Annotated in this window: 51 protein-coding genes (2 of these 51 running past the window's edge); 34 read left to right on the forward strand and 17 right to left on the reverse strand. The window is 60.8% G+C overall.

The features are described from left to right. Positions 1–532 carry the start of a CaiB/BaiF CoA-transferase family protein gene (locus K0H48_RS11330; protein WP_219267532.1) on the reverse strand. 644 nt of this gene lie to the left of the window's left edge, so only the first 532 of its 1,176 coding nucleotides appear in the window; it begins with the start codon at positions 530–532; its stop codon lies beyond the left edge, outside the window. 159 nt (positions 533–691) lie between these two features. Between K0H48_RS11330 and tusD the strand changes: the two genes are divergently transcribed. From tusD to K0H48_RS11360, 6 genes are all read left to right on the forward strand, one after another. Continuing rightward, a complete protein-coding gene (tusD, locus tag K0H48_RS11335) occupies positions 692–1,084 on the forward strand; it encodes a sulfurtransferase complex subunit TusD (protein WP_219267533.1) in 393 nt (130 codons plus the stop codon). A 1-nt stretch (position 1,085) separates the two neighbouring features. Beyond that, positions 1,086–1,436, forward strand: coding sequence for a sulfurtransferase complex subunit TusC (tusC, locus tag K0H48_RS11340; protein ID WP_219267534.1), 351 nt, complete (start codon positions 1,086–1,088; stop codon positions 1,434–1,436). Next, entirely contained in the window at positions 1,436–1,714 is a 279-nt protein-coding gene (gene tusB / locus K0H48_RS11345; RefSeq protein WP_065931003.1) for a sulfurtransferase complex subunit TusB, read from the forward strand. Before tusC ends, tusB begins: the two co-directional genes overlap by 1 nt. Beyond that, entirely contained in the window at positions 1,711–2,046 is a 336-nt protein-coding gene (locus K0H48_RS11350; RefSeq protein WP_219267535.1) for a TusE/DsrC/DsvC family sulfur relay protein, read from the forward strand. The genes tusB and K0H48_RS11350 overlap by 4 nt, the downstream gene beginning before the upstream one ends. Further along, positions 2,043–3,044: a glycosyl transferase family protein gene (locus tag K0H48_RS11355; protein WP_219267536.1), complete on the forward strand. Its 1,002-nt coding sequence runs from the start codon at positions 2,043–2,045 to the stop codon at positions 3,042–3,044. The genes K0H48_RS11350 and K0H48_RS11355 overlap by 4 nt, the downstream gene beginning before the upstream one ends. Before the next feature lie 88 nt (positions 3,045–3,132). Continuing rightward, positions 3,133–4,128, forward strand: a complete 996-nt coding sequence (locus K0H48_RS11360; RefSeq protein WP_219267537.1) for a glutathione S-transferase family protein — start codon at positions 3,133–3,135, stop codon at positions 4,126–4,128. 47 nt (positions 4,129–4,175) lie between these two features. Here K0H48_RS11360 and cysG read toward each other — a convergent pair whose 3' ends face one another. Genes cysG through K0H48_RS11390 form a run of 6 tightly spaced genes read right to left on the reverse strand, consistent with a single transcriptional unit; the run spans position 4,176 to position 11,674 of the window. Continuing rightward, entirely contained in the window at positions 4,176–5,570 is a 1,395-nt protein-coding gene (gene cysG / locus K0H48_RS11365; RefSeq protein WP_017137497.1) for a siroheme synthase CysG, read from the reverse strand. Next, a complete protein-coding gene (gene serS, locus K0H48_RS11370; protein ID WP_219267538.1) occupies positions 5,571–6,851 on the reverse strand; it encodes a serine--tRNA ligase in 1,281 nt (426 codons plus the stop codon). 16 nt (positions 6,852–6,867) lie between these two features. After that, on the reverse strand, positions 6,868–7,242 hold the full coding sequence (crcB, locus tag K0H48_RS11375) for a fluoride efflux transporter CrcB (protein ID WP_017137499.1): 375 nt from the start codon (positions 7,240–7,242) through the stop codon (positions 6,868–6,870). Next, positions 7,242–8,564 carry a replication-associated recombination protein A gene (locus tag K0H48_RS11380; protein ID WP_138814955.1) on the reverse strand — a complete coding sequence of 441 codons (1,323 nt, stop codon included), beginning with the start codon at positions 8,562–8,564 and terminating at the stop codon, positions 7,242–7,244. The genes crcB and K0H48_RS11380 overlap by 1 nt, the downstream gene beginning before the upstream one ends. Before the next feature lie 23 nt (positions 8,565–8,587). Continuing rightward, positions 8,588–9,211 (reverse strand): outer membrane lipoprotein chaperone LolA, encoded by a 624-nt coding sequence (gene lolA, locus K0H48_RS11385; protein WP_138814954.1) that lies wholly within the window; start codon positions 9,209–9,211, stop codon positions 8,588–8,590. A 54-nt stretch (positions 9,212–9,265) separates the two neighbouring features. Next, entirely contained in the window at positions 9,266–11,674 is a 2,409-nt protein-coding gene (locus K0H48_RS11390; protein WP_219267539.1) for a DNA translocase FtsK, read from the reverse strand. 494 nt (positions 11,675–12,168) lie between these two features. On the opposite strand from K0H48_RS11390, the gene aat reads away from it, so the two are divergent. The 3 genes from aat (at position 12,169) to infA (ending at position 13,931) form a co-directional block, all read left to right on the forward strand. After that, positions 12,169–12,849: a leucyl/phenylalanyl-tRNA--protein transferase gene (aat, locus tag K0H48_RS11395; protein ID WP_138814952.1), complete on the forward strand. Its 681-nt coding sequence runs from the start codon at positions 12,169–12,171 to the stop codon at positions 12,847–12,849. A gap of 55 nt (positions 12,850–12,904) precedes the next feature. Beyond that, positions 12,905–13,612 (forward strand): arginyltransferase, encoded by a 708-nt coding sequence (locus K0H48_RS11400; protein WP_017137504.1) that lies wholly within the window; start codon positions 12,905–12,907, stop codon positions 13,610–13,612. Positions 13,613–13,712: 100 nt separating this feature from the next. After that, the gene (gene infA / locus K0H48_RS11405; RefSeq protein WP_002553999.1) at positions 13,713–13,931 is read left to right on the forward strand and encodes a translation initiation factor IF-1; all 219 of its coding nucleotides are present in this window, start codon (positions 13,713–13,715) and stop codon (positions 13,929–13,931) included. A 235-nt stretch (positions 13,932–14,166) separates the two neighbouring features. On the opposite strand, the gene clpA is transcribed toward infA, so the two are convergent. Further along, entirely contained in the window at positions 14,167–16,437 is a 2,271-nt protein-coding gene (gene clpA, locus K0H48_RS11410) for an ATP-dependent Clp protease ATP-binding subunit ClpA (protein ID WP_056861703.1), read from the reverse strand. A 29-nt stretch (positions 16,438–16,466) separates the two neighbouring features. Beyond that, positions 16,467–16,835, reverse strand: a complete 369-nt coding sequence (clpS, locus tag K0H48_RS11415; protein ID WP_005789091.1) for an ATP-dependent Clp protease adapter ClpS — start codon at positions 16,833–16,835, stop codon at positions 16,467–16,469. A gap of 225 nt (positions 16,836–17,060) precedes the next feature. Between clpS and K0H48_RS11420 the strand changes: the two genes are divergently transcribed. Further along, a complete protein-coding gene (locus K0H48_RS11420; RefSeq protein ID WP_219267540.1) occupies positions 17,061–17,372 on the forward strand; it encodes a cold shock domain-containing protein in 312 nt (103 codons plus the stop codon). Between the two features lie 78 nt (positions 17,373–17,450). Here K0H48_RS11420 and icd read toward each other — a convergent pair whose 3' ends face one another. Then, complete coding sequence (icd, locus tag K0H48_RS11425) at positions 17,451–18,707, reverse strand: NADP-dependent isocitrate dehydrogenase (RefSeq protein ID WP_065931181.1); 1,257 nt, start codon at positions 18,705–18,707, stop codon at positions 17,451–17,453. 493 nt (positions 18,708–19,200) lie between these two features. Here icd and K0H48_RS11430 point away from each other — a divergent pair, with 493 nt between their 5' ends. The 24 genes from K0H48_RS11430 (at position 19,201) to K0H48_RS11545 (ending at position 46,306) form a co-directional block, all read left to right on the forward strand. Next, a complete protein-coding gene (locus tag K0H48_RS11430; RefSeq protein WP_219267541.1) occupies positions 19,201–21,426 on the forward strand; it encodes an NADP-dependent isocitrate dehydrogenase in 2,226 nt (741 codons plus the stop codon). A gap of 211 nt (positions 21,427–21,637) precedes the next feature. Next, entirely contained in the window at positions 21,638–22,084 is a 447-nt protein-coding gene (locus K0H48_RS11435; RefSeq protein WP_219267542.1) for an NUDIX hydrolase, read from the forward strand. A 59-nt stretch (positions 22,085–22,143) separates the two neighbouring features. Then, positions 22,144–23,268, forward strand: a complete 1,125-nt coding sequence (mnmA, locus tag K0H48_RS11440; RefSeq protein ID WP_056861699.1) for a tRNA 2-thiouridine(34) synthase MnmA — start codon at positions 22,144–22,146, stop codon at positions 23,266–23,268. Next, positions 23,265–23,888 (forward strand): high frequency lysogenization protein HflD, encoded by a 624-nt coding sequence (gene hflD / locus K0H48_RS11445; protein ID WP_133100237.1) that lies wholly within the window; start codon positions 23,265–23,267, stop codon positions 23,886–23,888. Before mnmA ends, hflD begins: the two co-directional genes overlap by 4 nt. A 125-nt stretch (positions 23,889–24,013) precedes the next feature. Further along, positions 24,014–25,384: an adenylosuccinate lyase gene (gene purB, locus K0H48_RS11450; RefSeq protein WP_017737156.1), complete on the forward strand. Its 1,371-nt coding sequence runs from the start codon at positions 24,014–24,016 to the stop codon at positions 25,382–25,384. A gap of 84 nt (positions 25,385–25,468) precedes the next feature. Continuing rightward, positions 25,469–26,635 (forward strand): cupin domain-containing protein, encoded by a 1,167-nt coding sequence (locus K0H48_RS11455; RefSeq protein ID WP_219267543.1) that lies wholly within the window; start codon positions 25,469–25,471, stop codon positions 26,633–26,635. Then, complete coding sequence (locus tag K0H48_RS11460) at positions 26,628–27,050, forward strand: GNAT family N-acetyltransferase (RefSeq protein ID WP_110624452.1); 423 nt, start codon at positions 26,628–26,630, stop codon at positions 27,048–27,050. Before K0H48_RS11455 ends, K0H48_RS11460 begins: the two co-directional genes overlap by 8 nt. Positions 27,051–27,263: 213 nt before the next feature. Beyond that, positions 27,264–28,001: a secretin N-terminal domain-containing protein gene (locus K0H48_RS11465; protein WP_219267544.1), complete on the forward strand. Its 738-nt coding sequence runs from the start codon at positions 27,264–27,266 to the stop codon at positions 27,999–28,001. 495 nt (positions 28,002–28,496) lie between these two features. Continuing rightward, a complete protein-coding gene (gene aceA, locus K0H48_RS11470; protein WP_003219577.1) occupies positions 28,497–29,822 on the forward strand; it encodes an isocitrate lyase in 1,326 nt (441 codons plus the stop codon). Positions 29,823–30,464: 642 nt separating this feature from the next. After that, positions 30,465–30,878: an NADH-quinone oxidoreductase subunit A gene (locus K0H48_RS11475; protein ID WP_003219575.1), complete on the forward strand. Its 414-nt coding sequence runs from the start codon at positions 30,465–30,467 to the stop codon at positions 30,876–30,878. A gap of 10 nt (positions 30,879–30,888) precedes the next feature. After that, entirely contained in the window at positions 30,889–31,563 is a 675-nt protein-coding gene (locus tag K0H48_RS11480; protein WP_012724951.1) for an NADH-quinone oxidoreductase subunit B family protein, read from the forward strand. 72 nt (positions 31,564–31,635) lie between these two features. Beyond that, on the forward strand, positions 31,636–33,420 hold the full coding sequence (nuoC, locus tag K0H48_RS11485) for an NADH-quinone oxidoreductase subunit C/D (protein WP_110624449.1): 1,785 nt from the start codon (positions 31,636–31,638) through the stop codon (positions 33,418–33,420). 2 nt (positions 33,421–33,422) lie between these two features. Then, positions 33,423–33,920 (forward strand): NADH-quinone oxidoreductase subunit NuoE, encoded by a 498-nt coding sequence (gene nuoE / locus K0H48_RS11490; protein WP_138814944.1) that lies wholly within the window; start codon positions 33,423–33,425, stop codon positions 33,918–33,920. Then, positions 33,917–35,272, forward strand: coding sequence for an NADH-quinone oxidoreductase subunit NuoF (gene nuoF / locus K0H48_RS11495; RefSeq protein WP_219267545.1), 1,356 nt, complete (start codon positions 33,917–33,919; stop codon positions 35,270–35,272). Before nuoE ends, nuoF begins: the two co-directional genes overlap by 4 nt. Positions 35,273–35,407: 135 nt before the next feature. Continuing rightward, complete coding sequence (nuoG, locus tag K0H48_RS11500; protein WP_219267546.1) at positions 35,408–38,122, forward strand: NADH-quinone oxidoreductase subunit NuoG; 2,715 nt, start codon at positions 35,408–35,410, stop codon at positions 38,120–38,122. Then, the gene (nuoH, locus tag K0H48_RS11505) at positions 38,119–39,126 is read left to right on the forward strand and encodes an NADH-quinone oxidoreductase subunit NuoH (RefSeq protein WP_057721782.1); all 1,008 of its coding nucleotides are present in this window, start codon (positions 38,119–38,121) and stop codon (positions 39,124–39,126) included. The genes nuoG and nuoH overlap by 4 nt, the downstream gene beginning before the upstream one ends. An 11-nt stretch (positions 39,127–39,137) precedes the next feature. Then, complete coding sequence (gene nuoI, locus K0H48_RS11510; RefSeq protein WP_003174725.1) at positions 39,138–39,686, forward strand: NADH-quinone oxidoreductase subunit NuoI; 549 nt, start codon at positions 39,138–39,140, stop codon at positions 39,684–39,686. A 9-nt stretch (positions 39,687–39,695) separates the two neighbouring features. After that, positions 39,696–40,199, forward strand: a complete 504-nt coding sequence (gene nuoJ / locus K0H48_RS11515) for an NADH-quinone oxidoreductase subunit J (protein ID WP_003219561.1) — start codon at positions 39,696–39,698, stop codon at positions 40,197–40,199. Between the two features lie 2 nt (positions 40,200–40,201). Next, entirely contained in the window at positions 40,202–40,510 is a 309-nt protein-coding gene (nuoK, locus tag K0H48_RS11520) for an NADH-quinone oxidoreductase subunit NuoK (protein WP_017137520.1), read from the forward strand. After that, on the forward strand, positions 40,507–42,360 hold the full coding sequence (gene nuoL / locus K0H48_RS11525) for an NADH-quinone oxidoreductase subunit L (protein ID WP_219267547.1): 1,854 nt from the start codon (positions 40,507–40,509) through the stop codon (positions 42,358–42,360). The genes nuoK and nuoL overlap by 4 nt, the downstream gene beginning before the upstream one ends. Positions 42,361–42,409: 49 nt before the next feature. Then, positions 42,410–43,942 carry an NADH-quinone oxidoreductase subunit M gene (nuoM, locus tag K0H48_RS11530; protein WP_138814940.1) on the forward strand — a complete coding sequence of 511 codons (1,533 nt, stop codon included), beginning with the start codon at positions 42,410–42,412 and terminating at the stop codon, positions 43,940–43,942. Positions 43,943–43,949: 7 nt separating this feature from the next. Beyond that, positions 43,950–45,413, forward strand: coding sequence for an NADH-quinone oxidoreductase subunit NuoN (gene nuoN / locus K0H48_RS11535; RefSeq protein ID WP_017137523.1), 1,464 nt, complete (start codon positions 43,950–43,952; stop codon positions 45,411–45,413). A gap of 238 nt (positions 45,414–45,651) precedes the next feature. Next, positions 45,652–46,002 (forward strand): toxin, encoded by a 351-nt coding sequence (locus K0H48_RS11540; RefSeq protein WP_026013737.1) that lies wholly within the window; start codon positions 45,652–45,654, stop codon positions 46,000–46,002. After that, the gene (locus K0H48_RS11545) at positions 45,992–46,306 is read left to right on the forward strand and encodes a DNA-binding transcriptional regulator (RefSeq protein ID WP_219267548.1); all 315 of its coding nucleotides are present in this window, start codon (positions 45,992–45,994) and stop codon (positions 46,304–46,306) included. The genes K0H48_RS11540 and K0H48_RS11545 overlap by 11 nt, the downstream gene beginning before the upstream one ends. Positions 46,307–46,379: 73 nt before the next feature. Here K0H48_RS11545 and tagF read toward each other — a convergent pair whose 3' ends face one another. The 7 genes from tagF to tssH all read right to left on the reverse strand — a co-directional run. Beyond that, positions 46,380–47,042 (reverse strand): type VI secretion system-associated protein TagF, encoded by a 663-nt coding sequence (gene tagF, locus K0H48_RS11550; RefSeq protein WP_219267549.1) that lies wholly within the window; start codon positions 47,040–47,042, stop codon positions 46,380–46,382. 9 nt (positions 47,043–47,051) lie between these two features. Continuing rightward, complete coding sequence (tssM, locus tag K0H48_RS11555; protein WP_219267550.1) at positions 47,052–50,615, reverse strand: type VI secretion system membrane subunit TssM; 3,564 nt, start codon at positions 50,613–50,615, stop codon at positions 47,052–47,054. A gap of 2 nt (positions 50,616–50,617) precedes the next feature. Beyond that, complete coding sequence (icmH, locus tag K0H48_RS11560; RefSeq protein ID WP_219267551.1) at positions 50,618–51,904, reverse strand: type IVB secretion system protein IcmH/DotU; 1,287 nt, start codon at positions 51,902–51,904, stop codon at positions 50,618–50,620. Positions 51,905–51,919: 15 nt separating this feature from the next. Continuing rightward, on the reverse strand, positions 51,920–53,251 hold the full coding sequence (tssK, locus tag K0H48_RS11565; protein WP_219267552.1) for a type VI secretion system baseplate subunit TssK: 1,332 nt from the start codon (positions 53,249–53,251) through the stop codon (positions 51,920–51,922). Positions 53,252–53,341: 90 nt separating this feature from the next. After that, on the reverse strand, positions 53,342–54,709 hold the full coding sequence (gene tagH, locus K0H48_RS11570; protein WP_219267553.1) for a type VI secretion system-associated FHA domain protein TagH: 1,368 nt from the start codon (positions 54,707–54,709) through the stop codon (positions 53,342–53,344). Between the two features lie 18 nt (positions 54,710–54,727). After that, on the reverse strand, positions 54,728–56,689 hold the full coding sequence (locus K0H48_RS11575) for a type VI secretion system Vgr family protein (RefSeq protein ID WP_219267554.1): 1,962 nt from the start codon (positions 56,687–56,689) through the stop codon (positions 54,728–54,730). A 6-nt stretch (positions 56,690–56,695) separates the two neighbouring features. Beyond that, positions 56,696–57,671 carry the 3' end of a type VI secretion system ATPase TssH gene (tssH, locus tag K0H48_RS11580; protein WP_219267555.1) on the reverse strand. The gene runs 1,658 nt beyond the window's last position, so 976 of the gene's 2,634 nt are visible here — the last part of the coding sequence; the start codon falls outside the window, past its right edge — the gene reads right to left on this strand; the stop codon is at positions 56,696–56,698.

A 57,671-nucleotide genomic window follows, 5' to 3' on the forward strand; every position in this document is an offset into this window, starting at 1 on the left:
CCACCGCGTGCAACGAACCACCACCGACATCCGCCAATTGCACGCCCAAGGGCAATGGCCCGCTGTCCTGGCGGCCGGTGTAACTGGCCACGCCGGCCAACGCGAGGTAATTGATATCGTGCCCGGCGCGGTCTTTATAAGGCCCGGTCTGGCCGTAGCCGGTGATCGACACATAAATCAGCCTGGGGTTGAGCGCCTTCAGCGCCTCATAACCCAGGCCGAGGCGCTCCATTACGCCGGGCCGGAATTGCTCGAGGACAATGTCGTAGTCCTTGAGCAGCTCACGCACGATCTGCAGCGCCTCGGCCTGCTTGAGGTCCAGTGCCAGGCTGCGCTTGTTGCGATTGAGGTACGCGTGGCTCGCCGAGGTCCCCTGATCATGGGGCGGCAGCACGCGCAACAGGTCCATGCGCGTGGGCGATTCGATACGCAGCACCTCGGCGCCCATGTCCGCCAGCAACAAAGACGCGAACGGGCCAGGCAGCAAGGTGGAAAAATCCAGCACTTTGAGGGACGCCAAGGGACCTGACATGGGGACTCCTTTTTCTTCTTCGAATGGCCACAGCGTAGGCCGGGTCCGGCCCGACCGGCAATCGTCAGAACAATCACCGAGAGTGACCGTTTTGATCACGGCGGGCTTTTTCGCGGCAGCGGCTTTATCATTGGCTCAGGTTTGCTTGCAGAGTGTTCCATGAAGTTTGCGATTGCAGTATTTTCCGCCACCCATGCGCCCTCCTCGCGCCGCGCATTGCTGTTCGCCCAGGCAGCGCTTGCCGGTGGGCATCAGATTGTGCGGCTGTTTTTTTATCAGGATGGCGTGTACAGCGCGTCCAATAACATCGTTGCGCCCCAGGATGAGCAAGACATTGCCCGCCAGTGGCGTGAGTTTGTCAGCCAGCATCAGCTCGACGGCGTGGTGTGCATCGCCGCCGCCTTGCGCCGTGGCGTACTCAATACTGAGGAAGCCACGCGTTATCAACGCAGCGCGGTGAACCTCGACGCACCGTGGGCGTTGTCGGGCCTGGGGCAATTGCATGACGCCATCCAGGCTGCCGACCGCCTGATCTGTTTTGGAGGGCCGTGATATGGCCAAGTCTTTATTGGTGATCAGCCGCCAGGCACCGTGGTCCGGGCCGAGTGCGCGCGAAGCGCTGGATATCGTATTGGCCGGTGGCGCCTTTGACCTGCCGATTGGCCTGCTGTTTATGGACGATGGCGTGTTCCAGTTGGCAACGCATCAGGACGCCAGGGCCGTGCAGCAAAAAGACCTCAGCGCCAACCTGCAGGCGTTGGGCCTGTTCGGCATTGATGAGGTATTTGCATGCAGCCATAGCCTTGCCGAGCGCAGCCTCGCAACACCTGCCAGCGCGCAGGCACTGGACAGCGCCGCGATCGCCCAACTGATTGACCGTTATGACCAGGTGATGACCCTCTGATGTCGACTTTGCACGTGGTATCTCACTCCCCGTTTACCGATAGCCGCCTGGCCAGTTGCCTGCGCGTGTGCGGCGCCGAGGACGCCATCCTGCTGTGTGGCGATGGCGCCTACGGCCTGCACAATGCAGCCCTGCAAACCCGGGGCGTAAAGGTCTTTGTACTGGCCGAGGACATGCAGGCACGCAACCTGCCCCTGCCGGACTGGGCCGACAGCGTCGACTACCCTGGGTTTGTGCAGCTGTCGATCGACTACGACAAGGTCAACACCTGGCTATGAACACCCTGACCGTAGGCGAACGCACGCTTGAGCTGGACAAGGATGGCTACCTCGTCGACCTGAATGACTGGTCCGTCGACGTGGCCAGTGCCCTGGCCGCCGCCGAACCCTTGGCATTGACCGCCGACCATTGGGAAATCCTCGAACTGCTGCGCGGGTTCTACGCAGAATTTCAGCTGTCCCCGGCCACGCGCCCGCTGATCAAGTACACGGCTTTAAAGCTCGGCCCGGACAAGGGCAACAGCCTGCACCTCAACAAACTCTTCAATGGCACCCCCGCCAAACTTGCCGCCAAGCTGGCGGGCCTGCCCAGGCCGACGAATTGCTTATGACCGACTTTGCCCCGCTCACCCTTGAAACCCCCGCCGAGCACCCGTTTGCGCAGTTCGTGCGCATCCTGGGCAGAGGCAAGCGCGGCGCGCGCAACCTCACCCGTGAGGAAGCCCGCGAAGCCATGGGCATGCTGCTCGACGAAAAAGTCGAAGACACCCAGCTCGGCGCCTTCCTGATGCTGTTGCGTCACAAGGAAGAAAGCCCGGAAGAACTCGCCGGTTTCACCGAGGCGGTGCGCGAGCGCTTGAATGCGCCCGCGCTGAATGTGGACATCGACTGGCCGACCTACGCCGGTAAAAAACGCCACCTGCCGTGGTACCTGCTGGCGGCCAAGTGCCTGGCGCAAAACGGTGTGCGCATCCTGATGCACGGCGGTGGTGCCCATACGGCGGGCCGCTTGTACACCGAGCAATTGTTGCAAGGCCTGCAAATCCCGCTGTGTCGCAGCTGGCAACAGGTCGAGACGGCGTTCGAGCACGGCAACCTGGCGTTTATCCCGCTGGGTGACTGGGCGCCACAACTGCAACGCATGATCGACTTGCGCAACACCTTGGGCCTGCGCTCACCGATTCACTCCCTGGCGCGCCTGCTCAACCCGCTGAATGCGCGTTGCGGCCTGCAAAGCATTTTCCACCCCGGCTACCAGGGCGTGCACCGCGATGCCAGCGGCCTGCTGGGCGATAATGTGATTGTGGTGAAGGGTGATGGCGGCGAAGTCGAGATCAACCCCGACACCCTCAGCCATCTGTACGGCACCACCGGCGGCCAGAGCTGGGACGAAGAGTGGCCCGCCCTCTCCGCCCAGCGCCACGTCAAACCGGCCAGCCTGGAACCCGAGCATTTAAAAGCCTTGTGGCGCGGTGATGTCGAGGACAGTTACCCGCAACTCGCGCTGATCGCGACCATGGCCCTGGCCTTGCGCGGCCTCGGCCATGCTCGGGAACACGCATTCGAATTGGCCCAGCAATACTGGGACGCGCGGGATAAATCGATTTAATCGATGATTCCCGCCCGGTCTTTGCGCTTTTAGTTCGAACTCATCCCTTTAGACTGGGCTCTAACGCTTAGTAGCCAAGGAGCCAGTCATGGGTTTGCTGATCGAAGGACACTGGAAAGACCAGTGGTACGAAAGTAGCGCAGACGGCGCATTCCAGCGCGAGCAGGCGCAACGCCGCAACTGGGTGACCGCCGATGGCGAGCCTGGCCCCAGCGGCGATGGCGGTTTCAAGGCCGAAGCCGGTCGTTACCACCTGTATGTGTCCCTGGCTTGTCCGTGGGCCCATCGCACACTGATCCTGCGTAAACTCAAGGGTTTGGAAAGCTTGATCGACGTGTCCGTGGTCAGTTGGCTCATGCTGGAAAACGGCTGGACCTTCGACAAGGCCCACGGCTCGACCGGTGACAAGCTCGACGGTTTCGACTTCATGCACCAGCGCTATACCGCAGACACCGCCGATTACACCGGGCGTGTCACCGTGCCGGTACTGTGGGACAAAAAGCTGCAGCGCATCGTCAGCAATGAATCGGCAGAGATCATCCGAATGTTCAACAGCGCGTTTAACGGGCTGACCGGCAATACCCTGGATTTCTACCCCGAAGCCCTGCGCCCGGCGATCGATACGTTGAACGAGCGCATCTATCCCGCCGTCAACAATGGCGTGTACCGCGCAGGTTTTGCCACCTCGCAGCAGGCGTATGAGAGTGCGTTTGATGATGTGTTTGCCGAACTGGACCACCTGGAACAGCACCTGGCTGAGCAGCGCTACCTGGCCGGTGAATACCTGACCGAAGCCGATGTGCGGCTGTTCACTACGCTGATTCGCTTTGATGCGGTGTATTACAGCCACTTCAAATGCAACCTGCGGCGGATTGCCGACTATCCGAATTTGTCGAACTGGCTAAGGGAGCTGTATCAGTGGCCAGGCGTGGCCGAGACGGTGGATTTTGCGCATATCAAGGGGCATTACTATGCGAGCCATCGGACGATCAACCCGACCGGGATTGTGCCGAAGGGGCCGTTGCAGAAGTTTGATGCCGAGCATGATCGGGCGCGGTTGAGCGGCAAAGGTGTCTGGAACTGAGAACATCTTGTGGCGAGAGAGCAAGCTCCCTCGCCATAAGAACAGTGTTAAACCTGGGATTGCGCGCCTTCAAACCATTTGAGTTTCTCGCGCAACACCACCACTTCCCCGACGATCACCAGTGTCGGCGCATGCACTTCATGCTCCGCCACCATGCGCGGCAAGTCCGCCAGGGTGCCGGTAAACACGCGCTGGTTGGACGTGGTGCCCTGCTGGATCAACGCCGCCGGTGTATCCGCCGCGCGCCCGTGCTTGATCAATTGCTCACAGATAATCGGCAAGCCGATCAGACCCATGTAGAACACCAACGTTTGCGACGGCCCTACCAGGTCATGCCAAGGCAGGTCCGAAGTCCCGTTCTTTAAATGCCCGGTGATAAAGCGCACCGACTGCGCATAATCACGATGCGTCAGCGGAATCCCCGCATACGCCGCGCAACCGCTGGCCGCAGTGATCCCCGGCACCACCTGGAACGGAATGCCATGGGCCGCCAGTTCCTCGATCTCTTCGCCGCCACGGCCAAAGATGAACGGATCGCCACCCTTAAGTCGCAGCACACGCTTGCCCTGCTTGGCCAGATCCACCAGTTGCTGGTTGATCTGATCCTGCGGCACGGCATGGTCGGCGCGACGTTTGCCGACGTAGATACGCTCGGCATCACGGCGGCACAGTTCAAGAATCGCCGGGGCCACCAGGCGGTCGTACAGCACCACGTCGGCCTGTTGCATAAGGCGCAACGCGCGGAAGGTCAGCAGGTCCGGATCACCCGGGCCTGCACCGACCAGATAGACTTCGCCTGGCGCGTACGGCGGCGCGCCGTTGACCTTCTCGATCAACAGACGCTCGGCTTCATCACCCTGCCCGGCTAATTGACGGTCGGCGATCGGGCCCTGGAACACTTCTTCCCAAAAGGCTCGACGCTGCTGCACATCCGGGTACAAACCTTTGACCTGGGCGCGAAACCGCGCCGCCAAGCCGGCCAGTTGGCCATAGGTCGACGGAATCCAGGTCTCCAGCTTGGCGCGGATCAAACGCGCCAGCACCGGCGCATCGCCGCCGCTGGACACCGCAATCACCAAGGGTGAACGGTCGACGATCGCCGGAAAGATCACGCTGCACAAGGCGGGCGCGTCCACCACGTTGACCGGCACGCACCGGCGCTTGGCATCGCTGGACACTTGCGCGTTCAGCGGTTCGTCGTCCGTGGCCGCGATAATCAGCACGCAACCGTCAAGGTCAGCCTCCTGATAACCGCGCAGAATCAGGTCCCCGCCACTGCCCAGCACCAGCTCTCGCAACTGGTCTTCGATCTGGGGAGCAACCACCCGCAGCAACGCACCGGCGTCGGCCAGCAGCCGGGATTTGCGCAAGGCAATCTCCCCGCCACCGACGACCAACACACGACTGCCGCGCAGGTTATGAAACAGCGGCAGAAATTCCATTTAGCCGATGACCTCAACGCCGCCCATGTACGGCTTGAGCACTTCCGGCACGCGGATAGAACCGTCGGCCTGCTGGTAGTTTTCCAACACGGCCACCAGAGTACGGCCTACGGCCAGGCCCGAACCGTTGAGGGTGTGTACCAGTTCCGGCTTGCCGGTTTCCGGGTTACGGAAACGCGCCTGCATGCGACGGGCCTGGAAATCACCGCAGTTGGAGCACGACGAAATTTCGCGGTACTTGTCCTGGCTTGGCACCCACACTTCGAGGTCGTAGGTCTTCACGGCACTGAACCCCATGTCGCCGGTGCACAGCGCCAGTACGCGGTACGGCAGTTCCAGCAGTTGCAGGACGCGCTCGGCGTTGGCGGTCAGGCCTTCCAGGGCTTCCATGGACGTCGACGGCTCTACAACCTGCACCATCTCCACCTTGTCGAACTGGTGCTGACGGATCATGCCGCGCGTGTCACGCCCCGAGGCACCGGCTTCGCTACGGAAGCACGGGCTGTGGGCCACGAACTTGATCGGCAGCTGCTTGGCATCGAGAATTTCGCCAGCGACGATGTTGGTCAGCGACACTTCGGCAGTCGGGATCAGGTACAGGTCGGCTTCGCCGTCGCGGCTGATCTTGAACAGGTCTTCTTCGAACTTCGGCAGCTGGCTGGTGCCCATCAGCGCCGGCGCCTGCACCAGATACGGCGTGTAGGCTTCTTCGTAGCCGTGTTCAGCGGTGTGCAGGTTGATCATGAACTGCGCCAGGGCACGGTGCATGCGCGCGATCGGGCCGCGCAGCAGAGCAAAGCGTGCGCCGGACATTTTGGCGGCGGTTTCGAAATCCAGGCCGCCGGTCAGTTCGCCCAACGCAACGTGATCCTTGATCTCGAAATCAAAGGCTTTTGGCGTGCCCCAACGGCGCACTTCGACGTTGCCGTCTTCGTCTTCACCCATCGGCACGGATTCGTGCGGAATATTCGGGATGCCCAGCAGGATCGAATCCAGCTCGGTCTGAATGCCTTCCAGCTCGACTTTGCCGTCGGACAGCTCGGTGCCCATGCGCTCGACATCCGCCATCAACGGCGCGATGTCTTCGCCACGCTGCTTGGCCTGACCGATGGATTTGGAACGCGCATTACGCTCAGCCTGCAGTGCTTCGGTGCGGGTCTGGACGGTCTTGCGCTGTTCTTCCAGCGCTTCGATGCGCGCAACATCCAAGGCAAAGCCACGGGATGCCAGGCGGTCCGCTACGTCCTGAAGGTTGCTACGTAACAGTTTGGAATCGAGCATGTCGGTCTCTCGTTTATCAAAGTTTGGTCAAGGACAGGCCAGCCCAGGTGGCGAGCAGCCCGCCGAACACGCTGATGCCCAGGTAACCGAAGGCTACCAAAGCTTGCCCGCTTTCCAGCAGGCGCACCGTATCCAGTGAAAAGGATGAAAAGGTCGTAAGACCGCCTACAAAGCCGACAATCAAGCCGGCGCGAACCTCAATCGGCACTTCGGGGCGCAACAGGAACCAGCCGTACAACAGGCCGATTATCAGGCAACCCACCAGATTGACCGCCAGGGTCGCCGCATAAAAATGCTTCGGCCAGTTAGCGCTGACCCAAGTGCCGGTGGCGAAACGCAATAATGTACCAGCGATGCCCGCGGCGGACACGGCAAGAATGGTCTTGAGCACTACTTTCTCCGCTGTTTTGGGCTGAGGCGGTCGAGTTGGGCCAGATGATTGAGCTTTTCACCGATTTTCAGCTCCAGGCCACGGGGCACTGGCTGATAAAGCGGCAAGGGCTCAAGCTCATCGGGGAAGTAATCTTCGCCGGCCGCGTAGGCGTCCGGCTCATCGTGGGCATAGCGGTATTCGTCGCCATAACCCAACTGTTTCATCAGCTTGGTGGGCGCGTTGCGCAGGTGCATCGGCACTTCGAGGGAGCCGTATTCGGCAGCGGCACGCAGGGCGGATTTGAAGCCCATGTACACCGCGTTGCTTTTTGGCGCGCAGGCCAAGTAAGTGATGGCCTGGGCCACGGCCAACTCGCCTTCCGGGCTGCCGAGGCGCTCCTGCACATCCCAGGCCGCCAGGCACAGGCTCAGGGCGCGCGGGTCGGCGTTGCCGATGTCTTCGCTGGCCATGCGCACCACGCGGCGCGCCAGGTACAGCGGGTCGCAGCCGCCGTCGATCATGCGCGCAAACCAGTACAACGCGCCGTCGGGGTTGGAGCCGCGCACGGATTTGTGCAGTGCCGAGATCTGGTCGTAGAAGGCTTCGCCGCCCTTGTCGAAACGACGGCGCGTGTCGCCGAGCAGGCTTTGCAACAGGTCGACGCCAATCTCGTGGCCGTCTTCGGCCAGGTCCGAGGCGTTCTCCAGCAGGTTCAGAAAGCGCCGGCCATCGCCATCGGCGGCGGCCAGCAGAATCTTGAAACCTTCATCGCTGACACTCAGCTGGCGCTTGCCCAAGCCCTTGTCTTCGCTCAGAGCCCGATGCAGCAGCTTTTGCATCGCCGCTTCGTCCAGGCTCTTGAGCACATAGACACGCGCTCGCGAGAGCAAGGCGTTGTTGAGTTCGAACGAAGGGTTTTCGGTGGTCGCGCCAATGAAAATCAGCGTGCCATCTTCAACGTACGGCAAAAACGCATCCTGCTGCGACTTGTTGAAGCGATGCACTTCGTCGACGAACAGGATGGTGCGCTTGCCGTATTGCCCGGCCTGCTGCTTGGCGACTTCTACCGCCTGGCGAATCTCTTTGACTCCGGCCAGCACCGCCGAGACTGTTTCGAAGTGTGCATCCGAGACTTTCGCCAGCAGCCGCGCCAGGGTGGTTTTACCCACGCCCGGTGGGCCCCAGAAAATCATCGAGTGCAGCGCACCCTGCTCCAGGGCTTCGCGCAGAGGCTTGCCGCGAGCGAGCAGGTGTTCCTGCCCGACGTACTCATCCAGGTTGGTCGAGCGCAAGCGCGCCGCCAGGGGCTGAGCAATCGGGTCACTTCGAAACAAATCCATGGGCAGCGTTTGAAACCTCTAGTTTATTCCTGGATCACGTCGGCACCCTTGGGGATGACGAACTTGAACTTGGATGGGTCCACCGGCTGGTTAGCCTTGACGCCGGAGAACAGGATATCGGTGCGCTGGCCGACGCTGTCGATCAGGCGCATGTTGTTGATCACACCGTTGCCGAACGACAGGTTCAGGCTGTCAAACAGCGTGTCCTTGGATTTGGGCTTGAGGGTGAACTCGATCACGTTGCTGGTTTGCTTGGAGGTGATGTCGAAGCTGTCGTTGATCTTCGAGACATCGCCCGACAGCAGCAGCGCCGGCGTCTGGTTCAAGCGCGGGTCGAGCTTCTTGATGGTCGCCTGTTCCAGGTCCGGGTCCCACAGGGTGACCTTCTGGCCATCAGAAACGATGGTCTGCTCGGCCTTGCCTTCGGTGTGCCAGTAGAACAGCCCAGGGCGCTGCACGGCCATTTCGCCTTCGGTCTGCTGCAACTGGGTGCCGCCGGCATCCAGGGTCAACTGCGAGAAGCGCGCGGTCAGGGTCTTGGATTTGTCCAACAGGTTGGTCAGGCTGGCCACGGAGGCCGGATCAGCGTGGGCCGAAACAGCAGTCAGGGCCAGTGCCGGCAACAACAGCATGCGGATAAAGCGCATGGGAATCCTCATTGAGTAGTCAGGGCGAGCCGCGTGCTGCCACGCGGCACGTGGTCAGTCGCGCATCTGCCCAGGGGCGATGACTTCGCGCGAACCGTTGGTGTTCATTGGGGTGACGACGCCCGCATTTTCCATCGACTCGATCATGCGCGCGGCGCGGTTGTAGCCGATTTTCAGCTTGCGCTGCACCGCAGAAATCGAGGCGCGGCGGCTTTCGAGCACAAAGGCCACGGCTTCGTCATAGAGCGCGTCGGTTTCAGCATCATCGTCGCCACCCCCGCTGCCGCCGTCAAAGCCGCTGCCGGCCTCTTCCACGCCCGCGAGGATGTCGTCGTTGTATTCGGGCGCGCCACGCAGTTTCCAGGCTTCGACCACGCGGTGTACTTCGTCATCGGACACAAACGCACCGTGTACCCGAATCGGCAGGCTGGTGCCGGGCGGCATGTAGAGCATGTCACCGTGGCCCAGCAGTTGCTCGGCGCCACCCTGGTCGATGATGGTGCGCGAGTCGATCTTGCTGGAAACCTGGAACGCCATCCGCGTTGGAATGTTGGCCTTGATCAAGCCGGTGATCACATCCACCGAAGGCCGCTGGGTCGCGAGAATCAAGTGAATACCGGCCGCACGCGCCTTTTGGGCGATACGCGCGATCAGTTCTTCGACCTTCTTGCCGACGATCATCATCATGTCGGCAAACTCGTCGACCACCACCACGATGGTCGGCAGCTTGGTCAGCAGCGGCGCTTCGTCGTGGATGCTTTCGCGCTTGTACAGCGGGTCGGTCAGCGGTGTGCCGGCGTCCTGGGCTTCCTTGACCTTGGCATTGAAGCCCGACAGGTTACGCACGCCCATCTTCGCCATCAGCTTGTAGCGGCGCTCCATCTCGGCGACGCTCCAGCGCAGGGCGTTGGCGGCGTCCTTCATGTCGGTCACCACCGGGCACAGCAGGTGCGGGATGCCTTCGTAGATCGACAATTCGAGCATTTTCGGGTCGATCATGATCAGCTTGGCGTCATCCGGGCCGGACTTGAACAGGATCGACAGGATCATCGCGTTCACGCCCACCGACTTACCGGAACCGGTGGTACCGGCCACCAGCAGGTGTGGCATTTTCGCCAGGTCGGTGATCACCGGCTTACCGCCGATGTCATGGCCGAGGGCCAGGGTGACCGGCGATTTGAAGTTGTCGTATTCCGGGGTCGAGAGTACTTCCGAGAAGCGCACGATCTGGCGGTCTTCGTTGGGAATCTCGATGCCGACGGTGGTCTTGCCGGGGATCACTTCCACCACCCGCACACTGGTCACGGCCAGGGAACGGGCCAAGTCTTTGGCCAGGTTGGAGATTCGGCTGACCTTGACGCCGGCTGCGGGCTGGATTTCGTAACGGGTAATCACCGGGCCTGGGTGAATGGAATCCACCGAGACTTCGACGCCGAATTCCTTGAGCTTGATTTCCAGCAGATGGCCAACCGCCGCCAAGGACTCCGGGGAATAATTGAGTTGTTTCTTTTCGGCCGGGTCGAGAATCGAGATCGGCGGCAGAGTGCCTTCGACAGCACTGTCGACAAACAACGGCGCCTGCTTCTCTTTCTGCACACGATGGCTTGGTTCCGGCGCCTTGGGCGGTGCCGGGGCAATCACCGGCGGCACCTGCTTCTCGCGGTCCGACATGTGCTTGCTCAGGGCCTGCTCGCGCTCGATCAAGCGTTCCTTGACCTTGGCTTGCTCGCGGCGGTCCGGCGTACTCGGGGCCACCACCTCGTTAACGCGGGTGTCCACCTCACGCAGTTGCGCGACCATGCGCTTGCGATCAACCCGGGCCGACCACCAACGGTTGGCGGCACCCTGGAACAATTCGAGCAGGTCAAGGGTGATCTTGCCGGTCACGTCCATCACCTTGAACCACGACAGGTCGGTGAACACGGTGAGGCCGAACAGGAACAGCGCGATAAACATCAAGGTGCTGCCCTGGATATTCAGGGTCCTGCGCGCCAGGTCGCCGAGGCTTTCGCCCAACGCCCCGCCCGCGCCCGCCGGCAGGCCGGTAGGTGCATGAAAATGAATGTGCGCCAGCGCCGCGCCGGACAACACCAGGAACACCAGGCCGATCAGGCGCCAGGAGAACAGCCAGCCGCTCCACTGCCACGGTTCGTGACGCTGGCGGAAGATCTGCCAGGTCTTGATCGCCAGCAACAACGGGAAGATATACGCAAAGTAACCCAGCACCATAAACAGGATATCGGCGCTGTAGGAACCGGCGGGGCCGCCGAAGTTCTGCACGTCTTCGATCTTGCTGTTGTGGCTCCAGCCCGGATCGTCCTTGCCATAGGTGAGCAAGGCCATCATCAGGAACAGGCACAGGGCGCCGATAGCGATCAGCGCGCCTTCCTTGAGTCGGTAATGCAGGTGCTGGCGCCAGGCCGGCACGACTGCTGCTTTAGGTGTTGCGGCGGATTTCTTCAAAACGGGTCTATTCCTGCGCCTTTAGCGCGTCCATCTGTTGAATGACTGCACACTGCTCAATCCGAGCAGCTGAAAAATGAACGAATGTCGCTGAAACTACTTTTAACATTGGGTGATGAACAGGTGAAAGGGCGATAACGCCACAATGCCCGCATTGTACGGGTTTGCGTCGGCGATGCCACGTACTTGCCCTCACCCGCAGGCCTGGACAGTGGATGTGTCACAGCCGGTTCAATTTGAGCATGCATTGTCTTTGCTGACAAAGGCTTATGCGCTGTTTTTATCAAAGTAGACAAGCTTGGCAATTGGCCTGCATCGCCCAGACCCGATTACGACCGCGCCTGCGGGGCAGAGTTGCAGAAACACCCGTTAACGCTATTGCACGCCGATGCCCGATTCGGGCTGGCCCCACAGCGCCTTGTCGACAATAATCACCCCACATGTGGCAGGCGTCATACCTGCCACTCCCCTCCCCTACCGTAAGCCTGGATGCCATGCTGACCTGGTTGCAACGCGATTCCCTGACTTTCCCGCCGCTGGCTAAAGCCATGCGCGAACCCAATGGCCTGCTGGCCGCCGGTGGCGACCTGTCGGCCGAACGACTGATCCAGGCCTACCGCCATGGCTGCTTCCCGTGGTTCTCCGACGGCCAGCCGATCCTCTGGTGGTCGCCAGACCCGCGCACGGTGATATTCCCCGACGAGCTGCACGTGTCACGCAGCCTGGGCAAACTGTTGCGCCAGCAGCGTTATAGCGTGACCTTTGACCAGGACTTCGCCGCCGTCATCCAGGCCTGCGCCGCGCCGCGCGCTTATGCAGACGGCACCTGGATCACCGAAGGTATCCAAAGCGCCTACCTGGAGCTGCACCAGCGCGGCTACGCGCACTCCGTTGAAGTGTGGGATGACGGCAAGTTGGTCGGCGGCCTGTATGGCCTGGCAATGGGCCAGTTGTTTTTTGGCGAATCGATGTTCAGCCGCGCCGACAATGCCTCCAAGTTCGGCTTTGCCACGCTGACCCGCCAGTTGCTGGCCTGGGGTTTTGTCCTGATCGACTGCCAGATGCCCAATGATCACCTGCACAGCCTCGGCGCCCGCGCCATACCACGCAGTGAATTTGCCGGCTTCCTGCGTAACCATTTAGACCAACCCAGCTCTGGCCCGTGGGTTTCCTAGGCGACTTCCTCGTACCTGGCTTACACTTATTTCAAAGCTTATCCGAGGGTTGATCATGACCGAGCTGGCGCGCTTGAAGTTTTATGCCACTCAAGCCCACTCTTGCAGCTATCTGCCCGACGAGCAGGCCACCACACTGTTCCTCGACCCCAGCCAGCCGATGGACGTGCATGTGTATGCCGACCTCTCAGAGATGGGTTTTCGGCGCAGCGGCGATCATCTGTACCGGCCCCATTGCCAGAATTGCAATGCGTGCGTGCCTGCGCGCATCCCGGTTGCGCAGTTTTTGCCGGACCGCAACCAGAAACGCATCCTCAAACGTAACGCCGACCTGACGGTCACGGCCACCAAGCCGCAGTACAGCGAAGAGTATTTCGATCTTTACCAGCGCTATATCGAACAACGCCATGCGGACGGCGATATGTTCCCACCCAGCCGCGATCAGTTTTCGACCTTCCTGGTGCGCGACCTGCCCTTCTCGCGTTTCTATGAGTTCCGCCTGGACGGCCGCCTGCTGGCGGTGGCGGTGACCGACCTGCTGCCCAACGGCCTGTCGGCGGTCTACACCTTCTATGAGCCGGCCGAAGAACGCCGCAGCCTTGGGCGCTTTGCGATTTTGTGGCAAATCGGTGAAGCCGCGCGCCTGGAACTGGAGGCGGTGTACCTCGGATACTGGATCAAGAACTGCAAAAAGATGAACTACAAGACCCAATATCGGCCCATTGAGCTACTGATTAATCAAAGATGGGTAACGCTTAACTAGAACCCCTTGGCTTAAACACCCTTTTTCGGGCACAATGCACGCCGCTTTTGCCTGGCGCAGTTGCACCGGGCCATTCACTGGATACCGAGGGCTTTACTGCATGTCGAAAGAAGACAGCTTCGAAATGGAAGGCACTGTCGTCGACACCCTGCCCAACACCATGTTTCGTGTGGAGTTGGAAAATGGGCACGTCGTAACCGCGCATATCTCCGGCAAGATGCGCAAGAACTACATTCGTATTCTTACCGGTGACAAAGTGCGCGTCGAGCTGACGCCCTATGACTTGAGCAAAGGGCGCATCACTTACCGCGCTCGTTAAGCAAGTCAATACAAAACGCCCGGTTATGCCGGGCGTTTTTGTGTGTGCGAGATTTGTCCAACACCACAAATCCCTGTGGGAGCTGGCTTGCCTGCGATGGCGGTCTATCAGGAAAATATTCTTCAGCTGACCCGCCGCTATCGCAGGCAAGCCAGCTCCCACAGTAGATCTCCAGCATATTCTAGATAGCAAAAAGGCGCCTTTCGGCGCCTTTTTACTGTGTTGCGATCAGCTATCAGGCCATTTCGGCCGTGGTTTCGAACTCGAAGGTCAGCTCGCCATCCTTCAGATCGATATGCACCACGCCACCATGGTCGGAAAGCTCGCCAAACAGGATCTCTTCGGCCAGCGGCCGCTTGATCTTGTCCTGGATCAGACGCGCCATTGGGCGAGCGCCCATTGCCGAGTCGTAGCCGCCTTCGGCCAGCCAGTTGCGCGCCGCGTCCGTCACTTCCAGCTGCACGCGCTTGTCTTCCAACTGCGCCTGAAGCTCGGTAAGGAACTTGTCCACCACGCTTTTGATGACCTCATGGCTGAGGCGACCAAACTGGATAATGGTGTCCAGACGGTTGCGGAACTCCGGCGTGAAGCTCTTCTTGATCACTTCCATCGCATCAGACGAGTGGTCCTGATGGGTAAAGCCGATGGACGCCCGCGCGGCGGTTTCAGCACCGGCGTTGGTGGTCATGATCACGATGACGTTGCGGAAGTCCGCCTTGCGCCCGTTGTTATCGGTCAGGGTGCCGTGGTCCATGACCTGCAGCAGCAGGTTAAAGACTTCCGGGTGGGCCTTTTCGATTTCATCGAGCAGCAACACGCAGTGCGGCTGCTTGGTGATGGCTTCGGTCAACAGGCCGCCCTGGTCGAACCCAACATAGCCCGGAGGCGCGCCGATCAAGCGCGACACGGTGTGGCGCTCCATGTATTCGGACATGTCGAAACGCACCAGCTCAATGCCCATGGCCTTGGCCAACTGCCGCGCCGCTTCGGTCTTGCCGACGCCGGTCGGGCCTGCGAACAGGAACGAGCCGACCGGTTTGTCCGGCGACTTGAGGCCCGCACGCGAGAGTTTGATCGCAGTGGACAGTGCATCGATGGCAGCATCCTGGCCAAACACCGTGAGCTTGAGGTCGCGCTCCAGGTTACGCAGCAGCTCCTTGTCGGAACTATTGACGTGCTTAGGCGGAATACGCGCGATCTTCGCCACGATGTCCTCGACTTGAGGCACGTCGATGCGCTTCACACGCTTCTCGACCGGCTGCAGGCGCTGGTAGGCACCCGCCTCGTCGATCACGTCGATGGCCTTGTCCGGCATATGCCGGTCATTGATGTAGCGCGATGCCAGCTCAGCAGCGGCCCGCAGGGCCTCATCGGTGTACTCGATGCCGTGGTGCGCCTCGAAGCGCCCCTTGAGGCCGCGCAGGATGCCTATGGTGTCTTCAACCGAAGGCTCGGACACGTCGACTTTCTGGAAGCGACGCGCCAGGGCACGGTCTTTTTCGAAGATGCCGCGAAATTCCTGGAACGTAGTCGAACCGATGCAGCGGATATCACCCGACGACAGCAGCGGCTTGAGCAGGTTGGAGGCATCCATTACCCCACCGGACGCCGCACCGGCACCAATGATGGTGTGGATTTCATCGATAAACAGGATCGCCTGCGGGCGTTTTTTCAGCTCGCCGAGCAGCGCCTTGAAGCGCTTCTCGAAATCGCCACGGTACTTGGTCCCGGCGAGCAACGCGCCCAGGTCAAGGGAGTAGACAACACTGTTGGCCAGCAGGTCAGGCACCTGGTTATCAACGATGCGCTTGGCCAGGCCTTCGGCAATCGCGGTTTTACCCACGCCCGCCTCGCCCACCAGCAACGGATTGTTCTTGCGACGACGTGCGAGGATCTGCGCTACACGCTCAACCTCAAGCTCACGCCCCACCAGCGGGTCAATCCGCCCTTGGCGCGCCAGTTCGTTGAGGTTACTGGCATAGGCATCCAGTGGATTGCCCGAAGAAGAAGACTCACCGCCCTCGTCGTCCTGCATATCCTGCTCACCCTCGGAATGATCGCCGTGCCCTGGCACCTTGGAGATACCGTGGGCGATGTAGTTGACGACATCAATACGGGCAACGCTCTGCTGCTTGAGCAGGAACACTGCCTGGCTTTCCTGCTCGCTGAAAATCGCCACAAGCACATTGGCGCCCGTGACCTCACGCTTACCGGAGCTCTGTACGTGGAAGACAGCACGCTGCAATACCCGCTGAAAGCCCAGGGTTGGCTGGGTTTCACGGTCCTCGTCATGCACGGGGATCAATGGCGTGGTGGAGTCGATAAACTCCTGCAGGTCATGCTTGAGTTTGTCGAGGTTGGCGCCGCACGCACGTAGAACGGTGGCGGCAGCTTCGTTATCCAAAAGTGCCAGCAGCAGGTGCTCGACGGTCATGAATTCATGACGCTTCGAACGGGCCTCCTTGAAGGCAAGATTGAGGGTGACTTCGAGCTCGCGGTTTAACATAGCTTCACCTCATACCCAAGTGGTCGGCGTTAACCGTCCTTCTCGATTTCACAGAGTAGCGGATGCTGGCTTTCCCTGGCGTACTGGTTGACCTGCATGGCCTTTGTCTCGGCGATGTCACGGGTAAACACTCCACATACTGCCCGTCCTTCTGTGTGAACGGCCAGCATTACCTTGGTCGCCAGCTCGCGGTTCAGGTTAAAAAACACCTCGAGCACTTCGACGACGAAATCCATCGGTGTGTAGTCATCATTAAACAAAACCACCTTGTACATCGGCGGCGCCTGTAAAGCAGGCTTCGCCTCCTGGACAGCAATGCCTGCAGAACCGTCGTCATCGTGTTCCTGATCCGGGCGATCCTGATTGAATGTTAGTCGAATCTGGCTGTTTGCATGCATGGAAAGAAAGGTTCGTCAGTGGTTCAAATACAGTGGTGGGGGCGACCTGTCAGATTTTCAACTACTGACCGGCTGGTCGCCTTGACTATCGGCGAAACGGTGTTACAACCAATAGAACCCACAGTGGGTAAAAAAGGTCCGCGCAGTCAACCTTATTTATTCGGGTTAGGACGGATAAACTGGATGATACTCCAGTGATGGAGTCTGGTGCAGAGGGATATGGTTATGTCTGGCGTCAAGATCAGTGGCAAGGTCAAATGGTTTAACAATGCCAAGGGGTACGGGTTCATCAATGCAGATGGACAATCCGGAGAGGATCTGTTTGCACATTATTCAGCGATTACCATGGAAGGGTACAAGACCTTGAAGGCGGGCCAGCCTGTGGAGTTTGAAATCATTCAAGGGCCGAAAGGCCTGCACGCAGTCGGAATTTGTGCAGCCTGCGCAGCTACACCTGGATCAATCCACGACGAAGCGCACGAAACACAACTCAAGGCAGGTCAAGCCCCCCACCCAAAAGACAAACAAACGGCCTGATCACCCCTTAAGCAAACCGCACGAAAAAAGCCGGCCACTCTGAGTCATCAGAATGGCCGGCTTTTTTATAGCGTCACCTTACATATGCGAAATCAGTGCGTCGCCAAACCCTGACGACGACACCAGTTTCGCGCCCTCCATCAAACGTTCAAAGTCATAGGTCACGGTCTTCGCCGAAATCGCACCATTGGTGCCCTTGATGATCAGATCCGCCGCTTCAGTCCAGCCCATGTGCCGCAGCATCATTTCTGCCGACAGGATCAACGAACCCGGGTTGACCTGATCCTTGCCTGCATATTTAGGCGCAGTACCGTGGGTGGCTTCGAACATAGCCACGGTGTCGGAGAGGTTGGCCCCCGGCGCAATACCAATGCCACCTACTTCCGCCGCCAGCGCGTCAGACAGGTAGTCACCGTTAAGGTTGAGCGTGGCAATCACATCATATTCCGCCGGCCGCAATAGAATCTGCTGGAGCATGGCGTCGGCAATCGCGTCCTTGACCACCACATTCTTGCCGGTTTTGGGGTTTTTGAACTGCATCCACGGGCCGCCGTCGAGCAGGGTCGCGCCAAATTCTTTTTCGGCAATACCGTAGGCCCACTCTTTGAAGGCACCCTCGGTGAACTTCATGATGTTGCCTTTGTGCACGATGGTCAGCGAATCACGGTCATTATCCACTACATATTGCAGGGCTTTGCGCGCCAGGCGCTCGGTGCCTTCCTTGGAAACCGGCTTGATGCCAATCCCGCAGTCCTGGTCGAAACGGATCTTGGTAACGCCCATTTCTTCCTTGAGGAACTTGATCACCTTGATCGCTTCCGGCGAACCGGCTTTCCACTCGATCCCGGCGTATATATCTTCGGAGTTTTCACGGAAGATGGTCATGTCCACATCGCCCGGCTTCTTGACCGGGCTGGGCACGCCTTCAAACCAGCGCACCGGGCGCAGGCAAACATATAAATCGAGTTGTTGGCGCAGGGCCACGTTCAGCGAACGGATGCCGCCGCCCACCGGCGTGGTTAGCGGGCCTTTGATGGAAACCACGTAATCCTTGACCGCATCCAGGGTTTCCTGGGGCAGCCAGGTGTCCTGGTCGTAGACTTGAGTCGCCTTTTCGCCGGCATACACCTCCATCCAGGAGATTTTGCGCTTGCCGCCGTAGGCCTTTTCAACAGCCGCGTCGACCACCTTGATCATCACCGGGCTGATGTCGACGCCAATACCGTCGCCTTCTATATAAGGGATGATCGGTTGGTCAGGAACATTGAGAGAATGGTCTGCATTGACGGTGATTTTGTCGCCGACTGCCGGAACCTGAATCTTCTTGTATCCCATGCTGAACTCCATCTATGGATTGAACATCTGGCTGCGTTCGAGCCTACTCCAGATAAATGGCGACTGAAACCTCACGCCATGCTCATCTGCATCGAAAACAGCATAATTTGTCGCCTACAAGCCTGAAAGCAAAGGCAAAATCGCCAATCTTGAGCACATCGTGCGACTTTGGTCGCAGTCTGGGCCCTGCGACCTTTAGACCAATGGACGACACACCTTTTGTATGAAGGCTCGGCGTAAGCATAGCGACCTATGTATAATGCCGCCGCTGACCAAAGAGTCACGACGGTTGACCGCTCTAGACAGTAGCCCTCAGCCAGAAAGCAGGACTATTACCATAGTCCAAACGCTTGACGCTCGACTGATGCAAACCAACATCACCGCGAAGAAACCTCGACATTTCGCTCATGGATGACTTTGAACGAACGCGCTCCACCCGGCGCATCTCGAGTTTCTGCGCACGCTTTCAGCAAAGAAGAGAGTTAATCCGAATATGCCCACCCGCTCGAAGATCATCTACACCTTCACCGACGAAGCCCCAGCCCTCGCCACCTATTCACTGCTGCCTATCGTAGAGGCCTTCACCGCTTCCGCTGATATTGCTGTGGAAACCCGCGACATTTCCCTGGCCGCGCGCATCCTCGCAAGCTTCCCCGAGCAACTGGGCAACAAGGCAATCGCGGACCACCTCGCCGAACTGGGCGACCTGGCCGTTACGCCTGAAGCCAACATCATCAAGCTGCCTAACATCAGCGCCTCGACCCCGCAGCTGCAAGCGGCGATCAAGGAACTGCAGGCCCAGGGCTACGCCCTGCCGGACTACCCGGAAACCGTAACCACCGACGCGGAAAAAGAAACCCGCGCACGTTACGACAAGGTCAAGGGCAGCGCCGTGAACCCGGTACTGCGCGAAGGCAACTCCGACCGCCGCGCACCGCTGTCGGTCAAGAACTACGCGCGCAAGCACCCGCACAAAATGGGCGCCTGGGCTGCTGACTCCAAGTCGCACATCGCACACATGAGCAACGGCGACTTCTACGGCAGCGAAAAAGCCGTGCAGATCGAAGCCGCTGACGCCGTGAAGATCGAACTGATCGCCAAAGACGGTACCGCGACCGTCTTGAAAGAAAAGACCTCGGTACAAGCCGGCGAAATCATCGACACCGCCGTGCTGAGCAAAAAAGCCCTGCGCGCGTTCATTGCCGCTGAAATCGAAGACGCCAAGCAGCAAGGCGTGCTGCTGTCGGTTCACTTGAAAGCCACCATGATGAAGGTCTCCGACCCGATCATGTTCGGCCAGATCGTTGCCGAGTTCTATAAAGACGCCCTGGCCAAGCACGCTACCGTGCTGGAACAGATCGGCTTCAACCTGAACAACGGCATCGGTGACCTGTACGCTCGCATCAAGGCGTTGCCGGCCGAGCAGCAAGCGCAGATCGAAGCTGACATTCAGGCGGTCTACGCCGCTCGCCCATCGCTGGCGATGGTCAACTCCGATAAAGGCATCACCAACCTGCACGTGCCGAGCGACGTGATCGTCGACGCCTCGATGCCGGCCATGATCCGTGACTCCGGCAAAATGTGGGGCACCGACGGCCAGTTGCACGACACCAAGGCGGTGATCCCGGATCGCTGCTACGCCACCATCTACCAAGCCGTCATCGAAGACTGCAAGGCCAATGGCGCTTTCGACCCAACCACTATGGGCAGCGTGCCAAACGTTGGCCTGATGGCCAAAAAAGCCGAAGAGTACGGTTCCCACGACAAGACCTTCCAGATCAAGGCTGACGGCGTAGTCCGCGTCACCGACAGCAAGGGCACCTTGCTGATGGAACAGGCTGTCGAAGCCGGCGACATCTTCCGCATGTGCCAGACCAAAGACGCGCCGATCCAGGACTGGGTCAAGCTCGCCGTCAACCGTGCCCGCGCCAGCAACACCCCGGCCATCTTCTGGCTGGACCCACAGCGTGCGCACGATGGCGTAGTGGTCGAGAAAGTTCAGGCCTACCTGAAAGACCACAACACCGAAGGCCTGGACATTCGCATCATGTCGCCGGTCGACGCGATGAAGTTCACTCTGGAGCGCACCCGCAAGGGCCTGGACACCATCTCAGTGACCGGCAACGTACTGCGCGACTACCTGACCGACCTGTTCCCGATCATGGAACTGGGCACCAGCGCCAAGATGCTGTCGATCGTGCCGCTGATGAACGGTGGCGGCCTGTTCGAAACCGGCGCCGGCGGTTCGGCGCCGAAGCACGTGCAGCAACTGGTTGAAGAGAACTTCCTGCGTTGGGATTCCCTGGGCGAGTTCCTGGCCCTGGCCGCGTCCCTTGAGCATTTGGGTGTCACCTACAACAACCCGAAAGCCCTGGTACTGTCCAAGACCCTGGACCAGGCCACCGGCCAGTTCCTGGACAACAACAAGTCGCCATCGCGCAAAGTCGGCAACATCGACAACCGCGGCAGCCACTTCTACCTGGCGCTGTACTGGGCGCAAGCCCTGGCCGCCCAGACTGAAGATGCTGCACTGCAAGCGCAGTTTGGCGAGCTGGCCAAGACCCTGACCGACAACGAGGCAACCATCGTTGCCGAGTTGAACGCGGTACAGGGCAAGCCAGTGGACATCGGCGGCTACTACGCGCCGAACCCGGAGCTGACCAGCAATGCCATGCGCCCAAGCAACACCCTCAACGCGGCAATTGCCAAGTTGAAGTAAGGTTGTAAGGATGCAAAGAAGCCCCGGCCATGTGCCGGGGTTTCTGTTTGCACCCTGGTTTCACTGAACCCCCTTGATCAAATGTGGGAGCTGGCTTGCCTGCGATAGCAGTCTGTCAGTTCATGCAGATGTAGCTGACCCACCGCTATCGCAGGCAAGCCAGCTCCCACACTGAACAAGTTTCTTCAGTCACTACACATTGAGGCCACTTATGACCTGGCAACCCCACATCACCGTCGCCACTATCGTCGAAGACAACGGCCGCTTCCTGATGGTCGAGGAACTCAAGGGCGGCCGCGCTGTGCTCAACCAGCCAGCCGGCCATCTGGACCCGCATGAAACCCTCACCGATGCTGCCGTGCGCGAAACCCTCGAAGAAACCGGCTGGGACGTCGAAGCCACCGGCATTGTCGGCATCTACCTGTACACCGCGCCCAGCAATGGCGTGACGTACCAACGGGTTTGCTTTACCGCCAAGGCGCTGAAACACCACCCGGACTATCAGCTCGATGAAGGCATCGTCCGCGCCCGCTGGCTGACCCGTGAGGAGCTGATGGCCCTGCGCGACGACTGGCGCAGTGAGCTGATCATCCGCTGTATCGATGATTATCTGGCCGGCCAGCGCCATAGCCTCGAATTGATCCGCCCTTCTCTTTAGCCTTGCGGGCGTGAGCCTGTTAGAATCGCGTCCTTTTTCAAGACACCCGTTGAAACCCTATGCGTGATCCAGCCCCTTCTGACACACAAAAGAAGCGCGTCATCGTCGGCATGTCCGGCGGCGTGGATTCTTCCGTTTCCGCCGTTCTGCTCATGGAGCAGGGTTATGAGGTGGAAGGCCTGTTCATGAAGAACTGGGAAGAAGACGATGGAACGGAATATTGCACCGCCATGGACGACCTGGCCGACGCCCAGGCCGTGTGTGACAAGATCGGCATCAAGCTGCACACCGCCAACTTCGCCGCCGAGTACTGGGACAATGTGTTCGAGCACTTCCTGGCCGAATACAAGGCCGGTCGCACGCCGAACCCGGACATCCTGTGTAACCGCGAAATCAAGTTCAAGGCGTTCCTCGACTACGCCATGATCCTCGGCGCCGACCTGATTGCCACTGGCCACTACGTGCGCCGTCGCGACGTCGACAACCGCACCGAGCTGCTCAAAGGCCTGGACCCGAACAAGGACCAGAGCTACTTCCTGCATGCCGTGGGCGGCGAACAGATCGCCAAGACCCTGTTCCCGGTCGGTGAGCTGGAAAAGCCCGAAGTGCGCAAGATCGCCGAAAAACACGGCCTGGCCACTGCCAAGAAGAAGGACTCCACCGGGATCTGCTTTATCGGCGAGCGCCGCTTCAGCGACTTCCTCAAGCAATACCTCCCGGCACAGCCAGGCGAAATCAAAACCACCGACGGTGAAGTGATCGGCCGCCACCATGGCCTGATGTACCACACCATTGGCCAACGTCAGGGTTTGGGCATCGGCGGCCTTAAAGATGCCGGTGAAGAACCGTGGTACGTGCTGGTCAAGGACCTGGAAAACAACGTGCTGGTCGTCGGCCAGGGCAACGAACACCCACTGCTGTTCTCGGGCGCCTTGCTGGCTTCGGAGATCTATTGGGTCAACCCGATCGACCTGAGCACGCCACGCCGCCTGACCGCCAAAGTGCGCTATCGCCAGAGCGACCAGCCCTGCACCCTGGAAAAAACTGCCAGCGGCTACCGCGCCACCTTCGATGACCCGCAACGCGCGGTCACGCCAGGCCAATCGGTGGTGTTCTATGACGGCGAAATTTGCCTGGGCGGCGGCGTGATTGAAGTCGCCGAAGCCTGGAGCAACCCGGCATGAGCCCGACCCAGGAGCAATTGACGGCACTCGGCGGGGTTTTCCTCGCCGCCGTGCTGGTCGACAAGATCGCCAAGACCGGCCAGGTGACCGAGGCAGGCCTGACCTGCATGCTCGGCAGCCTGCTGATCCGCGATCCCAAGGACACCCTGGAAGTGTATGGCGGCGACGACCTGGCGCTGCGTGAAGGTTACCGCGCGTTGATCGGCGCCCTGGAACGCGACCCCAACACCTTGCAACGTGAGCCGTTGCGCTATGCCCTGTCGATGCTCGGCCTTGAGCGGCAACTGGCCAAGCGCGACGACCTGCTCGAAACCATCGGCAAACGCCTGCCGCAGATTCAGTCCCAGGTGGAACACTTCGGCCCGGCCCACGAAAACGTGATTGCCGCCTGTGGTGCGCTGTACCAGGACACCTTGAGCACCTTGCGCCAGCGCATCCAGGTGCACGGCGACATGCGCAACCTGCAGCAACCGAACAACGCCTCGAAAATCCGCGCCCTGCTGCTGGCCGGTATTCGTTCGGCGCGGTTGTGGCGCCAGTTGGGCGGTCATCGCTGGCAGTTGGTGATCAGCCGACGCAAATTGCTCAAAGAGCTTTACCCGTTGATGCGCAACGAATAAGTCGCAGCAACCCGCTTTTTTTATAGCCTCACGCGTAATACGCCGGTCAGTTGGCGACGGACCGGCGGATTTTTTCATGTATGATACGCGCCCCATTTCGTTGCCCGACTGTCCGAGAACACCCCATGCAGCTCTCTTCGCTCACTGCGGTTTCCCCTGTTGACGGCCGCTACGCCGGCAAAACCCAGGCCCTGCGCCCTATTTTCAGCGAATACGGCCTGATCCGTGCTCGTGTTCTGGTTGAAGTGCGCTGGCTCCAGCGCCTGGCCGCTCACCCTGCCATCAGCGAAGTGCCGGCGTTTTCCGCCGAAGCCAACGCTGTGCTGAACACCCTGGCGGAAAACTTCTCCCTGGAGCACGCCGAGCGTGTGAAAGAGATCGAGCGCACCACCAACCACGACGTCAAAGCCATCGAATACCTGCTCAAAGAGCAAGCGGCCAAGCTGCCGGAACTGGCCCAGGTCAGCGAGTTCATCCACTTTGCCTGCACCAGCGAGGACATCAACAACCTGTCCCACGCCCTGATGCTGCGCGAAGGCCGTGATGACGTGATGCTGCCGCTGATGCGCCAGACCGCCAACGCCATCCGCGAACTGGCGATCCGTTTCGCCGACGTGCCGATGCTGTCGCGCACCCACGGCCAACCGGCCTCGCCGACTACCTTGGGCAAAGAACTGGCCAACGTGGTGTATCGTCTGGAGCGCCAGATCGCTCAAGTCGCGGCCGTGCCGCTGCTGGGCAAAATCAACGGCGCCGTGGGCAACTACAACGCCCACCTGTCGGCCTACCCGGAAATCGACTGGGAAGAAAACGCCCGCGCCTTCATCGAAGACGAGCTGGGCCTGGGCTTCAACCCGTACACCACGCAGATCGAACCGCACGACTACATCGCCGAGCTGTTCGACGCGATTGCGCGCTTCAACACCATCCTGATCGACTTTGATCGCGATATCTGGGGCTACATCTCCCTGGGCTACTTCAAGCAGCGCACGATCGCCGGTGAAATCGGTTCGTCGACCATGCCGCATAAGGTCAACCCGATCGACTTCGAAAACTCCGAAGGCAACCTCGGTATCGCCAACGCCCTGTTCCAGCACCTGGCCAGCAAGTTGCCGATCTCGCGCTGGCAGCGTGACCTGACCGACTCCACCGTACTGCGCAACCTCGGCGTGGGCTTTGCCCACAGCGTGATCGCCTACGAAGCCAGCCTCAAAGGCATCAGCAAGCTTGAGCTCAACGCGCAAAAAATCGCCGCTGACCTGGACGCCTGCTGGGAAGTGCTGGCTGAGCCGATCCAGACCGTGATGCGTCGCTACAACATCGAAAACCCGTACGAGAAGCTGAAAGAGTTGACGCGCGGCAAGGGCATCAGCCCTGAGGCGCTGCAAACTTTCATCGATGGCCTGGACATGCCAGCCGCTGCCAAGGCCGAGCTGAAACTGCTCACCCCGGCCAACTACATCGGCAACGCTGTAGAGCAAGCCAAGCGCATCTGATCAGCGCGCAACCCTTTGAGACGCCCGGCCGCGCCGGGCGTTTTTATTCCTGTCTTAAAAGTGCTTTCTTTCAATAGGTTACACATGAATCCTGATATTCCTCTTCAACTTCTGGGCGGCATCACGGCACGGGAATTCCTGCGCGATTACTGGCAGAAAAAACCGCTGCTGATCCGTCAGGCCATCCCTGATTTCGAAAGCCCGATCGACGCCGACGAACTGGCCGGCCTGGCCCTGGAAGAAGAAGTTGAATCGCGCCTGGTGATCGAGCACGGCGAGCGCCCATGGGAACTGCGCCGCGGCCCGTTCGCCGAAGATGCGTTCAGCACGCTGCCAGAGCGTGAGTGGACCCTGCTGGTGCAGGCTGTCGACCAATTTGTACCCGAAGTCGCCGAATTGCTCGGGCACTTCCGCTTTCTGCCCAGCTGGCGCATCGACGACGTGATGATCAGCTTCGCCGCACCCGGCGGCAGTGTTGGCCCGCATTTCGACAACTACGACGTGTTCCTGCTGCAGGCCCAAGGCAAGCGCAACTGGAAAATCGGCCAGATGTGCAATTCCGAAAGCCCACTGCTGCAACACGCCGACCTGCGCATCCTGGCGGAATTCGAACAGAGCGAAGAATGGGTGCTGGAACCGGGCGACATGCTCTACCTGCCGCCACGCCTGGCGCACTTCGGCATTGCCGAAGACGACTGCATGACCTATTCGGTGGGCTTCCGCGCACCGAGCGCAGCCGAAGTGCTGACCCACTTCACTGACTTCCTCAGCCAGTACCTGACCGATGAAGAGCGCTACACCGACGCCGACGCTCAGCCGGTCAGCGACCCGCACCAGATTCAAGCGGACGCACTCGACCGCCTCAAAGATCTGCTGGCCGAGCACATGAGCGATGAGCGCATGCTGCTGACCTGGTTCGGCCAGTTCATGACCGAGCCGCGCTACCCGGAACTGGTCGCCGGTGAAGAGCTGGGTGAAGAAGACTTTATCAGCAGCCTGGAAAACGGCGCGATTCTGGTCCGCAACCCGAGCGCGCGCATGGCGTGGTCGGAAGTCGACGACGACGTGTTGCTATTCGCCAGCGGCCAGAGCCGTTACCTGCCAGGCAAACTGCGCGAACTGTTGAAACTGGTGTGCTCGGCCGACGCCCTGCACAGCGAAAACCTCGGCACTTGGTTGGCCGACGAAGACGGTCGCGACCTGCTGTGCGAACTGGTCAAGCAAGGAAGCCTGGGATTTGCCGATGAATAAGATTCACGTAAGTGTCGCGGACTGGCAAAAGGATATCGCTGAGATTCGGCGCATTCGTGAGGCGGTGTTTATCGCTGAACAATCGGTTCCACCAGAGCTGGAGTGGGATGCGGATGACGCCGACGCAATGCATTTTCTTGCATTCGAAGGCGATTTTCCGATTGGCACCGCTCGCCTGCTGCCCAGCGGCGAGATTGGTCGCGTGTCGGTACTCAAGGACTGGCGCGGCCTGAAGGTCGGCGACAAGCTGATGGAAGCTGTGATCGGCGAGGCCGAGAAACGTGGCCAGACCAGGCAGTTTCTGAGTGCTCAGGTGTATGCAGCGCCGTTTTATGAGCGGCTGGGTTTCAAGATCGTCAGTGACGAGTTCCTGGAAGTCGGGATTCCGCACGTTGATATGGTGCGCGAGGGTTAATTCGAGACCGAGTCGCCCTTATCGCAGGCAAGCCAGCTCCCACATTTGGAATGCATTCCCCTGTGGGAGCTGGCTTGCCTGCGATAGCGCCATCAGCAACACCCAAAATGCCCTGCCATGCCAGGGCATTTTGCCGTCTACGATTCAACTTGCGACCTGCCAGGCCGACAAACTGGCACTATCACGCCTAATTGACTCGCAGAGATAACGGACATGTCCCTACGCACCCTGCTCACCGCCCTCCTCCTCACCGCCAGCGCCTGCGCCATGGCCGACACTGAAGTCGTCAACCTGAGCAACCGCACCAGCGCCGACCTGCTGCCGGTGGCGCAGAACTTCATTGGCAAGGACGGCACCGTCAGCGCCTACGGCAACCAACTTATCGTGAACGCCGACCCCGGCAAGATCCGGGACCTGCGTGCGTTGCTGTCGCAACTGGACACACCTGCCAAGCGCCTGTTGATCACCGTCGACAGCAACGAAAACAACCAGCAAAACTCCGGCGACAGCCAAACCCGCATCATCAGCTACGGTACCGCCAGCCGCGATGGCGGCATCCAGCAGATCCAGGCCAGTGAAGGCGTGCCCGCGCTGATCCAGGTCGGCCAAAGCGTACCGCTGACCACCACGCAACCTGACGCCTACGGCCGCCCGCAAAACCAGACCCAGTATCGCAACGTCACCCAGGGCTTTTACGTGACTGCCAGCGTCACAGGCGAGACCGTACACCTGGCCATCAGTACCAACCGTGACCGTCTGAGCCAGGAACGTCCCGATGTAGTGAATGTGCAAAGTACCGACACAACCGTCAGCGGCCGACTGGGCGAATGGATCCCACTGGCGGGCATCAATCGCGAAACCCAGGCCGATAAATCCTCTACAACCCGCAGCTACTCTACTCAGGGCCACGACGACCTGACTTTGCGGGTCAAGGTCGACACGCTGAACTAAAGCACCAAAATCTGACTGGCGAGTCGCATTAGACTAAAGATGTAGTGCTTTAAAAAAAGCACTACAAAACATTTGACGAGCCAAAAAAGCCTGTGCATGATGGCCTCGCTCCCGCTAATCAGGGGCCCTGGCAAGGGCCTTCGGATCGCCGCTCTAAGCTACCCACCTGAGCCGATTCGTGTCTGTACCGCCCACAAGGTGTGTTTGACTTTGGTTGCGACTGGAACGAAGTTGTCCCGAGGGACGGAAGCTAACCAGGTAACCCGGCTACACACTGATGGATCGTACCAAGGCCCACGATGCCCGAAGACTGTTCGCAGTTTGCCCCTACCTGCTCAATTCCCCCTCTCGGCAATCGTTCATCCCGTCGCCTTCCCCGCCAAACCAGACTTGACCACCTAAGCTTCTGGTCAGCGAGCAGCCACAACCACGCAGTTAATACGTGGCTGGCAAATGGAATTCTCCACCTAGACCTATGCGACGAGGTTTTTCCCCATGGCACTGACACGCGAACAGCAAATTGCAGCCCTTGAAAAAGACTGGGCTGAAAACCCACGCTGGAAAGGCGTAACCCGCGCTTATTCCGCTGCTGACGTCGTCCGCCTGCGTGGCTCGGTTCAACCTGAGCACACCTTTGCAAAACTCGGCGCCGAGAAGCTGTGGAAGCTGGTCACCCAGGGTGCCAAGCCGTCCTTCCGTCCCGAAAAAGATTTCGTCAACTGCATGGGCGCCCTCACTGGCGGCCAGGCAGTTCAACAGGTAAAAGCCGGTATCCAGGCGATCTACCTGTCCGGCTGGCAAGTGGCTGCGGACAACAACTCTGCAGAATCCATGTACCCCGACCAATCGCTGTACCCGGTGGACTCCGTGCCAACCGTGGTCAAGCGCATCAACAACTCGTTCCGCCGCGCCGACCAGATCCAGTGGAAAGCCGGTAAAGGCCCGGGCGACGAAGGCTACATCGACTACTTCGCGCCAATCGTGGCTGACGCCGAAGCCGGTTTCGGCGGCGTACTCAACGCCTACGAACTGATGAAGAGCATGATCGAGGCAGGCGCTGCCGGCGTGCACTTTGAAGACCAGCTGGCGTCGGTTAAAAAATGCGGCCACATGGGCGGCAAGGTACTGGTTCCGACCCAGGAAGCCGTGCAGAAGCTGACGGCTGCTCGTCTGGCAGCTGACGTTGCCGGCACACCGACCATCATCCTGGCCCGTACCGATGCCAACGCAGCGGACTTGCTGACCTCGGATTGCGACCCGTATGACCAGCCGTTCGTGACTGGCGAACGTACCCAGGAAGGTTTCTATAAAGTGCGTGCCGGTCTCGACCAGGCGATCGCCCGTGGCCTGGCCTACGCGCCGTACGCCGACCTGATCTGGTGCGAAACCGCCAAGCCGGACCTGGACGAAGCGCGTCGCTTCGCCGAAGCGATCAAGAAGGAATACCCGGACCAGCTGCTGTCCTACAACTGCTCGCCTTCTTTCAACTGGAAGAAGAACCTGGACGACGCGACCATCGCCAAGTTCCAGCGCGAACTGTCGGCCATGGGCTACAAGCACCAGTTCATCACCCTGGCCGGCATTCACAACATGTGGCACAGCATGTTCAACCTGGCGCATGACTACGCCCGCAACGACATGACCGCCTACGTGAAGCTGCAGGAGCAAGAGTTCGCTGACGCCGCCAAGGGTTACACCTTCGTGGCGCACCAGCAGGAAGTGGGCACCGGCTACTTCGACGACATGACCACCGTGATCCAGGGCGGCACCTCGTCCGTGACCGCGCTGACCGGTTCGACCGAAGAAGAGCAGTTCCACTAAGTAGCGAGTACACGGCCAGCGCGGCCCCACGGAAGACCTAACCGCACTGCCGCTTGATCTGACGCCCCGACTGGTTCGGGGCGTTTTTTTGCCCGCTTGAAAACACCACACGCCTACTGTGGGAGCTGGCTTGCCTGCGATAGCGGTGGGTCAGTGGCAGATTTTTCAACTGATCCACCGCTATCGCAGGCAAGCCAGCTCCCACCTTAACTGTGTCCAGCCCTAGGGTTTTGCGCAAAACATTGACCCAGAGCGGTATTTGCCTGAATCAAATCAGTTAAAAGATCCCCTCCAGCAACTAGCTGCAATCACGCAAGTAACAACAACTTCCCGCGCCACACGAGAAACATTCGCTTAAACCCCACGCAAACAATATTCATTATCATTTAGCCCATGAAAACTTCTTTACAGCTTAAACAAAACACATTTGATTAAATGCCCGCTAATGCCCGGCCCACAAGGGCTACAGCCCCAAGAAGGTGCACTATGTGCTTATTCCATCGAATAATTTCGCTATAGGAATTTTACTTGCCCGGTGTTTAGCCATAAAATCACCGCGATTGATTGCGCTGCGACATATCGTCACTGCATCGTTACTTTTTCGAGCTCAGAGACCTTTGCTCTCTGTTAAGGATTTCCAGCATGACCGAAGCGACAGGACTCATGGCCCACAACTGGGGCTTTGCCATTTTCCTCCTCGGTGTTGTCGGCCTTTGTGCCTTCATGCTCGGCGTCTCCAGCCTCCTCGGGTCAAAAGCCTGGGGCCGCAGCAAAAATGAACCGTTCGAGTCCGGCATGCTGCCTACAGGTGGCGCCCGCTTGCGGCTCTCAGCCAAATTCTATCTGGTCGCGATGCTGTTCGTGATCTTCGATATCGAAGCCCTCTTTCTCTTTGCCTGGTCTGTGTCCGTCCGCGAAAGCGGCTGGACCGGATTCGTCGAAGCCCTCGTTTTCATAGCAATTCTGTTGGCAGGCCTTGTCTACCTATTCCGAGTGGGCGCCCTTGACTGGGCTCCGGAAGCTCGTCGTAAGCGGCAAGCGAAGCTGAAACAATGAGGCTTTGGCGATGCAATACAATCTCACCAGGATCGACCCGGATGCTCCTAACGATCAGTACCCTATCGGCGAACGGGAAACCGTTTCCGATCCGTTAGAAGATCAAGTCCACAAAAACATCTACATGGGCAAACTCGAAGACGTGCTGAGTGGCGCGGTCAACTGGGGGCGTAAAAACTCCCTGTGGCCGTACAACTTCGGCCTTTCGTGCTGCTACGTGGAAATGACCACCGCCTTCACGGCGCCCCACGACATCGCGCGCTTTGGCGCCGAAGTTATCCGGGCATCACCGCGCCAGGCGGATTTCATGGTTATCGCCGGCACCTGCTTTATCAAGATGGCGCCGATCATTCAGCGTCTCTACGAGCAAATGCTCGAGCCAAAGTGGGTTATCTCCATGGGTTCGTGCGCCAACTCCGGTGGCATGTACGACATCTACTCCGTCGTTCAAGGGGTGGACAAGTTCCTGCCCGTGGACGTCTACGTGCCTGGCTGCCCGCCTCGCCCTGAAGCTTTTCTGCAAGGCTTGATGCTGTTGCAGGAGTCGATCGGCAAGGAGCGTCGCCCGCTTTCCTGGGTTGTCGGTGATCAAGGCGTTTATCGCGCCGAGATGCCGTCACAAAAGGAACAGCGCCGCGAACAGCGTATCGCAGTCACCAACCTGCGCAGCCCCGACGAAGTCTGATCCAGCACCGCTTCTTTTATAGAACGAAAACCTGGCTTCATTCTTTACGTTGACCGAAAGCGATAAAAAACCATGACTACAGGCAGTGCTCTGTACATCCCGCCTTATAAGGCAGACGACCAGGACGTGGTTGTCGAACTCAATAACCGTTTTGGCCCTGACGCCTTCACCGCCCAGGCCACACGCACCGGTATGCCGGTGCTGTGGGTGGCGCGCGCCAAGCTCGTCGAAGTCCTGAGCTTCCTGCGCAACCTGCCCAAGCCGTACGTCATGCTCTATGACCTGCATGGCGTGGACGAGCGTCTGCGCACCAAGCGTCAAGGCTTGCCGAGCGGCGCCGATTTCACCGTGTTCTACCACTTGATGTCGCTGGAACGTAACAGCGACGTGATGATCAAGGTCGCCCTCTCTGAAAGCGACCTGAGCGTCCCGACCGTTACCGGTATCTGGCCGAACGCCAGCTGGTACGAGCGTGAAGTCTGGGACATGTTCGGCATCGACTTCCCGGGCCACCCGCACCTGACGCGCATCATGATGCCGCCGACCTGGGAAGGTCACCCGCTGCGCAAGGACTTCCCGGCGCGCGCCACCGAATTCGACCCGTTTAGCCTCAACCTCGCCAAGCAACAGCTTGAAGAGGAAGCTGCACGCTTCCGTCCGGAAGACTGGGGCATGAAACGCTCCGGCACCAATGAGGACTACATGTTCCTCAACCTGGGCCCGAACCACCCTTCGGCTCACGGTGCCTTTCGGATCATCCTGCAACTGGACGGTGAAGAAATCGTCGACTGCGTGCCGGACATCGGCTACCACCACCGTGGTGCCGAGAAGATGGCTGAGCGTCAGTCGTGGCACAGCTTCATCCCCTACACCGACCGTATCGACTACCTCGGCGGCGTGATGAACAACCTGCCGTACGTGCTCTCGGTCGAGAAGCTGGCCGGTATCAAGGTGCCGGACCGCGTCGACACCATCCGCATCATGATGGCCGAGTTCTTCCGGATCACCAGCCACCTGCTGTTCCTGGGTACTTATATCCAGGACGTTGGCGCCATGACCCCGGTGTTCTTCACCTTCACCGACCGTCAGCGCGCCTACAAGGTCATCGAAGCCATTACTGGTTTCCGTCTGCACCCGGCCTGGTACCGCATCGGCGGCGTGGCGCACGACCTGCCGAACGGCTGGGAGCGCCTGGTCAAGGAATTCATCGACTGGATGCCCAAGCGTCTGGACGAGTACCAGAAGGCTGCGCTGGACAACAGCATCCTCAAGGGTCGTACCATCGGCGTTGCCGCCTACAACACCAAAGAGGCCCTGGAATGGGGCGTCACCGGTGCAGGCCTGCGTTCGACCGGTTGCGATTTTGACCTGCGTAAAGCGCGTCCGTATTCCGGCTACGAGAACTTCGAATTCGAGATTCCGACGGCCGCGAATGGCGATGCCTACGACCGTTGCATCGTGCGCGTCGAAGAAATGCGCCAGAGCCTGAAGATCATCGAGCAGTGCATGCGCAACATGCCGGCCGGCCCGTACAAGGCGGATCACCCGCTGACCACGCCGCCGCCTAAAGAGCGCACGCTGCAGCACATCGAAACCCTGATCACGCACTTCCTGCAAGTTTCGTGGGGCCCGGTAATGCCGGCCAACGAATCCTTCCAGATGATCGAAGCGACCAAGGGTATCAACAGTTATTACCTGACGAGCGATGGCGGCACCATGAGCTACCGCACCCGGATTCGCACCCCAAGCTTCCCGCACTTGCAGCAGATCCCTTCGGTGATCAAAGGCGAGATGGTCGCGGACTTGATTGCGTACCTGGGTAGTATCGATTTCGTTATGGCCGACGTGGACCGCTAAGCATGAACAGCACGCTTATCCAAACAGATCGTTTCACCTTGAGTGAAACCGAGCGCTCGGCCATCGAGCACGAGCTGCATCACTACGAAGACCCGCGCGCGGCGTCGATCGAAGCCTTGAAGATCGTCCAGAAGGAACGTGGCTGGGTGCCGGACGGCGCCCTCTACGCCATCGGCGAACTGCTCGGCATCCCGGCCAGCGACGTTGAAGGGGTGGCGACGTTCTACAGCCAGATCTTCCGTCAGCCGGTCGGCCGCCACATCATTCGCGTGTGCGACAGCATGGTCTGCTACATCGGTGGCCACGAGTCGGTGGTCAGCGAGATCCAGAACAAGCTGGGCATTGGCCTGGGCCAAACCACTGCGGACGGCCGCTTCACGCTGCTGCCGGTGTGCTGCCTGGGCAACTGCGACAAGGCGCCGGCGTTGATGATCGACGACGACACATTCGGTGACGTGCAGCCTGCTGGCGTCACCCAATTGCTCGAGGGCTACCCATGACCCTTACATCTTTCGGCCCGGCCAACCTGATCAAGCGTTCGCCTGAAACCCACCCGCTGACCTGGCGTCTGCGTGACGACGGCGAGGCGGTATGGCTCGACGAATACCAGGCCAAGAACGGTTACGCGGCAGCGCGCAAAGCTTTCGCCGACATGGCCCAGGACGATATCGTCCAGACCGTCAAAGACGCCGGCCTTAAAGGCCGCGGCGGTGCAGGCTTCCCCACTGGTGTTAAGTGGGGCCTGATGCCCAAAGACGAATCCATCAACATCCGTTACCTGCTGTGCAACGCGGACGAGATGGAGCCGAACACCTGGAAAGACCGCATGCTGATGGAGCAACTGCCCCATCTGCTGATCGAAGGCATGCTGATCAGCGCCCGCGCGCTGAAAACCTACCGTGGCTACATCTTCCTGCGTGGCGAATACACCACCGCCGCCAAGCACCTCAACCGTGCCGTGGCAGAAGCCAAGGCTGCAGGCCTGTTGGGCAAGAACATCCTCGGTTCGGGTTTTGACTTCGAACTGTTCGTGCACACCGGCGCCGGGCGTTATATCTGCGGTGAAGAAACCGCACTGATCAACTCCCTCGAAGGCCGCCGCGCCAACCCGCGCTCCAAGCCGCCCTTCCCTGCCGCCGTCGGCGTGTGGGGCAAGCCGACTTGCGTGAACAACGTTGAAACCCTGTGCAACGTGCCGGCGATCATCGCCGACGGCGTTGACTGGTACAAATCGTTGGCCCGCGAAGGCAGCGAAGACATGGGCACCAAGCTCATGGGCTTCTCCGGCAAGGTCAAGAACCCTGGACTGTGGGAGCTGCCGTTCGGCGTCACCGCACGCGAGCTGTTCGAGGACTACGCCGGCGGCATGCGCGACGGCTACACCTTGAAAGCCTGGCAGCCAGGCGGCGCCGGTACTGGCTTCCTGCTCCCTGAGCACCTTGATGCACAAATGTATGCCGGCGGCATCGGCAAGGTCGGCACCCGGATGGGTACGGGCCTGGCGATGGCGGTGGACAACACCGTGAACATGGTCTCGCTGCTGCGCAACATGGAGCAGTTCTTCTCCCGCGAATCCTGCGGTTTCTGCACCCCGTGCCGTGACGGCTTGCCATGGAGCGTGAAGCTCTTGATGGCGATCGAGAAAGGTGAAGGCCAGCCAGGCGACATCGAGACCCTGCTGGGTCTGGTCGGTTTCCTCGGCCCAGGCAAGACCTTCTGTGCTCACGCACCGGGCGCCGTGGAGCCATTGGGCAGCGCAATCAAATACTTCCGCTCGGAGTTCGAAGCCGGCATCGCGCCTGTCAGCGCCGCCGTCCCGCCTCTGGCAAGGCCGATCGTAGTCGGCGCGTAACGCTTTAAAGGGCGAAGGGTCCGTGCCCTTCGCTTTCTCATGGGCTGACGCCGTAAAGGCTGTGTTGATGCCCATGAATAACAAGATTCCATTAGCCACGCCCGCTGACAACGGGCCAACGAAGAACTTTGAACCATGGCCACTATCCACGTAGACGGCAAAGCGCTCGAAGTCGATGGGGCAGACAACCTGTTACAGGCATGTCTCTCATTAGGCCTCGACATCCCGTATTTCTGCTGGCACCCCGCGCTTGGTAGCGTCGGTGCCTGTCGCCAGTGCGCGGTCAAGCAGTACACCGACGAGAACGACACCCGTGGTCGTATCGTCATGTCCTGTATGACCCCAGCCACCGACAACACCTGGATCTCCATCGAAGATGAAGAATCCAAGGCGTTCCGCGCCAGTGTGGTCGAATGGCTGATGACCAACCACCCCCACGACTGCCCGGTCTGTGAGGAAGGCGGTCACTGCCACCTGCAAGACATGACGGTGATGACCGGCCACAACGAGCGCCGTTATCGCTTCACCAAACGCACGCACCAGAACCAGGACCTCGGCCCGTTCATTTCCCACGAAATGAACCGCTGCATCGCCTGCTACCGTTGCGTGCGTTTCTATAAAGACTACGCCGGCGGCACCGACCTGGGCGTCTTCGGCGCCCATGACAACGTGTACTTCGGTCGCGTTGAAGACGGCGTGCTCGAAAGCGAGTTCTCCGGCAACCTCACCGAGGTCTGCCCGACCGGTGTGTTCACCGACAAGACTCACTCCGAGCGCTACAACCGTAAGTGGGACATGCAGTTCTCGCCGAGCATCTGCCATGGCTGCTCCAGCGGTTGCAACATCTCCCCGGGCGAGCGCTACGGCGAACTGCGTCGCATCGAAAACCGCTTCAACGGTTCGGTCAACCAGTACTTCCTGTGCGACCGTGGCCGTTTCGGCTATGGCTACGTCAACCGCGAAGACCGCCCACGCCAGCCGCTGTTGGCCGGTGGCGCCAAGCTGAGCCTGGACGACGCGCTGGATAAAGCCGCCGACCTGCTGCGCGGCCGCAACATCGTCGGTATCGGCTCGCCGCGTGCCAGCCTCGAAAGCAACTACGCGTTGCGCGAACTGGTGGGTGCCGAGCACTTCTACTGCGGTATCGAAGCCGGTGAGTTGGAGCGCATCCGCCTGGTCCTGCAAGTGCTGAACGACAGCCCGCTGCCAGTCCCGAACATGCGCGACATCGAAGACCACGATGCGATCTTCGTCCTCGGCGAAGACCTGACCCAGACCGCCGCGCGTATTGCGCTGTCGTTGCGTCAGTCGGTCAAAGGCAAGGCCGAAGACATGGCCGACGCCATGCGCGTTCAGCCTTGGCTTGACGCCGCGGTAAAAAACATCGGCCAGCACGCGCTGAACCCGCTGTTTATCGCAAGCCTGGCTGAAACCAAGCTCGACGACATCGCCGAAGAATGCGTTCACGCCGCGCCGGATGACCTGGCCCGCATCGGTTTCGCCGTGGCCCACGCCCTCGACGCCAGCGCGCCTGCCGTCGAAGGCCTGGACACTGAAGCCGTCGAACTGGCCCAGCGCATCGCCGATGCCCTGCTCGCAGCCAAGCGCCCATTGATCATTGCCGGCACCTCGTTGGGTTCCAAGGCACTGATTGAGGCTGCTGCGAATATCGCGAAGGCCTTGAAGCTGCGCGACAAGAACGGTTCCATCAGCCTGGTAGTGCCGGAAGCCAACAGCCTCGGCCTGGCCATGCTCGGTGGTGAGTCCCTGGACGCTGCCCTGCAAGCCGTGATCGACGGCAATGCCGACGCCATCGTGGTACTGGAAAACGACCTGTACACCCGCACTGATTCGGCCAAGGTCGATGCCGCGCTGGACGCTGCCAAAGTGCTGATCGTGGCCGACCACCAGAAGACCGCCACCAGCGAGCGTGCCGACCTGGTATTGCCAGCCGCCACCTTCGCCGAAGGCGACGGTACTCTGGTCAGCCAGGAAGGCCGCGCCCAGCGCTTCTTCCAGGTGTTCGATCCGAAGTACATGGACGCCAGCATCCTGGTTCACGAAGGCTGGCGCTGGCTGCATGCCCTGCGCGCCACCTTGCTGAACCAGCCGATCGACTGGACCCAGCTCGACCACGTAACCGCCGCAGCCGCCGCAAGCGCCCCGCAGCTGGCCCGTATCGTCGACGCTGCACCGTCCGCCTCGTTCCGCATCAAGGGCATGAAGCTGGCCCGTGAACCGCTGCGTTACTCGGGCCGTACGGCCATGCGCGCCGACATCAGCGTGCACGAACCGCGTACGCCGCAAGACATCGACACCGCGTTTGCCTTCTCCATGGAAGGTTACTCGGGTTCGGTCGAGCCACGTCAGCAAGTGCCATTTGCCTGGTCGCCGGGCTGGAACTCGCCGCAAGCCTGGAACAAGTTCCAGGACGAAGTCGGTGGCCACATCCGCGCTGGCGACCCAGGCACCCGCCTGATCGAAAGCACCGGTGACGCGCTGAACTGGTTCGCCGCCGTACCGCGTCCGTTCAACCCGGCCCAGGGCACCTGGCGGGTTGTGCCGTTCTTCCACCTGTTCGGCAGCGAAGAGACTTCTTCCAAAGCCGCGCCGGTGCAAAGTCGCATTCCTGAAGCCTACGTGTCCGTGGCCAAGTCCGAAGCCGACCGCCTGGGCGTCAACGACGGTGCCCTGCTCAGCCTGAACGTGGCTGGCCAGACCCTGCGTCTGCCGCTGCGCATCAATGATGAGTTGGGTGCGGGCCTGGTTGCACTGCCTAAAGGCCTTGCCGGTATTCCACCTGCGATCTTTGGCAAAACCGTTGACGGTCTGCAGGAGGCAGCGCAATGACTTGGTTCACGCCGGAAGTAATTGACGTGATCATTTCGGTGGTCAAAGCCATCGTGATCCTGTTGGCCGTGGTCGTTGCGGGCGCCCTGCTCAGCTTCGTCGAACGTCGCCTGCTGGGCTGGTGGCAGGACCGTTACGGTCCGAACCGCGTTGGCCCATTCGGCATGTTCCAGATCGCCGCCGACATGCTGAAAATGTTCTTCAAGGAAGACTGGACCCCGCCGTTTGCCGACAAGGTGATATTCACCCTGGCACCGGTCGTGGCCATGAGCGCCTTGCTGATCGCCTTCGCCGTCATCCCGATCACCCCGACCTGGGGCGTGGCGGACCTGAACATCGGCTTGCTGTTCTTCTTCGCCATGGCCGGTCTGTCGGTCTACGCGGTGCTGTTCGCCGGTTGGTCGAGTAACAACAAGTTCGCCCTGCTGGGCAGCTTGCGGGCTTCGGCCCAGACCGTGTCCTACGAAGTGTTCATGGGCCTGGCGCTGATGGGCATCGTGGTGCAGGTCGGCTCGTTCAACATGCGCGATATCGTTGAGTACCAGGCGCAGAACCTGTGGTTCATCATTCCGCAGTTCTTCGGCTTCTGCACCTTCTTCATTGCTGGCGTCGCCGTGACTCACCGTCACCCGTTCGACCAGCCGGAAGCGGAACAGGAACTGGCCGACGGTTACCACATTGAATACGCCGGCATGAAATGGGGCATGTTCTTCGTTGGTGAGTACATCGGCATCATCTTGATCTCGGCCCTGCTGGTCACGCTGTTCTTCGGCGGCTGGCACGGTCCGTTCGGCATCCTGCCGCAGTTGGCGTTCTTCTGGTTCTTCCTGAAGACCGCGTTCTTCATCATGTTGTTTATCCTGCTGCGCGCTTCCATTCCGCGTCCACGATACGACCAGGTGATGGATTTCAGCTGGCGCTTCTGCCTGCCGCTGACCCTGATCAATTTGCTGGTGACGGCTGCCGTTGTGTTGTTGAACACGCCAGCCGGCGCGGTTCAGTGAGGATTTGACCCATGTTCAAATATATTGGCGACATCGTTAAGGGTACCGGTACCCAGTTGCGAAGCCTGGTGATGGTGTTCGGTCACGGCTTTCGCAAACGCGACACCCTGCAATACCCGGAAGAAGCGGTGTACCTGCCGCCGCGCTATCGCGGCCGTATCGTACTGACCCGCGACCCCGATGGCGAAGAGCGTTGCGTAGCCTGCAACCTGTGCGCCGTGGCGTGCCCGGTGGGTTGCATCTCCCTGCAGAAAGCTGAAACCGAAGACGGTCGCTGGTACCCGGACTTCTTCCGCATCAACTTCTCGCGCTGCATTTTCTGCGGCCTCTGCGAGGAAGCTTGCCCGACCACCGCGATCCAGCTGACACCGGATTTCGAGATGGCCGAGTTCAAACGTCAGGACCTGGTGTACGAGAAAGAAGATCTGCTGATCTCTGGTCCCGGTAAAAACCCTGATTACAACTTCTATCGTGTTGCAGGTATGGCCGTTGCCGGTAAGCCCAAGGGCGCCGCACAAAACGAAGCCGAGCCGATCAACGTGAAGAGCTTGCTGCCTTAAGGAAGAAAGATGGAATTCGCTTTCTATTTCGCGTCCGGTATTGCAGTGGTGTCCACGCTTCGCGTGATCACTAACACCAATCCTGTGCACGCCCTGCTCTACCTGATCATTTCGTTGATCGCCGTGGCCATGACCTTTTTCAGCCTCGGCGCACCGTTCGCCGGTGTGCTGGAAGTGATCGCCTACGCCGGCGCCATCATGGTGCTGTTCGTGTTTGTGGTGATGATGCTCAACCTCGGGCCAGCCTCGGTCGCCCAGGAACGCGTGTGGCTCAAGCCCGGCATCTGGCTCGGCCCGGTGATCCTGGCAGCCCTGCTGCTGGGTGAACTGCTGTATGTGCTGTTCGCTCACCAGAGCGGCCAGGCCATCGGCCACACCACCGTAGACGCGAAAGCCGTGGGCATAAGCCTGTTCGGCCCGTACCTGCTGGTGGTCGAACTGGCTTCGATGTTGCTGCTCGCGGCAGCCATCACCGCCTTCCACTTGGGCCGCAACGAAGCCAAGGAGCAATGACGATGCCTGCTATCCCTTTGGAGCATGGTCTGGCGGTCGCCGGCATCCTGTTCTGCCTTGGCCTGGTCGGCCTGATGGTTCGCCGTAACATTCTGTTCGTGTTGATGAGCCTGGAAATCATGATGAACGCCGCCGCACTGGCGTTCGTGGTTGCAGGTAGCCGATGGGCGCAGCCGGATGGGCAAGTCATGTTCATCCTGGTGATCAGCCTGGCAGCCGCCGAGGCCAGTATTGGCTTGGCGATCCTGCTGCAACTGTATCGTCGCTTCCACACGCTTGATATCGACGCTGCCAGTGAGATGCGCGGATGAACATGATCTTTCTGACTTTCGTATTTCCCCTGATCGGTTTCCTGCTGCTGTCGTTCTCCCGTGGACGCTGGTCGGAAAACCTGTCTGCCCTGATCGGTGTGGGGTCCATTGGCCTGTCGGCCATCGTGGCTGCCTACGTCATCTGGCAATTCAACGTGGCGCCGCCGGAAGGCGGCCACTACACCCTGGTGCTGTGGCAGTGGATGTCGGTGGACGGCTTCAAGCCCAACTTCGCCCTCTACGTCGACGGCCTGTCGATCACCATGCTCGGCGTGGTGGTGGGTGTAGGCTTCCTGATCCACCTGTTCGCGTCCTGGTACATGCGCGGTGAGGCCGGTTACTCGCGCTTCTTCGCCTACACCAACCTGTTTATCGCCAGCATGCTGTTCCTGGTACTCGGCGATAACCTGTTGTTCCTGTACTTCGGCTGGGAAGGCGTGGGCCTGTGCTCATACCTGTTGATCGGTTTCTACTACAGCAACCGCAACAACGGTAACGCTGCACTCAAGGCTTTTATCGTTACTCGGATCGGCGACGTGTTCATGGCCATCGGCCTGTTCATCCTGTTCCAACAGGTGGGCACGCTGAACATCCAGGAACTGCTGGTGCTGGCACCACAGAAATTCCAGGTCGGCGACTTCTGGATCACCCTCGCTACCCTGATGCTGCTGGGCGGCGCCGTGGGTAAATCCGCGCAACTGCCGCTGCAAACCTGGCTGGCGGACGCAATGGCCGGCCCTACGCCGGTGTCGGCACTGATCCACGCCGCAACCATGGTAACTGCGGGTGTCTACCTGATCGCACGTACCCACGGCCTGTTCACCCTGGCACCGGAAATCCTGCATCTTGTAGGGCTGGTCGGTGGCGTGACCCTGGTACTGGCCGGTTTCGCTGCGCTGGTACAAACCGACATCAAGCGTATCCTCGCCTACTCGACCATGAGCCAGATCGGCTACATGTTCCTGGCCCTGGGCGTAGGTGCCTGGGACGGCGCGATCTTCCACCTGATGACCCACGCCTTCTTCAAGGCCCTGCTGTTCCTCGCTTCGGGTGCGGTGATCGTTGCCTGCCACCACGAGCAGAACATCTTCAAGATGGGCGGCCTGTGGAAGAAACTGCCGTTGGCCTACGCCAGCTTCATCGTCGGCGGCGCGGCCTTGTCGGCCCTGCCACTGGTGACCGCAGGTTTCTACTCCAAGGACGAAATCCTCTGGGAAGCCTTTGCCAGCGGTAACCACGGTTTGCTGTACGCAGGCCTGGTCGGTGCGTTCATGACCTCGCTGTACACCTTCCGCCTGATCTTCATCACCTTCCACGGTGAAGCCAAGACCGAAGCGCACGCAGGCCATGGCATCTCCCACTGGTTGCCCCTGTCGGTGCTGATCATCCTGTCGACCTTCATCGGCGCCATGATCACCCCGCCTCTGGCCGGTGTACTGCCGGAAAGCGCTGGCCATGCCGGTGGCGCCGCCAAGCACAGCCTGGAAATCGCCTCGGGCGCCATCGCCATCGCCGGTATCCTGCTGGCCGCGCTGCTGTTCCTGGGCAAGCGTCGCTTCGTCACCGCTGTGGCCAACAGTGGCATTGGCCGCTTCCTCTCGGCCTGGTGGTTCGCTGCATGGGGCTTCGACTGGATCTACGACAAACTGTTCGTCAAGCCTTACCTGGCCATCAGCCACGTACTGCGCAAAGACCCGCTCGACCAGACCATCGGTTTGATCCCGCGCGCCGCCAAGGCCGGTCACACCGCCCTGAGCCGCAGCGAGACCGGTCAACTGCGTTGGTATGCAGCCTCCATGGCCATCGGTGCCGTGCTGGTGATCGGCGCCATCGTTGTGGTAGCGGTCTGACTATGAACCTTTTGAACTTTGCGAACCTGCGAAAGGAAACGAGCCTGTCATGATTCTGCCCTGGCTAATCCTGATCCCCTTTATCGGCGGCCTGCTCTGCTGGATGGGTGAACGCTTCGGCGCCACCCTCCCCCGCTGGATTGCGTTGCTGACCATGTCCCTGGAACTCGCGCTCGGCCTCTGGCTGTGGGCGCACGGTGACTATTCATTCGCTCCGGCACCGGGTGTCGATCCAACCTTCGCGCTTGAATTCAAGCACGTGTGGATCCAGCGCTTCGGCATCAACGTGCACTTGGCCCTCGACGGCCTGTCGCTGTTGATGATTTTGCTGACCGGCTTGCTGGGTATCCTCTCGGTACTCTGCTCCTGGAAAGAAATTCAGCGTCACGTGGGCTTCTTCCACCTGAACCTGATGTGGATCCTGGGCGGCGTTGTCGGCGTGTTTCTGGCGCTGGACCTGTTCATGTTCTTCTTCTTCTGGGAAATGATGCTGGTGCCGATGTACTTCCTCATCGCGCTCTGGGGTCACAGTTCTTCGGACGGCAAGAAAACCCGGATCTACGCGGCGACCAAGTTCTTCATCTTCACCCAGGCTTCCGGCCTGATCATGTTGGTGGCGATCCTGGGTCTGGTACTGGTCAACTTCAACACCACTGGCGTGATTACCTTCAACTACGCCGACCTGTTGAAAACCAAGATGTCGCTGACCACCGAGTACATCCTGATGCTGGGCTTCTTCATCGCCTTCGCGGTGAAGCTGCCGGTGGTGCCGTTCCACTCCTGGCTGCCGGATGCTCACGCCCAGGCGCCGACCGCAGGTTCCGTCGACCTCGCCGGTATCCTGCTCAAGACCGCTGCTTATGGTCTGCTGCGTTTCGCCCTGCCGCTGTTCCCGAATGCCTCGGCCGAGTTCGCGCCGATCGCCATGACCCTGGGTCTGATCGGGATCTTCTACGGTGCATTCCTGGCTTTTGCGCAAACCGACATCAAGCGTCTGATTGCCTTCTCGTCCGTTTCCCACATGGGTTTCGTACTGATCGGCATCTACTCCGGCAGCCAGCTGGCGCTGCAAGGCGCAGTGATCCAGATGTTGGCCCACGGCGTTTCGGCCGCCGCACTGTTTATCCTCAGTGGTCAGCTGTACGAGCGCCTGCACACCCGTGACATGCGTGAAATGGGTGGCGTGTGGTCGCGCATCGCGTACCTGCCGGCCATCAGCCTGTTCTTCGCCGCCGCGTCCCTGGGCTTGCCGGGCACAGGTAACTTCATCGGCGAGTTCCTGATCCTGATGGGGTCGTTCGTACACACACCGTGGATCAGCGCCATTGCTACCTCGGGCCTGGTGTTCGGTTCGGTCTACTCGCTGATCATGATCCACCGCGCCTACTTCGGCCCGGCCAAGTCCGACACCGTCCTGCAAGGGATGGATGCTCGCGAACTGATCATGGTGCTCGGCCTTGCGGTGCTGCTGATCTACATCGGTGTGTACCCGCAACCGTTCCTGGACACTTCTGCCGCGACGATGCATGGCGTGCAGCAGTGGATCGGCACCGCCTTCTCTCAACTCGCTTCGGCCCGGTAAGAGCGCTATGGAATTCACGATCCAACACTTTATCGCGCTTGCGCCGCTGCTGATTACCAGCCTTACCGTTGTGGCGGTGATGCTGGCAATCGCCTGGCGCCGCAATCACTCGCAAACGTTCCTGCTGTCGTGTGCCGGTCTTAACCTGGCCCTGCTGTCGATCATCCCGGCACTCAAGGTCGCGCCATTGGCCGTGACCCCGCTGATGATGGTCGATGACTTCGCGCTGCTGTACATCGCGTTGATCCTCGTTGCCACCCTGGCCTGCGTCACCCTCGCCCACGCTTACCTCGGCGAAGGCGGCACCGGCTACCCTGGCAACAAGGAAGAGCTGTACCTGCTGATTCTGCTGGCTGCGGCCGGTGGCATCGTGCTGGTCAGCGCTCAGCACCTGGCCGGCTTGTTCATCGGCCTGGAACTGCTGTCGATCCCGACCTACGGCCTGGTGGCCTACGCCTTCTTCAACAAGCGCTCGCTGGAAGCCGGCATCAAGTACATGGTGCTGTCGGCGGCCGGTTCCGCGTTCCTGTTGTTCGGTATGGCGCTGCTCTACGCAGAGGCCGGCAACCTGAGCTTCACCGGTATCGGTCACGCGCTGGCGGCCACCAACATGCCTGCGCCGATTGCCCAACTGGGCCTGGCGATGATGCTGATCGGCCTGGCGTTCAAGCTGTCCCTGGTGCCGTTCCACCTGTGGACCCCGGACGTGTACGAAGGCGCCCCGGCGCCGGTGGCCGCGTTTTTGGCCACGGCGTCGAAGGTTGCGGTGTTTGCGGTGATGGTGCGTCTGTTCCAGATCTCGCCTGCGGCCAACACCGGCGTGCTGAGCACCGTGCTGACCGTGATCGCCATTGCGTCGATCCTGTTCGGTAACCTGCTGGCGCTGACCCAGAACAACCTCAAGCGTCTGCTCGGTTACTCCTCCATCGCGCACTTCGGCTACCTGCTGATCGCCCTGGTGGCGAGCAAAGGCCTGGCCGTGGAAGCCATGGGCGTGTACCTGGTTACCTACGTGATCACCAGCCTGGGTGCATTCGGCGTGATCACGCTGATGTCCTCGCCGTTCAAAGGCCGTGACGCCGACGCCCTGTACGAATACCGCGGCCTGTTCTGGCGCCGTCCGTACCTGACCGCCGTGCTCACCGTGATGATGCTGTCCCTGGCTGGTATCCCGCTGACCGCAGGCTTTATCGGCAAGTTCTACATCGTTGCCACCGGTGTTGAAGCCCACGAATGGTGGTTGGTTGCTTCGTTGGTACTGGGCAGCGCCATCGGCGTGTTCTACTACCTGCGCGTGATGGTCACTCTGTACCTGATCGAGCCAAACCTGCGCCGCGTAGACGCCGAGCTGCACTGGGAACAGAAGGCAGGCGGCGTGATGCTGCTGGCCATCGCCCTGCTCGCGTTCTTCCTGGGCGTATACCCACAACCGTTGCTCACCCTGGTGCAGCACGCGGTGCTGGGCGTTTGATCGCTTAGATTAATGCAGTAAACAAAACGGCGCCTTCGGGCGCCGTTTTGCGTTTCTGAGGATCAATTCTTTTGCCTGCTCTTACTGTAGAAATTTCCTTCATCTACTACCTATTCGTCTGGCATCTACTCGCTGAAGTCGGCCTTATGGTGGTTGCGTTTTAGGAAAGTTCCCACAGCCCGGTCACTTGACCCAAGGCGCGTGGGCCACCACACTATACGCAGGCTACGTACAGAACATGGATGCTCTATTTATCGAGTTGCCGGCCTTTGAACGGCATCGCAGGGACTATCTGAGTGACGAGCTATTCCAGGGCTTTCAACAGGAGTTGATGAAGAACCCGCAAGCGGGCGACGTGATCGAGGGAACCGGCGGGTTGCGCAAGGTCCGTTTCGTCGATGAGCGACGCAACAAAGGCAAACGCGGGGGCTTGCGGGTCATTTACTACTGGTGGTCGGGCGGCACGCAATTCTGGTTGTTCACCCTGTACGGCAAACACGAACAGGACGACCTTACCCCCAACCACAAGAAAGCCCTCAAACACATGCTGGACAGGGAAATCAAAGCGAGAACACATCATGAAACGTGAAATCTTTTCCGAACTGGTCGAAGGCTTCGACGCCCTGGCCGAAGAACGCCAAGGCAAAGTCACCCTGCGGACCCACAAGGCCCATCTCAACAACCTGGCCCCTCTGAGCGCCGAAGAAGTGGTCGCCGTGCGCCAACAGCTCAACCTCTCGCGCTCGGTGTTCGCCATGTACCTGCGCACCAACGTACGCACCCTGGAAAACTGGGAACAAGGCCGGGCCAAGCCCAACGCCCAGGCCACCACCTTGATTCGGCTGGTGGCACGTTTTCCGGAAACCGTGGCGCAGCTCGCGGCGCTGGGCTGAGGAATCAGGCTATGGCTTGCGGGCTTGCTGTGGCGAGCGGGCTTGCCACAAAAAAGCGCTAACTTCCACTAACTTACTGCACACCAAATCCACCGAGCATATCGGCAAACGTCTCGCTGTCAGGCAACCCCTCACCCACCCAAAGTGACGGCGCTACGCGTGGCGAGCCCTCGGTCCAGAACAGCGAATGGCGCGCCAGTGGTTCGATCTGGGCACTCAGTTGCGGCATGCCGTCGCCGATACGCTCAGGGTCGGGCAAAGCAAACCATCGCGCCGGCGGCGCCACGCTGTTGGCGTAGCTCGCCGGCGACCAGTCTCCTGGTAGTGGCATCCCCAGCAGCGCCTCGTCGAAAGCCTCCAGGGAAAAGCCTTCACTCAATGCCGATAATGCCAGGCGCTCCACCTGGTCATACCAAAAAGTCTCCCCTTCCAGCCGAGCGAGCAATGGCACATCCTCCCCGGCGCAGGCCAGGGTCAACGGAAAATAACGCCCCACCCGATCCACACTGGGAATCATCACGCCCGACCATCCCTGCTCGCCACAGACGCCCGCCGCCAAGGCAAAGCGCCAGATCGGGCTGCACAGGTAAACCTGGAGCCACTGTGACCCCAGCCGCTCGCGACTGCACTGCAAACCGCCCTGCAGCCATGCATCCCAAGGCTGCAAAAACGTTGGGGGCAAGCGGCGACTGACAAAGTCCCCATGGCTTGCGACCTTGCCGAAAAATCCATGCATGGCTGATCCTTAAAAGCTCGAAGGGCAATGGAACTGCTCGGCGCCATCACGGCGAAACGGGTTGATCACACTGCTGGCTCGCAACAGGTACGTCACCCGGTGGCCTTCCAAATTGAATGTCAGTTGCAGTTGTTCGCCCTGGGCGCTGACCGCGGCCTTGTCCATCATCCGCAACCAACCCCAAGGGCCATCGCTGCGCAACGGGCTGACCAATGCCGGCGTGGCGTCCAGGCGTACCAGGCCGCCGGACTTGCCGCTCGGCAGCGACAGGCTGGTGAAGTCCGCCACGCTGCCCGCGTCGTACACCACCGGCTGGCCATCGATATCCAGTGTGACCTTGGTCAACGCCGGGTCGGCCCCCAGGGTTTTCAGGTCAAAACGCATTGATGGCTGACGCGCACCGGCGACGAAAAACATATCCCGCAGCCTGGCGCCGCGTTGGAACTGGTTGAGCACATCCTGGGAGATATTCAGCGCGGTCACCCCACTGGAGCGCCAGCGCCATTGGCTGCCGCTCATGTCGACATAGGCGGCGAGGTTCTTGCTGAAAAAATCGTCCATCAAGCCGCCAGGCCCGAAGAACTTGCCGAAGTCATCGGCGGTGGCATCGCGCCCGGAACTGCGCACCAACGGATAGCGCCCGTCGATGGCCGCCCGGCAGAAGGGTGCGCCGCTGGCTTCCCACAGCGCATTCAAGCGCGCCTTTTCATTGCCCAAGGTCAGCGCGGAGCCAGCGGATTCCACATCGCGCAATACGCCCGCCAAAGGCGCAGGTTGGGTATCGCCGGAACGTTTCAAACGCCCCAGGACCTCATTGGAGGGGGCCGGCGCGGCGCTGCGACGGGCCGCATCAGCACTGTCGAAAAACTGCCCGGCGTCCTTCAGCGCAACCAATACGTCGTCCAGCGGTTGCGGCCCAGTGCCGCTGCCGACCAAACGGTGCAGCGCGGCAAAATGCAGGTCCACCGGGTTGGCCGAAGCATCCGCCACTGGCGTCGGGTTATCGGCACCCAGCGCAGCTTGCAGCTTCTGGGTGGCCGCAGCGATCTTGTCGCGCACACGTTGATCGGTGTCTTTGCTGGCCGCCGTGGTCAGGGCGCCTTCCAGGGTGGTTTCCTTGGCCACTGCTTGCAGCAACGCCCGTAGCGGCGAATCAGTGGCGGCCAAGGCGTTGGTTACCAAGGACGCCTGGCCCAGGCTGGTGAGCGGCGTCACATGCACATCCGCCAAAAAGGTGTCCCATTGACGGATGGAGTCAGCGTAATACAACTCCAGCACCGCCGCCTGCATGGCCGGGTTGCCGCCGGCACTCGGCGCCGACTCCTGACGGTCGAGCACCCAACTGTCCTTGGCCATGTCGGTCACGGCTTGCGGGGTCAAGTCGGTCAACTGACGGTAACCGACGATGCGATACACGCCACTGACGCCACGGGACAACGGCTCGCCACTGGCGCGGGTAAACAGTGACGACACGTCCCGCCCCACCGCGCTGTTGACGCTCAACTCCGGCAAGCGCTGCTGCTCTACCAGGCGCTTGACCCGATTGTAGATGCGCTGGGACGCCGGCATACCGGCCAGCGCCAGGCGTACCTTGGCGATCAATGCGCTGTCCAGTTGCACCGGTTGCGCTTCATCGTCGGCTTCCAGCAAGGCTGCCACGTGATCGGACAATTGTTGCAACTGCGCCGGGGTGGCCTGGGGCAACTCGCGGCGCCAGTCAACATCGACCCAGGCCTGCACCGAGGCGGCATCAAAGAACTGCCGCTCGCCCAACATCAGATAGGCACGCAGGGTTTCATACAGAAATTCCTGGTTGCTCGCATCGCCACGGCGCAGTGCGTTTTCCATATTGGCGACGATGTGCGGCAGCAGTGTGCTGCGCAGCAGGCGCCGATACAGCGTCACCGCACCCGCGCCGAGCTTGTTGCCCTGATACAGGCCCATTCTGCTGAGCAGCGGCACGCTGTTGTCGCCATCGCTGTAACCACTGGGCAAGGCACGCGCGGCGTTAAGCAGCGGCAACGTCACCAGCACATCGCCTTCAGCTGGCAACGCCTGAGCCAACTGCGCGACATCAGTAGCGGCGCCCGACGCATCGGCGATCAGCTGCAGGTTGCGGTTGTAGCTGATGGTCATCGCCGCGAGCAACAGCACAAACACCGCCGCCGCCGTGATCCGCCCGGCGCGGCCAAGCAAGCGCCGGCGCCGCTCTTCCTGATGATTGACCCCGGCCAGCCCGGCCTCTTTGAAAATCACCTCGCGCAGCAACCGCGTGATGAAGTAACTGCGTCCGCTGGCCACATTGGGCGCGAGCACTTTGCGGCCCAACCCGAACGACGCCGCCAGCGAGGTCAGCACCCGATCAATCGGGCTGCCTTCCTGGGTGCCGCTGGTGAAATACACGCCACGCAACAACGCCGGTTCCTGATAACGATTGGCTTCGAACACCGTATTGAGAAAGCGCGTGAGGCCATCGCCGAGGCTGGCGAACTGCTGCGGGAAGCTGTAGAGCAAAGCGCGGCGCGACAGATCGCGCTCCTGCTGCAAACGCTCGAGCACGCGGCGTTGCAACTGGCGCTCAAGGGCATCGAACTCGCCCGGGAAAGACGCCAGCCCCATGTCAGCCTGCGGCGGTTGTGGCAACGGGAACGTCACACCCCAGACCTGCGCGCGTTCATCGCGGCCAAAGGTCTCGAAAAACTCCGAGAACCCGGCGAGCAAGTCGCACTTGGTGATGATCACATACACCGGAAAGCGCAGGCCCAGGCGCTCGTACAGTTCGTTGATGCGTGCGCGAATCGCCACCGCCTGGGCCTGGCGTTGGGCCTCGCTCTGTTGCAGCAGGTCGCTGACGCTCAAGGCCACGATCACGCCGTTGACCGGGCGCTGACGGCGGTACTTTTTGAGCAAATCAAGAAACCCGCCCCAGGCCGCTTTATCGACTTCGGTGTAGCTGTCCTGGGTGGTGTAACGCCCTGCGGTGTCGAGCAGCACGGCTTCATCGGTAAACCACCAGTCACAGTGCCGCGTGCCGCCCACGCCGCCGATAGCACCGGAACCCATGGCTTCGCGCAGCGGAAACTGCAGCCCGGAATGGGTCAGCGCTGTGGTCTTGCCGCTGCCCGGAGCGCCCACAAACATGTACCACGGCAGTTGATACAGGTACTGCCCGCTCATCTTCCAGCCAGGGTTGGCCTTGCGCAGCACCGCCATGGCCGAGCGCATGCGTTCGCCCAACTCAGCCACTTCGGCCTGGCTTTCACGCACACCCGGCGCCACCACCGGCGCCTCGGCCACACCCGCCATCAAGCCACGGTTGGCACGCCAGGCGCGCCACAAGCGCCAGGCAAAGTAGCCGGCCCATACCAGCACAAACACTGCGATCAAGCCCCAACGACGGGCCTCCGGCGCCAGCGGCTCGCTGCCGTTAAACGCCAGCAGCGGGCCTTCGTACCACACCAGCAGCGACAGTAATGCCACGCCGATCAACGCCAGCAACCACGGCTTGAGCAGCCACAGGACAAAGCGCTCCACCGGGGACCATAACAACGAAAAAAACGAAGAGAAGTTCATGGCTATTGCGCCTGGGAAGGAATCAGCACGGTGATATCGACGCGGCGGTTACGCGCGCGATCAGCCGCCGAATCGTTGGGAACCAGCGGCTCGGTCTCGCCACGGCCTTCGCTGCGATAACGCTCGGCCGGCCCGGCACGCTGGGCGAGCAAGCGCGCCACGGTCTTGGCCCGCGCCTGGGACAAGTCAAAGTTGGAGCCCAGCCTTGAGGTCGCCGAGGGCCGCACGTTGTCGGTATGCCCGACCACCACCACATCCCCCGGCACCGTCGCCAGGGCATCGCCGATACGCGCTAGCAAGCCGTCGAAGTTGCTCGACACCTCGGCGCTGCCGGAGGCAAATACGCCGTCGCCACGCAGGGTGATCACTGAGCGGTCGGCGCTGTCCTTGACCGCCACCAGCCCTTGAGCCACTTCCGGCGCCAGGAACCCGGCCAGGCGCACCGGCGCCGCAGTGGCAGGCACCGCCACCTTGAGCGGCGAAGCCACGCGAATCGAACCCAACTGGGAAAATACCGGGTCGGAGGCACGGTTGAGCAGCCAGCTGTAGGTCAGTTGCACGCTCAGCAACACCACCGCCGCCACCGAAGCCATGACCCACAACGGCACCCGCCGCAGCATCGATGCCTGCGCAGTCTCAGCACCGCGCCAGCGCGGTGACAGTTCCTGTTCCTGATTGCCGCGCTGCTGGTTGATCAACTGCAAAAGCCGCTCACGCAGCAACCCTAGCTGATCCAGGCCGCGATCCAGCACGCGATAACGGCCTTCCAGCCCCAGGGCCATGCACAGGTACATCAACTCCAGCACATCGATATGGGTGCGCAGATCCTGGCTCAAGCGCTGCAGGATCATGAAGAACTTTTCGCCGCCCCAGGCTTCGTTATGGAAGGTCACCAACAGGCTGCGGCTGCCCCACACGCCAGCCCCCCATGGGGTGCTGGCGATGGTTTCGTCGACCAGCGTACACAGTGCATAACGCGCTGCGGCGACGGTTTCTACATCCACCTGGCTGGCCCGCGCCTGAGCCTCGAAGGCTTGCACCGCCTGGATCAAACGCTGGCGCAGGCTCTCCAGGTCGGGCACGCTCGTGAGGGTGCGCAATGGCACCACCAGGTCGAGCAATGGGTTGGCCGCACGCACCAGCGGGTTGAGCCCCTGGCCGTGAAACAGCAGCGCGGCCCTTTGCCCATCGCCGCCAACATGGGTCGGCGCAGCAGCCCGTCGCCCACCAGGCGTAGGGATCAGCAAGGTGCGGTCCGGGTCTTGGCCGCCATCAAAAGTGTCGTTCACGTGAGTCACCTTGCCTTAGTTGCGGATCGCCCAGAACTGCATCTCCAGCCCCGGAAACACCCCGGCGATGTGCATGGCAAAGCCGGCCGACTGGCTCAGCAGTTGCCAATATTCGCTGCTGCGATCGAGTTCGAAATAGGTAAAGCCGGCGTGGAACGGCAACTGCCGTGGCGCCACCGGCAGCGGGCGCAAACCAATGCCCGGCAGTTGCAGGTTGACCAGGTCGCGGATCTTCTCCACCGAGCCGATCTTGACCTGCGGCGGGAAGCCGTTACGCACGCTTTCGGCGGACATCTGCGCCTGCACCGCCAGGATGAAGGTGGCCGAACGCAGCAACTCCTGGTCCGGCAACACGGCCACACGAATGCCGTATTGGCGTTCTTCCAGCGGTATCGCAATGGCGCGTACATCCATCACCGCCGACAGGGCGCGGCGCAGGTCGAGCATCACCGGGGCGAAGGTCTGCGCCAGCGCTGCGTGGCGGTATACCGGGTACGCCGCTGCGCGCTTGTCGTCACGGGTAAAGGTCGCCAGTTCACCCGCCAGGGCGGCGAGGTCACGGTACAGTTGCTCAGGGTGCAAACCGCTCATTGCCGACAAATGCCGCACCAGCGGCAGGCTGCGGTTAAGCAATTGCAACAGCAAAAAGTCTGCGATTTCCGCCGCGCCACTGCCATCCGGGCGCGTCAGACGCGAGGCCAAGGCCTCGACTCGCTGCTGCACCAGCCCCAACAGCTCATCGACAAACGCACGCAAGCGCTCGGCCGCCCGAATGTCCAGGCACGGCGGGCAGAATTCGCGGTCGAGCACCACGCTCTTGTCCGCGCGTTTTTCCACCACATGGGCGACGCCAAGCACGCTGTAGGCGTCAGCCACATCGCCTTCAAAGGCCAGGCGCAAGCGTAACTTGCCGATGCTCATCAACGCACTGCTGTCCAGGCCATTGCTGTCCCAGGCTTCGTATTCGCTGCTGCGATGACGGGCGAAATTTTCAAACCCCGGGTTATCGTCGACCTCCGCCACACCGGGACGCAGGCTCGGCAAGGCCAACACCACTTTGAGGTCGCGGGCATCATCAGGGATCTCCAGCGGCAACGGCATTTCGTCGTCAAACGGCAGGCCCACGGGCGTGCCGTCAGGCAATACACCGCTGTACGCGAGCAGCGACAGCTTGCCCATGGCTAACTGCTGCGGGTCGATTTCCAATTTGGAAAAACCCCAGCCATAAGCACGCAAGGTCGCCACACGGGCTTCCAGCTGGGTCTGCAGAAAACGGTCGTGTTGTTGCAGGTGCTGAGGCTGCAAGAGCATGCCTTCGGACCAGACTACTTTGTTATTCCATGACATAAATTCTTCTCTCAACATGGGCCGGCGGTTGTGGCGAGGGAGCTTGCTGTGGCGAGCGGGCTTGCCCCGCGTCGGGCTGCGCAGCAGCCCTCAAGACCTCATCCGCGCCACCTGTTCTTCATAGGCCTTGGAAAACAGCTCCCCGAACAAGCGCTGCAAATCCTCATCGGCATCCCGCGCCAAATCCTCATAGCGCTCCACCAGGCGGTCCCACAGACGCGCCTTGCGCCGCGCCGGCATCCACTTGTCGAGCGCGCCGTGGGTGGTGCGGCGTTGTTCCACCCGCGCCGGGTCGAAACGCTGTACCACCGCACCGAGCGCTGCGCGCATACCGGCGATCACCGCCAGCTCATGGGCCTTGAGGTCTTCGAACGAAGCATTCATGGCCTTGACCGGGCGCATGTAGGCCGGCGAATCACCATTGAGCATCTGCGTCAGGGCGCTGTCGGCGTCGGGAAAGAATTTGAGCGGGTTGTTGGAATAGGCGCCGATCATGGTCATGTCGATATGGCTTTCGCGTTTGGTCAACGCGCGCGCCATAAGTACATCCATGGTGCCGCCGGTGGCGGCGCGGAGCATTTCGCCGACCAGTTGGGCGAGTTCGGTGGGGGTGCGGGTGGTGTGCAGGTCGGGCAGGCCGAGGCCGGATAGCAGGGCTTGAAGCACCGCATTGTCACGGGTGGGCTCAGGGACGGTGCAGTGATCCTGAATCACCTCATCATCGAGGATCGCCATCGCGGGCAAGCCCGCTCCCACAGGGGATGTGGACACACCGAGGAGTGGGTCATAGTCATCCGGGATTACCTGCGGCTCCGACTGCCACAACGGCGGGTTGAAGGCCTGCATCTGTGGTGCTACATGGTCGCTCTCGGTGCCGCGAAAAACCGGGGTCAGCGCCGGGTTCAAACCCAACGGATCGGACAGCGGCATCGCCCCATCAAACAGCGAGTCGCCCTCCAGAATGCGCGCACCGGCCAAATCGTCGTGCAGCAGCACCGGCACCACCACCTCCGGGTCGCGCAGCAACGGTTGCGGTACTTCCAGCGGCGGCAACGGTACGGCCACCGGCGGTGGTGGCGGCACAAACAGCGGCGGCAGAATGCGTGTGGCCAGGGCATCGTCTTCAGGCGCCGGCGCCAGCGGTTGCTCCAGGCGCACTTGCAGCGCGTAATCGCCGATCACCAGGCGATCGCCCTCCTCCAGCACACGTTCGCGGCCGTTGCCCAACGGCCGTTCGTTGACCAGGCTGGGGTTGCTGCCGGTGTCGGTGAGGTAGAACTGCTCGCCGCGCAGCTCGATGCGCGCATGCACCCGCGAGATGTATTTGCCTGGATCATCGAGCGTCAGGTCATTGTCCGGCCCACGGCCAATGGAACCACCGGCCTCGGTAAAGCGGCAGATCACCTCGCCGGGCATCAGTTGGTCGCGGTAGCTGTTAACCAGCAGGATCAGGTTCATAGCGAGCTCCAGAAAAAGTTACTGGCCATCGTCGGCCTCCTTGGGCGGCAGCGGCACGCCAGCCGGTCCGGTGGCGGCCGTCAGGGCCAGGGCGGTGGCGGCCGAAGCCGCCTCGGGCAGCGGCAGCGGGATGATCGATGCGACGATCATTGCCGGGGTCAGGGTCAGGAACGTCGAGCCGACTTTGAGGGTGATGGTCGCGCCCGCTTCGATCACCACGTTGGCGCCGCCCTTGATGTACATGTCCAGGCCGGCTGTCACGCCGGTTTTCAGGCCGCCGTTAATGATCATGTTGGCGCCTGCGGCCATCGACACATCGCCAGCGGCCTTCTCATTGCGATGGCCGCCGACCGCCGAGTGCCGGTCGCCACCGATTTTTTCGCGCAGGTCCTTGTCGACCTTGGAATGGCGGTCGCCGCCGACCCAGTCGAGGGAATCCTTGAGCACGCGCTGGTCGAGGTTTTTTTGCGCGTGCAGGAACACCTGCTCCGCGCCTTTTTTGTCTTCGAAACGCAGCTCGTTGTAGCCACCACCGCCTTTGGACGAGTTGCTCTTGAGCGTCGAGCGCGTGGCGTTCTCCGGCAGCGCATACGGCGGCATGGTGTCGGCGTTATAGACACTGCCGGTCACCAGCGGCTGGTCGGGGTCACCTTCCAGAAAGCTCACCACCACTTCCTGGCCGAGGCGCGGCGTATACAGCGCGCCCCAGCGTTTGCCCGCCCAGCCTTGGGCCACACGAATCCAGCACGAACTGTTTTCGTCACGCTTGCCCTCACGGTCCCAATGGAACTGCACCTTGATGCGCCCGTATTTGTCGGTCCAGATTTCCTCACCCTGTTTGCCGACCACGATGGCGGTCTGCGGGCCGTGCATCAGCGGCTTGCGCGCCACACTGGGCGGGCGAAATTGCTGTTGGCGCGACAACGCCACGAACTCGCAGCTCAGCACCGGCGCCGGCTCGGCCGGGGGCGTCGGCTCGTAGGTGTCCGAGGACAATGTGTAGCGCGCCTCCACCAGCAAAAACTGCGCGTTCTGCTCGCTGCGCGGGTGCTCGGTCAACGTCATCAACGCGCCGGGAAACAAGCCCCGCGCACGGGTGGCACCGGTGACGCGCTGGCTGCCGGTGTGCAGCGACTCGATCAAGGTGCGCGCGTAGGTTTCGCCGCTTTTTCGCTCGGTGTATTTGCCTGGGTAGTCGTAGCGCTCATGCCGCGATTGCGGGTAGCTGCCGGCCAGCGTCGACTTGGCCAGCAGGTTGGCCGTGGGCTTTTCAAAGTCGAAGTCCTGCAAGGTATAGCCGCCCGGCTCCACATCGCCGCCCATGCGCCAGTCGTAGATCACCTCGCTTTCGCGCATGGCGTGGTCTTCGGCGGGCATGAAACGCACTTGGGCATAGCCTGGCGCCGGCGCGTGCGCACCGTAGGAATCGGCCAGCACCAAGGTGTGACGCCCGGCGGCACTCTTGAAGTAGTAGTAGATACCCTCCTGCTCCATCAGGCGGCTGACGAAGTTGAAATCGCTTTCACGGTACTGCACGCAGTACGTCAGCGCCTTGTAGCTGGCACTCAGGCCCGAGGTGTCGACATCGGCAATGCTGTAGGGCGCAAACACCTGCTTGAGGATGTCCGGCACGCTCAGTTCCTGGAAGATCCGGCAATCGCTGGCCAGGGTCAGGAACCACAGCCACGGGCGCAATACCGCCTTGTAGGTGCAGTAACGGCCCTGGCGCGTGCTGAACGAAAACTGGCTGACATGCCCGCTGAAGTAACGGCTGCCGCCTTTGGGCAGGTCGACCGCCACCGTCATCTGGGTCGCCAGCACGTCGTCGATATTCAGGTCGGCGCGCTCGCTGTACAGCTCCAACTGATAGTCACTGAGCTGCGACAGCCCTTCCGACGCCTGCATGCGCCGAAACAACAGCACATCGGCGCCGAGCACGCTGGTAACCTGGATCTCGCGATGAACCTGGGTAGTTGCCATAACGGTTTACCTCACGGCCTCGCTAAACGCATAAGCGAACTCGCCGTTTTCCACGCTGACCTGCACCTGCGTCGCGGGCGTGCCCAATAGCAGGCGGTTGAGGAATTCGGTACTGATCGCCGGCAGCATCGAGTTGGTGAGGATCGCGTCAATCATCCGCCCGCCGCTTTCCAGCTCGGTACAACGGCTGGCAATCAACTGCACCACCTCCTCACTGAAGGTAAACGGGATTTTGTGATTGACGGCGATACGCTGCTCAATGCGCGCCAGTTGCAGGCGGATGATGCTGCCGAGCATGGCGTCGCTCAGCGGGTAATACGGGATGACCACAAGGCGCCCGAGCAAGGCTGGCGGGAACACTTCCAGCAGTGGCTCGCGCAGTGCCTTGGCGATCACCTCCGGCCCAGGCATGGTCTGCGGGTGCCGGCACAGGCGACTGATCAGCGGCGTACCGGCATTGGTGGTGAGCAGGATCAGGGTGTTCTTGAAATCGATGATCCGGCCTTCGCCGTCTTCCATCCAGCCCTTGTCGAACACCTGGAAAAACAACTCGTGTACATCCGGGTGAGCCTTCTCCACCTCGTCCAACAGCACCACGCTGTAAGGCTTGCGCCGCACCGCTTCGGTGAGCACGCCGCCTTCGCCATAACCCACGTAGCCGGGCGGTGCGCCCTTGAGCGTGGAAACGGTGTGCGCCTCCTGGTACTCGCTCATGTTGATGGTGATCACGTTCTGCTCGCCGCCATACAGCGACTCGGCCAGGGCCAGCGCGGTCTCGGTCTTGCCCACCCCGGAGGTGCCCGCCAGCATGAACACGCCCACCGGCTTGCCAGGGTTGTCGAGGCCGGCGCGGGAGGTCTGGATACGCCGCGCGATCATCTCCAGCGCGTGGTCCTGGCCAATGATGCGTTGGCCGAGGCGCTCGGCCAGGCGCAGCACGTTGTCGATTTCGTTTTTGACCATGCGCCCCACCGGGATGCCG

It is taken from the genome of Pseudomonas sp. Xaverov 259, assembly GCF_019352915.1.
Taxonomy (GTDB): domain Bacteria; phylum Pseudomonadota; class Gammaproteobacteria; order Pseudomonadales; family Pseudomonadaceae; genus Aquipseudomonas.

Bases quoted from the DNA above. Each gene is read 5' to 3' on its own strand.
- tusD (WP_219267533.1), top strand. From the start codon at position 692: ATGAAGTTTGCGATTGCAGTATTTTCCGCCACCCATGCGCCCTCCTCG.
- tusC (WP_219267534.1), top strand. From the start codon at position 1,086: ATGGCCAAGTCTTTATTGGTGATCAGCCGCCAGGCACCGTGGTCCGGG.
- tusB (WP_065931003.1), top strand. From the start codon at position 1,436: ATGTCGACTTTGCACGTGGTATCTCACTCCCCGTTTACCGATAGCCGC.
- K0H48_RS11350 (WP_219267535.1), top strand. From the start codon at position 1,711: ATGAACACCCTGACCGTAGGCGAACGCACGCTTGAGCTGGACAAGGAT.
- K0H48_RS11355 (WP_219267536.1), top strand. From the start codon at position 2,043: ATGACCGACTTTGCCCCGCTCACCCTTGAAACCCCCGCCGAGCACCCG.
- K0H48_RS11360 (WP_219267537.1), top strand. From the start codon at position 3,133: ATGGGTTTGCTGATCGAAGGACACTGGAAAGACCAGTGGTACGAAAGT.
- cysG (WP_017137497.1), bottom strand. From the start codon at position 5,570: ATGGAATTTCTGCCGCTGTTTCATAACCTGCGCGGCAGTCGTGTGTTG.
- serS (WP_219267538.1), bottom strand. From the start codon at position 6,851: ATGCTCGATTCCAAACTGTTACGTAGCAACCTTCAGGACGTAGCGGAC.
- K0H48_RS11380 (WP_138814955.1), bottom strand. From the start codon at position 8,564: ATGGATTTGTTTCGAAGTGACCCGATTGCTCAGCCCCTGGCGGCGCGC.
- lolA (WP_138814954.1), bottom strand. From the start codon at position 9,211: ATGCGCTTTATCCGCATGCTGTTGTTGCCGGCACTGGCCCTGACTGCT.
- aat (WP_138814952.1), top strand. From the start codon at position 12,169: ATGCTGACCTGGTTGCAACGCGATTCCCTGACTTTCCCGCCGCTGGCT.
- K0H48_RS11400 (WP_017137504.1), top strand. From the start codon at position 12,905: ATGACCGAGCTGGCGCGCTTGAAGTTTTATGCCACTCAAGCCCACTCT.
- infA (WP_002553999.1), top strand. From the start codon at position 13,713: ATGTCGAAAGAAGACAGCTTCGAAATGGAAGGCACTGTCGTCGACACC.
- clpA (WP_056861703.1), bottom strand. From the start codon at position 16,437: ATGTTAAACCGCGAGCTCGAAGTCACCCTCAATCTTGCCTTCAAGGAG.
- clpS (WP_005789091.1), bottom strand. From the start codon at position 16,835: ATGCATGCAAACAGCCAGATTCGACTAACATTCAATCAGGATCGCCCG.
- K0H48_RS11420 (WP_219267540.1), top strand. From the start codon at position 17,061: ATGTCTGGCGTCAAGATCAGTGGCAAGGTCAAATGGTTTAACAATGCC.
- icd (WP_065931181.1), bottom strand. From the start codon at position 18,707: ATGGGATACAAGAAGATTCAGGTTCCGGCAGTCGGCGACAAAATCACC.
- K0H48_RS11430 (WP_219267541.1), top strand. From the start codon at position 19,201: ATGCCCACCCGCTCGAAGATCATCTACACCTTCACCGACGAAGCCCCA.
- K0H48_RS11435 (WP_219267542.1), top strand. From the start codon at position 21,638: ATGACCTGGCAACCCCACATCACCGTCGCCACTATCGTCGAAGACAAC.
- mnmA (WP_056861699.1), top strand. From the start codon at position 22,144: ATGCGTGATCCAGCCCCTTCTGACACACAAAAGAAGCGCGTCATCGTC.
- hflD (WP_133100237.1), top strand. From the start codon at position 23,265: ATGAGCCCGACCCAGGAGCAATTGACGGCACTCGGCGGGGTTTTCCTC.
- purB (WP_017737156.1), top strand. From the start codon at position 24,014: ATGCAGCTCTCTTCGCTCACTGCGGTTTCCCCTGTTGACGGCCGCTAC.
- K0H48_RS11455 (WP_219267543.1), top strand. From the start codon at position 25,469: ATGAATCCTGATATTCCTCTTCAACTTCTGGGCGGCATCACGGCACGG.
- K0H48_RS11460 (WP_110624452.1), top strand. From the start codon at position 26,628: ATGAATAAGATTCACGTAAGTGTCGCGGACTGGCAAAAGGATATCGCT.
- K0H48_RS11465 (WP_219267544.1), top strand. From the start codon at position 27,264: ATGTCCCTACGCACCCTGCTCACCGCCCTCCTCCTCACCGCCAGCGCC.
- aceA (WP_003219577.1), top strand. From the start codon at position 28,497: ATGGCACTGACACGCGAACAGCAAATTGCAGCCCTTGAAAAAGACTGG.
- K0H48_RS11475 (WP_003219575.1), top strand. From the start codon at position 30,465: ATGACCGAAGCGACAGGACTCATGGCCCACAACTGGGGCTTTGCCATT.
- K0H48_RS11480 (WP_012724951.1), top strand. From the start codon at position 30,889: ATGCAATACAATCTCACCAGGATCGACCCGGATGCTCCTAACGATCAG.
- nuoC (WP_110624449.1), top strand. From the start codon at position 31,636: ATGACTACAGGCAGTGCTCTGTACATCCCGCCTTATAAGGCAGACGAC.
- nuoE (WP_138814944.1), top strand. From the start codon at position 33,423: ATGAACAGCACGCTTATCCAAACAGATCGTTTCACCTTGAGTGAAACC.
- nuoF (WP_219267545.1), top strand. From the start codon at position 33,917: ATGACCCTTACATCTTTCGGCCCGGCCAACCTGATCAAGCGTTCGCCT.
- nuoG (WP_219267546.1), top strand. From the start codon at position 35,408: ATGGCCACTATCCACGTAGACGGCAAAGCGCTCGAAGTCGATGGGGCA.
- nuoH (WP_057721782.1), top strand. From the start codon at position 38,119: ATGACTTGGTTCACGCCGGAAGTAATTGACGTGATCATTTCGGTGGTC.
- nuoI (WP_003174725.1), top strand. From the start codon at position 39,138: ATGTTCAAATATATTGGCGACATCGTTAAGGGTACCGGTACCCAGTTG.
- nuoJ (WP_003219561.1), top strand. From the start codon at position 39,696: ATGGAATTCGCTTTCTATTTCGCGTCCGGTATTGCAGTGGTGTCCACG.
- nuoK (WP_017137520.1), top strand. From the start codon at position 40,202: ATGCCTGCTATCCCTTTGGAGCATGGTCTGGCGGTCGCCGGCATCCTG.
- nuoL (WP_219267547.1), top strand. From the start codon at position 40,507: ATGAACATGATCTTTCTGACTTTCGTATTTCCCCTGATCGGTTTCCTG.
- nuoM (WP_138814940.1), top strand. From the start codon at position 42,410: ATGATTCTGCCCTGGCTAATCCTGATCCCCTTTATCGGCGGCCTGCTC.
- nuoN (WP_017137523.1), top strand. From the start codon at position 43,950: ATGGAATTCACGATCCAACACTTTATCGCGCTTGCGCCGCTGCTGATT.
- K0H48_RS11540 (WP_026013737.1), top strand. From the start codon at position 45,652: ATGGATGCTCTATTTATCGAGTTGCCGGCCTTTGAACGGCATCGCAGG.
- K0H48_RS11545 (WP_219267548.1), top strand. From the start codon at position 45,992: ATGAAACGTGAAATCTTTTCCGAACTGGTCGAAGGCTTCGACGCCCTG.
- tagF (WP_219267549.1), bottom strand. From the start codon at position 47,042: ATGCATGGATTTTTCGGCAAGGTCGCAAGCCATGGGGACTTTGTCAGT.
- tssM (WP_219267550.1), bottom strand. From the start codon at position 50,615: ATGAACTTCTCTTCGTTTTTTTCGTTGTTATGGTCCCCGGTGGAGCGC.
- tssK (WP_219267552.1), bottom strand. From the start codon at position 53,251: ATGTCATGGAATAACAAAGTAGTCTGGTCCGAAGGCATGCTCTTGCAG.
- tagH (WP_219267553.1), bottom strand. From the start codon at position 54,709: ATGAACCTGATCCTGCTGGTTAACAGCTACCGCGACCAACTGATGCCC.
- K0H48_RS11575 (WP_219267554.1), bottom strand. From the start codon at position 56,689: ATGGCAACTACCCAGGTTCATCGCGAGATCCAGGTTACCAGCGTGCTC.